Consider the following 53,205-nt stretch of genomic DNA (forward strand, 5'->3'; position numbering starts at 1 on the left):
CCGTCCTCGGCGTCGTCCTCGCGCTCACGGCCGCGATGTGGACGCTCGCGGGCTGCGCGCCGAAGGCGGAGCCCTCGGCTCCGGCGGCGTCCGAGCAGAAGGACGGGAACGGCGGCTCTTCGGCCATGGACGGCCAGCCGGTGAACTGGACGATGGACTCCGACTGCTCGATGTGCCACACCGTCGAGGCCGCGTCGGCGACCGACGCGTCCTGCCCGCAGGCCTCGGCCCACGAGGCCGAGGGCGTGACCTGCGTCCAGTGCCACACCGACGAGGCCGCGCTCTCGACCGAGCACGCCGACGTGAAGTTCGGCGACAAGGCCGCCACCAAGGCGACCGTGGTCACGGTGGACCCCGAGACCTGCATCTCGTGCCACGGCACGATGGAGGAGATGGCCGCCAAGACCGCGGACTCCACGGCGCTCACCGACGACAAGGGCACCACGGTGAACCCCCACGACGTCCCCTCGAACGAGAAGCACGAGGAGAACCCCGCCACGTGCACCGACTGCCACAACAACCACTCGAAGGACCAGGCCAAGGACGCGATGAAGTACTGCGCCCAGTGCCACCACCGCGGAACCTTCGAATGCGGCACCTGCCACGAGCTCCGCGAGCGCTAAGAAGCAACGAACAAGCATACCCGCCCGAGACGGAATCCCCTCCCTCCCTTTCCGTTTCGGGGTCATCGAAGACCCGGCCCCTCCCTCGGCCGGGTCTTTCGCGTTGGGATCTTCGCGACCTGGCCTTATGTCGGGCACCTGACAGCGTCAGCTCCTGACATTCGTTGGCGTTGTCGCCCGAAAGCCTCGTTTTCGAGCGCGATTCCGCGTTTTTACGGGCGACAACGTTCTCTGTGAGGCCTCTGCGTCTTCGCTATACTGGGTCGAACGACGGAAGGGGACGGCATGGAGCGGGAACCGCGCTACTTCGAATACGGCGAAGCGGAGGTCGCGTACCTTGCGGCGCGCGATCCGAGGCTGGGCGAGGCGATGGCGGTTATCGGACGCATCGAGCGCGAGGTGCACCCCGACTTGTTCGCTGTGCTCGCGAACTGCATCGTGGGCCAGCAGATATCGACGAAGGCGCAGACCACCATTTGGAACCGCATGCTGGATCGGTTCGGGGAGGTGACGCCCGAGGCGATGGCGGCGTGCTCCGACGACGAGCTGCAGCAGGTGGGCATCTCGTTTCGCAAGGTGGGCTACATCAAGGGGGCAGCCGCGCGCGTGCTGTCCGGCGAGGTGGACCTCGAGGGGCTGGCCGAGCTATCCGATGACGAGGTGTGCCGCACGCTGTCGGCGCTGCCGGGTATCGGCGTGTGGACGGCCGAGATGCTCATGACGTTCTCGATGCAGCGACCCAATATTCTGAGCTGGGGCGATCTGGCCATCCATCGCGGCTTGCGCATGGTGCACCACCACCGGCGCATCACGCCCGAGCTGTTCGCGAAGTACCGCCGCCGCTACACGCCTTACGGCTCGGTGGCCAGCCTCTATCTATGGGAGGTGGCCGGCGGCGCCATACCCGGCATGAAGGACTGGGCCCCGAAGGGTGGGAAGAAGTAGGTAGGGCGCCGAATGCGCGTGCGCGCGTCCCGCCTCGGATGTTTCACGTGAAACATTGGTTCGTCCGAGTTTTGCTTTCCGCAGTCGTTGTCAGCAATGAAAAAGAGACCCGTCGGATCATCCGACGGGTCTCTTCGTATCCCGTGGTGGGCGATGAGGGATTTGAACCCCCGACCTTGTCCTTGTAAGGGACCTGCGCTCCCGCTGCGCCAATCGCCCGGTTTTCGTCGCCTTGCGGCGAGCACCTATTCTCGCATAGAAGGCGCGTTCGCGCAACGAATCCCCAGGAAAGCCGCATCTAATCTGCCGCACGTTGGAGCGGCGTGGGATTTTGCGGTGCGGCGCATGGAATTCGCGTTGGAAACGGAGGTGCGAAATGTGTAATCGGCGTTGGAGCGACGTCGCAAACGGGTAAGGTCCAGGCGGCTTTTCATGGTGAACTGTGCCATGAAAACGTGAGATGAGCTGGTCATACTGAAAGGAGGGAAAACGGCGGAGAGGACGAAATGAAACGGAGCAGAACAACCATCATCGGCATTGCCTGCGGGCTGGCATGCGCGGCATGCGTGTTCGCCTACGCCCAGGGCGTGCGGGGAGAGGCCGACGCGGCGCGCGCGGAAGCTCTGGCGCGCTACGGGGGCGAGCAGCTGGAAGTGTGCGTGGCTAAGCGCGACATCGCAGCGGGGGAGTCGGTGGACGCGAGCGCGGTGGAGACGCGGTTGTGGGTGGCCGACTTGCTGCCCGCGGAAGCATTCCGATCGTCCGGCGACGTGGTGGGCAAGAAGGCGTCGTCGACGATCCTTGCGGGCGAGGTGCTGTCGGAGCGCCGCTTCCGCGATGCGGGCAGCCGCCTGGACGTGCCCGAGGGCCTGACGGCGCTCAGCGTGCCGGCGAAGGACGTGCAAGCGGTGGGCGGCGCCGTGGCGGCCGGCTCGCGGGTGGACGTTTACGCCACCGGCGGCACGTCGACCGATGTGCTGGCGAGCGGCGTGCTGGTGTTGGCGACCAGCGCAAGCGCGCAGGAGTCGACAACCGACGCGAAGGTGTCGTGGATCACTGTGGCCGTCGCGCCCGAGTCGGTGCAGGAGATCGTCGCGGCGGCGCAGAAGACGGAGCTGTACTTCACGTTGCCGGGAAGCGAGGGAGAGCGATGAGCGGATCTTTGGTGGCGCTGTGCGCCGATACGACGAGTTTGCAGCATCCGGAGTCTATAGGGTTGGCGGGAGAGAACCTGGCTGCACAGGATTGGCTGCGCATTTTCTCCTCGGCAGAGGAGGCGCGCAGGTTCCTGCGCACGGATCGCCTGGTTGACGAGGTGTGGGTGGCGTCGAGCGACGACGTCGCTCCCATCAACCTGGCGGCCACGCTCAAGCGCGACCGCAGCGACCGTTGTGTGTGCATGCTGTCGTTCGAAGACACGGGTTCGCTGAAGAGCCGCATGAGCGCCACGGGCATTGACGCCTCGCTCACGCGCCAAGCCTTGGCCGAGCGCTACGCGCGTCGCAAGCAGGCCTTCGCCTGCCCGTGGCCCATGGCGGCGCCCGCAGCCCCGCGGCAAGCGCCGATGCCGGCGGCGATGCCCGTCTCGGTTGCTCCGGCGACCGCGCCCCAGCCGGCGCGGTGCGACGAGCGCCGCCCGGGCGCGCGGGCCGGGTTCCTTTTCCCAGTGGTCAGCGGAAGCGGCGGCGCGGGCAAGAGCACGGTGTCCGTGCTGTCGGCGCTCATCGCGCAGAGGATGGGCTACAACACCTTGCTGCTGGATTTCGACCTGCAGTTCGGCGACGCCCCGGCGCTCATGGGCGTGCAGAACCCGTTGGCCGTCGATGACGTGCTGGCGGTGCCGTCGCGCCTCGATCAGCTGCGGTCGGACGGTCGGATGCCGGCGCTGCTGGCCGCGCCGCGCCATCTCGAAGACAGCGAAGCGGTGGTGGAGCGGGCGCCCCAGCTGCTCGACCAGCTGACGGCCCGGTTCGACGTCGTGGTGGCGAACACGGGAGCCGCCTGGGCCGAGCAGCATGCCCTGCTACTGGAGCGCAGCTCGAAGGCGCTGTTCCTGATCGATCAGCGGCCGTCGTCGCTGCGCGCCTGCCAGCATGCGCTCGACCTGTGTGCGCGGTGCGGCATCGCGACCGGCCCTTTCCTGTACGCCGTCAACCGATGCTCCAAGAACGCCCTGTTCACGTCCATCGACGTGTCATGCTCGCTGCGCGGGGCTCACGTGTTCGAGCTCAAGGACGGCGGCGGCGAGGTGGAGGAGCTGCTGGGCGCGGGGCTTCCGTTCGATCTGCTGGCGTCGAGGAACGATTTGTGCGCGAGCCTCGAGCGCGTGCTGTCGGGCGTGCTGCCGGGCGATAGGCGCGCGGCAGCCCCGCCCGAGGAAGGCGCCTCTCGGGGACCCGGTTTCCGCTTGCCCGTCGGCAAGAAGCCGCGCCGTCGCCGGAAGGAGGCCCCATGTCTCTGATGAGCCGCGTGCGCGACATCGACGACGTGCCGACGCTCGCCGCGAGTGCGGACGACAACGCGCTGGAACGGCTCAAGGAGCACATCCAGCGGTTCGTGTCCACGGACGATATCGCCGCCATCATGGCCGAACAGCCCAGCCGCGCCCGCAACGAGTTGAAAAGCGCGTGCCGCCAGGCGTTCGAGGACGCTTCCTGGGCGGGCGTCTCCCAGCGCGAGCAGCAGCGGCTGACCGACGGGCTCATCGACATGGTGTTCGGGTTCGGGCCGCTCGAATCGCTGCTGGCCGACGATTCGGTCACCGAGATCATGGTGAACGGCCCTTCCGACGTGTTCTTCGAGCGCGACGGCCGGCTGCATCGCAGCGAGCAGCGGTTCGCCGACGAAGGCCAGCTGCGCGCGCTCATCGATCGCGTGCTGGGGCCGTTGGGGCGCCGCATCGACGAGGCTTCGCCCATGGTGAACGCGCGGCTTCCCGAAGGGCACCGCGTGCACGTGATCATCCCGCCGCTTGCGCTGGACGGGCCGGTGATGACCGTGCGCAAGTTCGCGAAGCGGGTCATGACGTTGGACGACATGGTGGCCACGGGGTCGTTCGACGAGGCGATGCGGACGTTTCTGGTGTGGGCGGTGCGCGCTCGAAAGAGCATCGCGGTGTCGGGCGGCACGGGAAGCGGCAAGACCACGCTGCTCAACGCGCTGTCGTGCGAGCTGCCGCCCTCGGAGCGCATCATCACCATCGAGGATTCGGCCGAGCTGAGGTTCTTGGAGCATCCGCACGTCGTGCGCCTGGAGGCGCGTCCCCGCAACGCGGAGGGCACGGGCGAGGTGACCATCCGCGACCTCGTGATCAACGCGCTGCGCATGCGCCCCGACCGCATCGTGGTGGGCGAATGCCGCGGCGCCGAGGCGCTGGACATGCTGCAGGCCATGAACACCGGCCACGACGGGTCGCTGACCACGCTACACGCGAACTCGCCCGCCGACGTGGTGTCGCGCCTTGCGACGATGGTGCGCTACGCGGTGGACCTGCCGGTTGACGTCATCGAGTCGAACGTGGCAAGCGCCTTCGAGGTGGTGGTGCAGACGGCTCGCGCGCTGGACGGGTCGCGGTTCGTGTCGGACGTGGCCGAGCTCGTGTACGACGGAGGAAAGCGCTGCTGCAGGGTGCGCCCGCTGTTCATGCGGGGGCTGGCTGAGCGTGTGGGACGCTGGGTGGCCCTTCCGGCTTGGATCGACGAGGTGGCGGACATCGGCGTTGCCGAGAGAGAGGAGGTGGAGCGATGGAAGCGCACGTCGTGCTTGGCGGCGTAGGCGTGCTCGCCGCGTTCGGATGCGGAGCGGCGGCAAGCGCGTCGGTGGCGGGTCGCGCTCGGCGCCGGACGGCCTCCCTGGTTGGCGAGGGGGACGTCGGATCGTCGCGCGTCGCCTGGCTGCTGCGCAACGGGGTCGGCTGGACGCGGCCGGCGACGCGTGCCCTGCTGGGCAATCGCGCGCTCGCGGCGCTCATGCGCGAGGCTGTCGGCGTGGTCGATGCGCGCGGGTTGATGACGACCGAGGAATCGCTCTTGTCGGTATGGATTGCGGCGATGGTCGGGGCGGGGATGTGCGCGGGCGCAGCGGCAGGCTCGGTCGTGTGCGGCATCACCGTAGCCGTGTGCGCGTGCGCTTGCGCGGTCGTGTGGCTGCGCACGGTGCAGGACAAGCGCCGCGACGCCCTGCGCGAGGGCATCCCCGACGCCCTGCGCTCCATGGCCGTGTGCTTCCAGGCAGGCTTGTCGCTGCTGCAAACGTTCCAGCAGGTGGCAAGCGAGGTGCAAGGCCCGCTGGGCACGCTGTTCGCCCGCGCGGCCCACCAGCTGGAAACAGGGGAGGGCGCCGGGCGCGCCTTGGAGGTGCTGCGCAGGGGCTCGTCGGTGGCCGAGCTGGCGTTCGTCGCGGTGGCGCTGGACGTGCAGCATCAGGCGGGCGGCAGCATGAAGCAGGTGCTGGACGCGGCTCGAGACACGGTTCAGAGCGAGATCGAGCTGCGACGCGCGCTGCGCGTGCAAACGGCGCAGGCGAAGCTGTCGGCGCGCGTGGTGAGCGTCCTGCCCTTCGTGCTGATAGCGGTGTTCTCGCTGGTGAGCGAAGGCTTTCTGGATCCGTTCTTCGCCAGTCCGATGGGCATGGCGCTGCTGGCGATCGCGCTGGGCATGCAGGCCGCCGGCATCGTGGCGGTGCGCCGCATGCTGGCCGTGGAGGTGGGCTGATGGAGGCCGTGCAGGCGCCTTTCCTGATGGCTGCGGCCGTGGCCGCCGCCGGGATCGCCGGAGGGCTGGCGGGTTCAACGCTTCTTCGGAGGCGCGACGCGACGGCGCGACGCGAGCGGCTGCGCAAAGCCGCCGACGTGCGCGACGCGCGGGAGGGTTTCGACTCGGGCTCTCGGCTCGTGCGGTACGCGACGGCGCTCAGCCAGCGGATCGCCCTCGGAGCGACCGAGGCGCTTTCCCGTCGGCTGCGGCTTTCGCGGGCGCGAGCGTGGTTCTGCGCGCGGGCGAAGCGGGCGGGCTTGGAGCAGGCCGTGTCCCCGGAAGGGTTCTGCGAGGCCTCGATGAGGCTCGCATGCGCCGGAGGGCTGGCGGGTGCGCTCGTCGGCTCGGTGCTCTCCACGGAGCTTGCCGTACTCGGCGCCGTCGCAGGGGTTGCGGGCGGCGCGGCGGCGATGCCGCGAGCCGTCAAGCGGGCGCAGCGCGAGCGCGCCGACGGCTTGGAAAGCGACCTCTCGGAGATGCTCGAGGTGGTGGCGCTCGGTCTTCGCAGCGGGCTTTCGTTCGACCGCGGGTTCGCGCTGTACGGGTCTCACTTCGATTCGGACTTGGCGCGTGCGTGCGTCGGCGCCCAGCATGCCTGGTCGCTGGGCTTGACGAATCGCGAAGACGCGTTGCGCGACCTGGCGGCCTCGTACGACTCGCCGCTGTTCGCGCGCGTCGTGGAGAGCATGGTGCGCTCGCTGCGCTTCGGCTCGTCGCTGGCCGAGGGGCTCGAATCGGCTGCGGCGGAGGCGCGCGCGGTGCATCGGGCGCAGGTTGAGGAGCGGGTGGCGAAGGCTCCGGTGAAGATGATGGTGCCCACGGGCACGCTCATCCTGCCGGCCATGCTGCTGCTCGTGCTGGGGCCGGTGCTGCTCGAACTGATGGAAGGAATGTAGGAATGAGGAGGTTCGCACATGGAGACGTACTGGAGATGGATGGCGAAGGCGACGTGCCGGGTTCGGCGGGTGCTTGCTCGAGAGGATGGGCAGGGCACGACGGAGTACGCCATCCTCGTCGGGGTTCTGGTGGTGATCGCCATCATCGCGATCACCGTGTTCCGTCCGAAGCTGCAAGAGCTGTGGGATGCCATCGCCGAGGGCATCAACGGGCTGTAGGACGCCGTGCCGGCGCTGCGATCCGTGCGGACGCGTTTGACGAACGCGGTCAGGGAACGGTCGAGTTCGCGCTGGTTACGGCCGCGTTCTTGGCAGCAGTCGTCGCACTGGGCGCCCTGTGGCGCAGCTTGGAGGCCGGCATGTTCGTCGATCATGCGCTGATGTCGGCTTCGCACCATATCCAGATGACGATGCCGGGATCGGTCGCCGATGTGTTTTTGTACTGACGGGTTCGGAAAGGAGGGAGCGGGCATGCGACGGACGTGCGAATCGGGCCAGGCCACGGTGGAGGCGGCGTTTCTGCTGCCGGTGCTGTTCGTCGGGCTCCTGCTGCTGATGCAGCCGGGCATCCTTTTGTACGATCGGCTGGTGATGCAGGCGGCCGCGTCGGAGGGATGCCGCCTGCTGGCGACCAAAACCGCTGCGGCGGGCGACATGGCCGAGAGTTGCGAGGCGTTCGTCCGCCACCGCCTGGGAGCGATCCCTCCCGTCTCCTGCTTCCACGTGCACGAAGGCGCGTGCAGCTGGGATATCCGGTTCGAAGGCGACGAGCGCTCCGACGTCGTGCGCGTCACCATCGCGAACGAGGCTCGTCCGCTGCCGCTGCTGGATGCAGGCGGCGCTTTGCTCGGCATCGTGAACGGCAACGGCAACCTCGAAGTGCGGGTGACGGCGGAGCAGCCGACGCAGCCGTCGTGGGCGCGCTCGTCCGATGCGGGCGGCGACCCGGCGGGATGGATCGGGGCGTGGGCGTCATGATGTTCGATGCGTTCCACGACGAAGAGGGCATGACGACGGTGGGCGTGGTGCTGTCGCTGCTGGTGACGCTTGCGCTCGTGTTCTCGGCGGGGCAGGCGTACCGGGTGGGCTCGGCCTCGTCGGAGGTGCAGAACGTGGCCGATGCGGCGGCTCTGGCCGCGCAGAACGAGGTGGGCGAGTTCATGATCGTCGTGCGGGTGTGCGATGCGGCGGTGCTGTCGCTTTCGCTGACGAGCCTCGTGGCGACGGGGCTGGGCGTGGCCGCGCTGTGCACGCCGGCCACCGCCTCCGCATCCGAGACCCTGCTGAAAGCGGGGCGCGACGTGGCCTATGCGCGCGACCGGTTCGCCGAGAAGGCGGCCGACGGGCTCGACCGCCTGCAACGGCTGCTGCCGTTCCTCGCCGCGGCGAACGCGGCGTCGGTGGCGTCGGCGAACAACGGGGCTTCGTCGAGCTACGTGGCGCTCGCGCTTCTCGTGCCCGCCTCGGGGAAGAAGATCGCGGTGGACGGCGCGGCCGAGCTCGAAGACGTGGCAGAGGCGGTGGGCGACGAGGCCGACGAGGTGCGGCAGGCGGCCGATGAGGCCGAGCGCGCCGCCGAGCGGGCCAACGAAGCGAAGCGCCGTGCATTCGAGCACGACTGCGGCCTCGATCCGTCCTATTGCATGTACGAGCGCGCCTCTGCATTGGCAGGCATGAGCGGATCGGAGAACCCGCTGTTCAGAAGCGTGGACGCCTGGTCGTTCTCCGTGGCGCTCAAGCGCGCGCAAGCCTACTATCCGCGGCGGCTCGCCGTGGAGGCTCCGGCGGACGGCTCGGTGGAAGAGCAGGCGCGCTCGGCGCTGCGCAAGCGGTTCTACGCCTTCGCCGCCGACGAGGTGGGGCGCGGATACGTCCATGAAGGCGCCGATTCCTTCGACGCGTGGTTTCCGCGCCTTCCGAAGAACACGGAGGAGATGAGGTCGACGGCGCTGTACACCGAGGCCGCGTACCCCTGCACGGTGGACGAGGAAGGGCGCGCCACGGCTCATGCATGGGCCGGATGCCCCGCTGCGGCCGGGTCGGGAAGCCTCGTGTCGATCGCCCAGACGGAGGCGGAGCCGTTCGCCGAGTGCGCGGAATGCGGCTTCTCGGCGGCCAGCATGGGCAAGGTGGCGGCCGCCTCGTCGTCCATCGACAACGGCTTCGAGTACCACTACGAAGCCGTGGCGAAGGCGGCCGGCGAGTACGAGGAGGCCCGCGCGGAGCTGGATCCGCTGGCAGACGAGGTGAAACGGCGTGCGGGCGGCTTGTTCGACGAGGTGAAGGACGCGCTCGCCAAGGTGGCGGGCAAGCGCCTCTCGGCGCAGCCGCCGGGACGCTACGGCGTGGTCGCGCTGGTCGCTAACACGGCAAGCGTCGCCGCATCGAGCGGTTTCGGCAGCTCGTTCGTGCGGGGAGGGGGCGCGCTCGGCGCGCGGGCGGCGGTTTCGGCCGCCACGCTCGTCGCCGACTCGTCCGACGAGGGCGCCACCGTGGTGTCGTCGCTGCTGGACGGCGTGAAGGGCCAGGGAGGGGCGGCCGTGGGCGCGCTGGGAACGGTGCTCGACTGCTGGTCCGGCTTGCTGGACGCGTACGCGCAGGGCCAAGAGGCGCTCGACGATTCCGTCTCGTCCGCGTTGGACGGGCTGCCTCTCGCGGGGGCCAGCGGGTTGGGCGCGTGGGCGGCAGGTGCCCTGCGCGAGGCCGTGCGGGCCGCGGGGCTCGCTCCGGCCGAACTCGACGCGCTCAAGCCGGTGTTGGTGAATTCGGCGCATGTCGCCGAGCGCGACGAGGGGGCGTTCGGCGCGCGGCTGCTCTCGCTCAAGGAGCAGGCGATCGAGCATCCGCTCGGGTCGAACGACGTGTTCGCCTCGATCGTGGGAACGGTGGAAGCCGAGGCTGTCGAAGGCATCCAGGGGTTCGACGGCACCATCGAGATAGCCGAGATCGAGCTGTGGGACGGCGGCCCGTCGTTCCCGGTGAAGGTCGCGTTGCCGCAGGCGGCGAAGGACGCTGCTGCCGACCTGGTGCAAAGGGCGGCTGACGGATTGCGCGGCGTGTACGCGCAGGTGACGGGGGTGCGGGTATGGGAGTGATGCGGATGCGCGACGAACGGGGCCAGATGACGGTCGAGCTTGCGGCGGCGTTTCCGGTGCTGATCATCGTCGCGGTCATCGCGGTGAACGCGCTCGCGTTCTTCTCGGAATGCGCCGCGTTCGACAACGTCTTCCGCGACGCGGTGCGCGTGCATGCGACGTCGCCTGCCGCGGGCCAGGGTATCGAGCAGAGCAGCGCCCTGGTGCAGACGGCGCTGTCTGCCGCGTTCGATGCGGAGAACGAGGCGGTGCGCGTGTCGGCGGAGGGGGTTTCGGGGGGCCATACGCGCTTCACGGGCACCTTGGAGTACATGCCCACGCTGTTCGGCCTGGGGTTGCGCTCGACGGTGTTCGGGATCCCCCTGCCGCCGCTGACGCATGCGGTCAGCATCGCGGTCGACTGCTACAAGCCGGGGGTGCTGCTGTGAGCGGGTCGACGGTAGGCGCCCGTCGCCGCAGGCGCGCTTGGGCGGTCGTGGCTGCGCTCGTTGCGGGGTGCGCGCTGGCGCTCGCGTTCGCGCAAGCAGATCGGCCGAGCGTGCTACACGAAGCGATGCGGACGACGGCCGAATCGAGCGGCGCCGGTCCTCCTGCGGGCTTCGAGGACGAAGCGTTGCGGCTCGAAGGACGACAGGACGTGCGGGTCGACGAGCGCAGCGGCGTGCTGGGCTTCACCCGCTCGGACGACGTTGCGGACGCGCTCGCTGCGATCGAGGGGGAGTTGCTCGCCAAAGGATGGAGCGGGGTGCGCAGCGGAAACGAAGGAAGCGAGTCGTTCGTGAAGGATGACGGCCGGTATCGATGGATGTTCGTCGCCTGCGTGGACGCAGGCGGATCGACCAGCGTCGTCGTGCGCTACACGATGGAGGAAGGAGCGTGACGTCATGGTGGAACCGAAAGATCCGTCGCTCGGTGCGTCTGGTCCCGAAGGGGACGCGCGCGTTGGGCGGCCGTTGCTGATAGCCGCACGCTTTCGCCGCAAGGCGAAGGGGCTGCTGTTCTCGCCCGAGCATGCCGGGGCGCTGCTGCTCGCGCCGTGCAACGACGTGCACACGGCGGGCATGCGCCATCGCCTCGACATCGCGTTCGTCGACGCGCAGGGGCTGGTGCTCGAAGCCCATCGCGACGTGGGGCCGTGCCGGAGGCTGCGCAACAAAAGCGCAGAGGCGGTTGTGGAGAGGTTCTCGTCCTGCGCGACCCCGTGGTTCACGGCGGGCGATCGCGTGGGAGTGGTTTGCATGAAAGGAGATCGGAAATGAAAACGTGTCCGACTTGCGGGGCTCGCGCGTTCGACGACGCCGAGGTGTGCTTCGGCTGCCTGCATCGCTACGAGGAGGAGCCCGTTCGTCCGAACGTCGCGATGCCGACGATGCCGTCGTCGCCTGGAACGGGGCACTGTCCGACGCTTCGTCCCAAGGCGGCTCCCGCTGAGCCGAAAGCGCCGCCGCGCGACGGGGCGGGGTGGACCGTTCGGTTCGAGTTGCCGGGATATGCGCCCGTGATGGAAGCGGACGGTCGGGAAGGCGGAGTGGTCGTGCGGTTCCAGCCGAGCGACGAGGCGGGAGGGGCTGGCGACGGCGGGCGGCGGGTTCCGCGCGGCACCCATGCGCGCGATGCGCCGTCGGAGAACCACGCGTCGGCGAGCGCGGCAGGCCGCTCGTGACGGCCCCGATCGCGCTCGTCCTCGCGGCCGGATGCGCGGGCGGGCTGATCGGCGCGTTCTTCGTGCCATGGTCGGCTTCCGTGCTCCTGGGACGCGCCTATCGCCGCGCTCGCTCGTGGTGGTGGGATTCGCTCGACGCCTATCGGGCGTTCAAGCAGGCGCATCCTCTCCGGGAGCCTTCGCCGCGCGCGGCGGGAGCCGAGGGGTCGCTCGGCCTGTGGCGGGCTCAGGCGCTGCGCGACGCCCAGGCGGGGAGCCTTCCCCGCGAGCGGCTGCAGGCGCTGATCGAGGCGGGATGCGCGGCTGGCGCGTCCGAGCCTTCGCGCAGCGAGGCCGATCAGGAAGCGCGCTGCTCGTTTCGAGCGAAACGATGGCATCGCTGCCTTGGCGCCCTCGTCGGAACGGTGTTCGGCTGCGCCGTCGCGTGGTGCGCAGGTTCGCCTCTGGTCGCGGCGGCGTTGGCGGTAGCGGCGACGGCCATGGCTGCGGCCGTGATATGCGATCTGCAGGCGAGGATCGTGCCGCTCGAGGCGTGCGCGGCCCTCGCGGCGGCGGGCGTCGTCTTCCAGGCGTCGACCGCGGGGCTTGAGGGCGTGCTGGCCGGTTGCGCCTTCGCCGTGTTCGCGGTGCTGTGCTGCCTCGCGCTGAACCGGCTGTTCGGAAGGACGGGGCGCACGCCCGTGGGCTACGGCGACGTGCGGTGCATGGCGGCGCTTTCGCTTGCCAGCGGCGTCGCGACGCCGCTGGGAGCGGCGCTTTGCTATGGCGGCGCGGCGGCGTTCTCGCTGGCGGGCATCGCCGCGGGAAAGCTCTCGTGGAGAAGCGGCATCCCGATGGCGCCGTTTCTTGCGGCATGGCTGGTCGGAGGCGCGTGCGCGTGCCTGCACGGTATGGGATGAATCGATGAAAAGGAGTTGAGCATGAACATGATCAAGAAAAACACGGCATCGAGATTGGACAAGGTCAGGGCGTTGCTCGTCGTGGGCGAGGAGGACGGCGGTTCCGAGATCGTGCAGACGGTCATCGTGCTGGGGTTCGCGGTGGGTTTGGGGGCTGCGCTGCTGTTGCTGCAGGGCAACATCCAAACCGCCATCACGAAAGCGGGAACCTCGGTGACCGACATGTTCTCGAAGATCACGTCCGGTGCGGCGTAAAGGACGCTCGGAACGGGGCGGCAGCGTCGTGGCGTTCGTCATCGCGCTGCCCCTGCTGCTCCTGTTCCTGTTCGCAGTGGTCGATCTGGGGCGCTCTGTGTTCCTGTCCATGGCGCTCGACGACGCAGCGCATGCGGTATGCGAGGCGGCATCGGGTCATCCTGCGGGCGATGTCGCGGAATCACAGCTGCGCGAGGCGGCTTTCGCTGCGGCGCCGGCGCTCGACCGCGACGATCTGCATCTGGACGTCTCGGTTCGCTATGGCGAGTTCGAGGATCGCCCTTACGAGCATCGGTTCTACAACGAGAGGACGGATGCGTACGACGAACGAACGTCGTTCGCCCGATCGCGGCCGGTCGAGGTCTCGCTCGTGCTCGAGGGCGCGTACCTCACGCCGCTCGGCGCGGGGCTGTCGAGCGGAGGCGAGGGATCCGGTCGGTTCGCGTTCCGCGCCCAGGTTCGCGGCGCGGCCGACGCAACGGTGGAAGGAGGCGCGTGGTGATGAGGGGCGAGCGGGGAAGCGAAGTGGTCCAGTTCGTGATCGTGCTGCCGCTGCTGTTGGCGGTGGTGTTCTCGATCGTGCAGCTTGCGGGCATGACGCTTGCGGCCAGCCAGCTGTCGTCCGAGATCACGCGCGCGTGCCGCCAGCTCGATGCCGCGGGGTTCGAGCTGGCGGCGAACAAGGAGCGGTTCATCGAAGAGGGCATCCTGGGCGCGTCGACCCAGCTCGACCCCGCTCGCCTGCATGTGGAGCACGTCAGCTGGACGAGCGAGCGGACGAAGCGGGAGCAGCCCGTGCGCGACGGAGGAGCCATCGAAGAGCAGTCCACGGTGATCGAGGCATCGTACGACGTGAGCTATCTGCTGCCCGCCGTCGCCGATCTGCCCGGTCTGGCGGGCCGCGTGCTGAAGCGTCACGTGCGCTGCTCGTTCGTGGATGGGCGTGCGATAGAGATCAGGCAGGAGGGGCTATGAACGCAAGTGATCGTCGGGACGAGCGCGGATCCGCGCTGCCGCTCGTTCTTGTGGCGGCTCTCGCGCTGTTCGCCGTGTTGGCGTTCTCCGTCGATCAGGGCATCGCCTACGCGGCGAAGGCGCGCCAAGAGAACGCGCTCGATGCGGCGCGGGCAGCCTGCATGGACGCATCGTTCGCGCTCGTGGCGAAAAACGCGGACGATCCGGGCCGCATGGTGGCCGACCGCGTCGTCCGCACCGCGCGCGATGCGGGGTTCGAGGGGAAGGCGTCCGTGTGGTTCTACGAAACGCCGGAGGCGAGAGCCTCTTCGACGGAGCGCCACTGGGTCGTCGGGATGCAGTTCGAGGAGGAGTCGCCCACGGTGTTCGCGCGCGGGTACGGCATCGAAGGGCTGCCGGTGGCGTCGTACCGGGTGCTGACGGCGATGCCCTATGCCGGGGAAAAGGTGTGGCGGCCGGAAACGAGGCGCTGCGGACGATACGACTACCCGGCGGGAGCGACTGCGGACTCATGGACGTACGAGGCGCTGAACTCGCTCGACGCCTTTCCGGCGGAGCTTGCCGAAGCGGCGCGGGCGACGTTGGCCGAGAGCGGGAAATAGGCCGGTTCGATCCGGCGGAAACGAGAGAGAGGAACCGATTATGGTGATGGGCGGCAACGGCGGTGATGCGACGGCGTGGGGCGGAGGCTTCGCAGCGCGGGCTTCGCGGCGTGAAACGGACGAAGGCCCGGCGGCTGGAAGCGTCGGAGGAGGCCGAACGGGATACGGGACGCCTCGGGGAGGCGCGTCGGCTGCAGCGTCGATGCCGGCTGCAGCGGCGGATCGCGCGAAGCCTGCGATGCCCAAGCCGCGGAAAGGGGATACCGTCCGGGTCAAACGGCTGGCGACGATCGTCGCCGCCTCGGTAGCGTTGACGGCGGTGTCGGTTTCGTACGGCGTATGGTCCGCCGCCGCGTCGCGCGCGGCGGTGGAGCACGCCACGGCCGGCGCGCTCCCCACGCTGGTGGCTGCCGCGGACATCCGCGCGGGCGACGCTATCACGGCCGAGGCCGTTACCGTGCAGGACGTTCCCGCGACGTACCGGGCGGCTTCGGCGCTCGGCGGCGAGGCGCTCGATGCCGAGGGGCTCGCTGCGGGAGGGCGTGCGATCGTCGATATCCCGGCGGGAACGCAGCTGTCCTCGTCGTTCGTGACGGGGATGGGAGGCGATCGCCTCTCGGCCGAGCTGGGAGCGGGCTTGCAGGCGGTGACGCTCGCGGTGGACGTGGAGACCGGGCTCGCGGGCCACGTGCGGCCCTACGACACGGTGCGCATCGTGTCTGCGGAGGGCGCGTCGGCGGGCGAGGCGTTCCTCGAGACGGTGTGCGAGCGTGCCCGCGTCGTTGCGGTGGGCGACGATGCAACCGGCGTGCAGAGCGGTTCCGCCTCCGTCACGGTGGAAGTGTCGCCCGAGGAAGCTGACGCGGTGCGCGAAGCCCAGTTCGCAGGGAGGGTCAGCCTCGTTCTCGTGGCTGCCGACGATGCGTTCGAGGAGGTGGGCGCCGATGGACAGGACGACTGAGCGCGCGCTCAAGAGAGCCGTGCGCGACGAGGCGGCCGTGCGGTTGCGCGGCGATGCCGTCGGCTCTGACGCGGTCGAGGCGCTCATCCGCCGGCTCGTGGAGGAGATTGCGAGCGAGTCGGGCATTTCGCTACCCCCGTACGAGTTCGAGGGGCTTGCGAGTGCGATGATCGACGACTTTCTCCGCTACGGGCCGCTCCAGCGACTGCTGGAGGACGAATCCGTCACCGAGATCATGGTCAACGGCGGCGGCATCGATCTGGACGATCCGGCGCTGCCTTTTCGCGCCCCCATCGTGTACGTGGAGCGTGCCGGGCGCATCGAGTACCGTCCCGATGTGGAGTTCGACGATGCGGAGCACGTGCGTCGCATCATCAACAAGATCGCCGAACAGTCGGGCAAGCGATGCGACGACGCGCACGCCATGGGCTGCGCGATGCTGCCGGGAGGCCGGGCGCGCGCCACCTACGTGGTGCCGCCTATCGCGCCGGACGGGCCGGCGCTCAACGTGCGCACGTTCTCGTCGAGCATGCTGGGCATGGAGGATCTCGTGCGCATGGGTATGCTGACCGACGGGATGGCGCAGTTCCTTCGCGCGGCGGTGCAGGCGCGCTGCCCGCTTGTGATATCGGGAGGCACCGGATCGGGCAAGACCACCCTCTTGGGCGCTCTCTCTGGGTTCATCCCTCCCGACGAGCGGGTGATCACCATCGAGGACACGCCCGAGCTGCGCCTGCAAACGCCGCATGTGGAGCGGATGCAGACGCGCGAGGCGAACACGGAGGGCGAGGGATCGGTGAGCATGCGCGAGCTGGTGGCGTTGTCGCTGCGTCGTCGTCCCGATCGCATCATCGTCGGCGAGTGCCGCGGCGCGGAGGCGTACGACATGCTGCAGGCGATGCAGACCGATCATCCGGGCTCGATGACGACGGTGCATGCCAACGATCCGGGAAACGCCATCAGCCGTTTGCGTACGATGGTGGGCTACGCCGACGGCGACCTCAGCCGCGACGTCATCGTCCAGCAGATTGCCGAGTCGTTGCAGGGCGGCCTCGTCGTGCACGTCGAACGCATGCAAGACGGGGCCCGCCGAGTGACCAGCATCGTGGCGATCGATCCGCTTCCCGAAGGGAGCCTCGTCATCCCGCGTGCCGAGCTGTTCGTTTTCGACGTCGAGGGCGTCGATGCGTACGGCGCCGTCGCGGGCGAGTGGCGCGCGTGCGGCGTGCAGCCCCAGCGCATCAAGGAGCGCATGCGCGCATCGGGCGTATGGTACGACCCCGCTTGGTTTTTCGATCGATGAGGAGGGCTGAAGCATGATAGGACTCGTGTTGCCTTGGGCGCTGGTGGCGGCATGCGCTGCAGCAGGCGCTTGGGCGTACGCGCTCGTGCGGCAGGAGCGCGCGGCGTATCGCGGTCGGGTGCTGAGCGATCGCGGTCTCTACGAAGCGGGCGAAGCCGCCGCGACGGAACGGAAGAAGCCGAAGCTTCCGAGGCTCGCCCGCGCGCTGCATGAAGCGGGGGTCGAGACACCGGCTGCGAACTGGGCGGCGGGCGTCGCGGCTATCGCCTTCGTCTCGCTTTCGCTTGCCGCGGCGTTGACGGGAGATCCGGGGATCGGGGCGGTCGTCGGCGCTGCGGCCCTCGCGACGGCGGGCGTGCGGCTGCATGTGCGGCGCTTACGGCGCAGGGAGCTGCTCGACCGGCAGCTCGCCCGCGCGCTTCCCCAGATCGCGGCCAGCGTGCGCAGCTCGCTCACGCTCGAGCGCGCGCTGCGCACGGCCGCGTCGCACGTCGAGGACCCGCTTCGCGAAGAGCTCGCCCGCGTGCTGGCCGACACGGCGTACGGGACGACGCTCGCGATGGCGTTCGAGCGCATGGCGCGCCGAACCGACAGCCCCGACGTGCGCTCGCTCGCCGCAGCCGTCAGGATTCAGCAGCGGTTCGGCGGTGCGGTCGCGCCCGTGCTCGACCTGATCGCCGCGCATGCTGCAGCGCGGCTGCGCACGTCGCGCGAACTGAAGACCGAGCTTGCGGGCACGCGCTTGGCGAAATGGTTCGTCGCGCTCGCCATGCCGGCGATCTTTTTCATCATGTTCGCGACGAATGCCGACTTCTCGCAGTTCTATCGGGAACAGCCGCTTGGTTGGATCGTGCTGGGTGTCGCGGGGTGCTCGGAGGCGTTCGGGCTGTTCGCCTGCCAGCGCATCACGGCGATGGATCGGAGCCGAAGGTGATCGCGGGCGGAGCGGGCGCGGCGGTTTGCGCGATGCTCGTTCTGGGGGCGATAGGCGGGCTCGCCGCTTACGAAGCGTTCGTGCGCTACGCGGCTCCCGCGCGTCGCGACGTCGTCGCGCCATCGTCGGCGAGCGCCTCGAAGGATGGCCACCGTGCGGGCGGCGCGTCGCGGCGCCGTCGTGCAACCGAGGCTTTCGGTGCGTTCGCTGCGTTTCTCGATAAACGCGTTCCGCTCACGCGCGCCGACGTCGAATCGAGCCGCGATCGTTTGAGCAGGGCGGGCGTGGAGCTTGAACCGGAAACATGGAGGAGCATCCGTGTCGTGTCCGCGTTGGGATGCGCGGGGCTTGCAGGGGTCGCCGCCGCGGGCATGGGCTTCGAACCGCCCGCGTTCGCGGGCGCGGCAGCTTGCTGCGCGGCATGCGGCTGGATGGCTCCGTCCTGGGCGCTATCGCGAAGGGAGCGCAACCGAAGGAGGGCGATCGAACTCGCGTTGCCCGACGCGATGGAGCTGCTCGGCATCGCCATCGCGGCAGGCTCTCCGATCGAGCAATGCTTCCGCGAGGTCGCGGAAAGCATGGACGGCCCCCTGGCACGGGAATTCTCGCTCGTCGACAGGGAGGTGAACCTGCTGGGCCGTTCGCGCGAGGAGGCGCTTGAGCACCTGGGGCAGCGGTGCCGCAGCCAGGACGTCAGCGCATTCACCGCCCAGCTGATGCAGGCGGTCAGCCAGGGGTCGTCCTTGACGGAGGGTCTAGCTGTCCAAGCGGCGCTGGCGCGCGAGACGGCGCAAGCGGAGGCGATGGAGCGCATCCGCAAGATGCCGACGAAGCTCGATATCGTGCTGTCGCTGTGCTTTCTGCCGCCCACGGTCGCGCTCGTCGTGGTTCCGACGGTGGTCAATCTGCTGAACTTCTTGAACGATTCGATGGGATGAGGGGGCTTTCGTGAGACGAGCGAACAAAGGGATGGATCCTGAAAGGCGGGTCGTCTGCGGCATCGCGGCCGTCGTTGCGGTCGTGGTGGCGTCCGTCGCGTTCTTCGGCTGGAGGGCGTGCGGGCGCTCCGTCGATGCCGTAGGCGTCGACGGAGCTGCGATCGAACTGAAGGTTAACTTGCGATGCGACGGCTGGTCGTCCGAGAACACCGGGCTGGGAGTGTTCGTGTCGGGTACGCAGATCGACGGGGCGACCTGCGACGAGCAACTCGTGTTCGAGGGGTCGGGCGTGCAGACCGCCTACCTCGGCGCGGGTTCGTACGAGATCGTCCCGCAGCTCCCGTCGCTCATGTTGCGCGACGGCACCGTGCTCGCCGCAGGCGATGCGGTCGCGCGCGACTACGGCGAGGGCTCTTCCGCAGCCGACGATCTCGAGATCGCGTACGCGGCGATCGACGCGCGCGACCTGTCCGAGGACGAGTTGCGCGCCGTCGCCGATTGCAGCTTCGTCTTCGAGGACGATGCGAACGCGGCGTTCGAGCGCGCTTTGGAGCGGAAGAGCGGGGAGGCGGACCATGAAGCGTGAGGTGCATCGCGTGGTGCGCACGCTGTTGGCCGCCGCCGTGCTTTTGGGAGCCAGCTTCGGCCTCGCCGCCCTGGAGACGGGCGAGGCGTTCGCGTACTCGTATAGGACCACGGATACAAAGACCATCTACAATCGAGCTTGGATCAGAGCGGACGCATCAGCGAACTACCTCGAGCTCATCGGCTCCGATCCCATCGGACCGCGCTTCGACATGCCCAGTTGGAACGCCCCCGGCGGCATCCATTCTCGCATCGAGGCGTATCGGTTCGCCGTATGGAGCGCCGCGAACGGTCAGGACGACCTTGTCTGGTACACCGGCGACAACGGTCGCTGGACGCGAGCGGGCGCCGTGATGGGAAGCGGCAAGCTCGACGGCAGCGGCAACGGCAACGGGTTCGGGTGCATCGCCACCTACGGTTACGGATGGGGAGGCTCCGTCATATCGAAGCACGGCGGGTTCGATGCGCTCATGTACTGCCATGTATACCTTCTGAATACGGACTACGGCTTGAATTGCTACGGGTCCGTTGATTTCTGGCCGCGCGTCAAAATACAGTACGACGCGAACGGCGGAAGCGGCGCGCCGGCTGCGCACTACAAGTACATCGGCACCACGGCGAACATCTCGTCGCAGAAGCCCACAAGGACGGGTTACACGTTCGAGGGGTGGTCGACGACGAAAAACGGCGCGGTGAACATCGCACCCGGCCAGAAGATTGGATACGAAGACTGGAACCTTCTGCAGTGCAGCAACATCCCGCACGATTGGGCGGGAAGCAGCCCGACGGCGTTCTTCCGCGACGAGGCTGCTGGGCAGCCGTCGCCTTCGGGGTCGAACATCATCCCGCTGTACGCAGTGTGGAAGCCGATATCCTACACCGTGTCCTACAACGGCAACGGCGCGACGGGCGGCAGCACCGCGTCGTCGTCGCACGTGTACGACGCGGCGCGCTCTCTCACGGCGAACGGTTTCCGACGCAGCTACACGCTCACCTGCGACGCGCAGGGAGGCTCGGCAGGCGTGAAGCGGCTGGACTGCACTTGGGGCTGGAAGTCATGGAACGAGCGTGCCGACGGAACCGGCTCGTCGTACGGGAACAAGGCCTCCGTCAAGAACCTTCGCGCGACGACGGGAACGACGAACCTCTACGCGCAATGGGACGAGGGTTACGTCGAGCTTCCCGATCCGGGGACGAAATCCGATTGCACGTTCAAGGGGTGGTACGACGCTCCTTCGGGCGGGTCGTTGATCGGCAAGACGGGCGATCGGGTTTCCGTCGCGTCGAGCACGACCTACTATGCGCGATGGCAGCCGTATGCGCGCATCGCCTACTACGCCGACGGAGCCGACGGGGCGGTGTTCTCGGAGTCAGTCGAGGCGGGATGCGCGTATCGGTCGAACAGCCAGGCGACGGCCCAGGCGACGAAGGCCGATTGCGCGGGTTTCGACGGCTGGTACCTCGACGCCGCGTGCACCCGGCCCTTCGCCGAAGGCTCGATCGTGCCCGAGGCGGGTCTCTCGCTGTACGGACGCAACCGCGTGACGGTTTCGTACGCCCTGACCGATCGCACCGTCGCGTTGTTCGCCGACCGAGAGCTTTTCGCTGACGAGGCGCGGCTCGAGCCGCTCGCCCGCATAGAGCCGCCTCCGTCGCGCGAGCTGTTCTACGGCGATCGCCTTTCGTTCGATCGGGGGAGCAGCGTGTGGTTCCAGCAGCACGACCGCATGCGCGAGGCAACGTGCGAGGCGGGCGCCTACCCGACGGCCGCAGGCGAGGGCGCTCCCGCCCGATCGGCCCGCATCACCGGCAACACTGTTGCGTACCTGCAATGGTCGGTTCCCGTGTACGACGGCATCGCGCTTTCCTAAACCTTACGCTTGCGTAATACTAACGTTGGAGTTATAGTTCGAGAGGAGCAGATCGCATGCCGCCGAAACCGTTCGAGATATATCGTCGACTGCTCAGAGAGGGCTGGCAGGACGTCGGAGGAGGCAAAGGCTCTCATCGGAAGCTGAAGCGGGGAGACCGAACGATCATGCTGCCGCTTCGTCGGAAAGAGCTGCCGAAGGGATTATGGGAGAGCATCCGCAAAACCGCTCGGTGGCGCTGAGGTGTGAAAAAGCGCGAGAGAGGACGAACCATGCGTTACATGTATCCTGCGATTTTCACGGAGAACGAGTTGGACGGCTATAGCGTGCAGTTCGTCGATTTCGAGAACGGCTACACCTGCGGTGACGACATGGAAGATGCCGTCGCGATGGCTGCGGAAGTCCTCTGGCTCCTCATCGACGACTACCTGCAGCTCGACAAGCCTCTGCCGAAGCCGACGTACCCGATCGAGCACGAAGGCCTGCTGGTCGCTCTATCGGTCGACGTCGATACCGAGCGGGGCGTGCTGACCACGAAGATGGCGGCGCACCTGCTCGGCGTGAGCGATGCCCGCGTGCGCCAGATGATCTGCTCGGGCCAGCTTGCCGCCAAGAAGCAGGGCCGCGACAACTACGTGTACCTTTCCAGCGTGAAGGAGCGTCTGAACAACCCGCCGAAGCCGGGCCGCCCGCGCAAGAGCGACCGCCTCGAAAGCGTCGCGGAAACGGCTTCGTAGCGCGAGGGCTAGACTCCAGCAGTCAGGCAGGAACGTTCTCCCGGACCGATGGCGAGGGCGGGGCCCTCGCCATCGACCGACGCGGTTCCCGCCCTCGCTCGTGCGCCTACCCGTGCGTGGCGTGCGCCGCAGCGGCATTGCCCCCGGCTTCCGAGCTCTGCACGCGCAGCCGTCCCGCCACCAGCGCCACCGCGAATATCGCCGCCGTGAACAGCAGCATCACGCCCATGTTCTCCAGAATGGGTATCACCGCCTCCGGCGTGGCCGCGCCCATGTCGGCCGCTGCTTGCAGCGCGCCCGTGTACCAGTAGGCGGGCGAGAAGTGCGCCAGCATTTGCACGGACGGATCCAGCAGGTCGAACGATATCCAGGCGCCGCCCAGAAACGAGATCACCATGCCCAGGATGTTGCCCAAGGCGTTGCTGGCGAATTCTCCCACGCCCAGCTGACCCAGCAGGTAGCCCACCGAAAGCGGGATCGTGGCGAACACGAACGACGCCGCGACCATCAGCGCGAGCCCCGGACCGCTGATCATCGACGTAGCCTCATGGAACACGGTGAATCCCAAACAGATCGTCCACAGCCACACCGCCGTCATGACCAGCAGGCTGCTCGCCGCCAGCTGCAGCCCGTAGGACAGGGACGGCAGCGGCGACACGAGGTTGCGTCGGCGCAGATCGGTGCGGTTGAGCGTGGTCATCATCACGCCGACGCACACGATGATGGAGGCGAACAGGGTGTAGGTGCCCCATTGGAGGAAGAACACGAACCGCTGCGCCTCGGACGAGGTTCCGCCCACTTCCACGCTGTCCGTTTCCGCCGATTCGGCCATGGCCTCGGCTGCGTGCTGCACGATATCGCCCTGCGAAGCCGATCCTTCGAGGCCGGCGTACGCGCCCGCGATGCCCAGGTACGAATTCACCATCTGGTCCATCAGGCTGCCCTCGGTGGAGTAGAAGCTGTACACCGTCTCGAGCGTCGGCAGCTCGTCGCCGGTGCGCGCGGCTTCCACGAACGCGTCGCCGAACCCTTCCGGAACGATGAGGATGTACGAGCTCTGACCCTTGGCCACGGCGTCTTGCAACGCCATCTGGCTGTCTTCGATGGGAACTTCGATGCCCTGCTCCCGCAAGTAGGCCGCCAACCCGTCCGACAGCGCGCTTCCGTCGCGATCGATCACGGCGAACTTCGTCTCGTACGGCGAGAACTCGCTGTCGTTCGTGCCGCCGAACGTCAGGCCGCTTGCGATGAACACGCCCATCATGCTCAGGAAGCCGGCGTACACGATGAGGTACATCGGGTGCCGCAGCACCGTCTTGATCGCGGTTTTAAAGACTTGCATAGCGCTGCCTCCTTATGAACAGAGCCGACGCGGCGAACAGTACCGCAGCCATGGCCAGCAGGATCAGGATGTGCTCGATCGTGCGCTGGTAGGTGTCGTAGTACATGATGCTGTAGAACGCTTGGGATATCTGCACGGCCGGGTTGACCAGCTGCGCCGCGGGCACCGCCGCGTTCACGGTATCGGCCAGCTTCATCGTGGGCGAGCCGTACAGCCCGGCGAACAGCGAGGCGAAGCACACGATGCCGGACAGCATGCCGCCCTTCACGCTTTCGTCGATCTTCGGCAGCGAGCCCAGCAGCGTGCCGAACGCCGTCGCCGTCAAGGCCGCGGCGGCGATCACGGCGATGCATATCGCATCTCGTCCGCCGAAATCCACGCCGGCGACGAACCGGATGTACAGATACGCGATGGCGATGCAGGCGAACGTCAGCACCCAGCTGGCGGCCAGCGTCGCCGTCAGCGTCTTCGCGCGGCTGAGCGCTCCCACGGCGCGCCGCGCCCCCAGCGCGCTCAGGTTCGGCTGCGTGCGGCAGATAGCGATCATCCCGATCTGCCCACCGAACAGTGCCGCCATGCCCAGCAATGCGAAGAAGTAGCGCACGGATTCTTTGGGCGGGTTCTGCGTGACGTCGATCTTCTCGGTGAGATCGCCGGCGTCCAGCAGCTTTTCCACCGCCGCCATGTCGGCCAGCGCGGCGGGGTTCTCGGCGGCGACGTCTTCGATGAGCGCCGCGTTGCGCACGTATCCGTCGCCGATGGTCTTCAAGATGGACTGGTAGGCGCTGTCCAGCGAGTCGGGCGTGACCCCCGCCTTCACGTGCACGGTGGGCATGCCGTCGGCGTCAACCGTGAAATACCCGGCCGCTCCATCGCCCGAGATGTTGAAGTAGCCCGCTCCTGCGGCATCGTTTCCGCTCATGAGATCGCGCGCCTCCTGCTCGGTGGCTACGCGCGCCACGTCGAGCATCTGGTCGGCTCCCGGCTCCGCCAGCGTGTCGATCATCTCCGAGAACCCCGGCGCCGCGTCGTAGTTCTCGTCGGCCACCACCGCGGTGGGGATGGGCTCGAACTGCCCCGCCTCGTCCAGGTTCGCGAACATGAACACGAACATCGTGGACAGGATCAGGGGAAACGCCAGCGACCAGATGAACACGCTCTTCTCGCGCACCAGCGCGAGCAGTGCGCCTTTGAATACGTTGAACATGATGTCCGCCCCCTAATCGCGCAGCTCGGTGCCGGTGATCTCGAGGAACACGTCGTTCAGCGTCGGCGGCTCGGCGTAGATGCGCCCGAACTGCGCGCCGTCACGCTGCAGCACGGCCAGCACGTCGCTTACGTTGTGCGTGCCGTTCTGGCAAGCCAGTTCCAGCGTGCCTTCGCGGTAGAGCGTGCGGGTGACATGGGGCAACGCGTCCAGGCGCGCCAACGTGGCTTCGTCCAGCTCGGGCACGTCGATCTGGATCTTCTCGCCCGTGCCGATCATGGCCTTGAGCTCGGCGTTCGTGCCCGTGGCCAGCGCCTGGCCGTGGTCCATGATCATGATGCGCGTGCAGATCTCCTCGACTTCCTCCATGTAGTGGCTCGTGTACACCACGGTGGAGCCTTGGCGGTTCATATTCTGGATGCCTTCGAGGATGGCGTTGCGGCTTTGCGGGTCCACGGCCACGGTAGGCTCGTCGAAGAAGATGAGCTCGGGCTTGTGCGCGATGCCGCATGCGATGTTCAGGCGACGCAGCAGGCCGCCCGAGAGTTTCCGCGGGCGGAACTTCTCGTAGTCCTCCAGGCCGACGAACGCGATGGCCTCGTCAACAAGGTCGCGGCGCTTCGCGCGGTCGTTCACATACAGCGCGCAGAAGTAGTCGATGTTCTCGCGCACGGTCAGCTCCTCGAACACGGCCACGTTCTGCGGCACGATGCCGATCCTGCGCTTCAAATCGTAGCTGGACGGGCGCATGGTCTGGCCGAACAACTCGATAGTGCCCTTGTCGTAGGTCAGCAGCTGCAGGATGCAGTTGATGGCGGTGGTCTTGCCCGACCCGTTCGGTCCTAAAAGGCCGAACACTTCGCCCGATTCGATGTGCAGGCTGAAATGATCGAGCGCCAGCACCTCGTTGTAGCGCTTGACCAAGTTGTCGACGGCTACGATGTTCATGGTTCCTCCTCGTGGCGGTTCCGTTCCGCGATTTCGTTGTCGGCACCATCATGCCCCTGTAGCGGTTTCCACGTAAGTGTGCGGCGTCATCGGTCTCAACCGGAGCCATGACATTTGTCATGGACCTCGTCCGGTTCGTCATTTTGTCGCGTCCTCGTGCCGCGCTGCGCCTTGCCGCCCGCTATACTGATGGCCATGGATCGGGTTATCGACGAAATCATCCTCGTTGCGCTGTGCTTGCTGCTTTTGCCGTTCGCGGCGTTCTCCGGCGCGCATGTCGCGGCGCTCCTGTGCGCCATCGTGGTGGCGTGCTGCTTCGACGTGTACCCGCATGCGCGGCTTCGCTTCGCGGCGGCGGGCGCGTACGAGCTGGCGGCGCTGTTCGTCCCGGAGTTCTCCGCGTTGCTGCCGGTCGTCGCGTACGTGCTGTTCGGCGAGCGGTTCTGGCTCGTGCGGCTGTCCTGGATCATGCCGCTGGCGGCCGCGCTGCGCACCCAGGACGTTCTGCTCGTCCCCGCGGCCGTGCTGTGCGCGGCTGCCTGCCTCATGGCGTGGCGCACGAAACGCGCGGGCGAGGAGCGCGAGCGCTACCGCGCCCTGCGCGACGAGCAGCAGGAGGCGTCGCTGTCGCTTGCGAACAAGAACCGCGAGCTCATGGCCGCGCAGGACTACGAGGTGCGCTTGGCCACCCTGTCCGAGCGCAGCCGCATCGCCCGCGAGATACACGACAACGTGGGTCATCTGCTCACAAGATCGGTGCTGCAGGTGGAGGCGTTGCAAGTGGTGCACGCCGACGACGAGTGCGTTCGCGGCGGGCTGGCATCGGTGGGCGCGACGTTGCACGAGGCCATGGACACGGTGCGCAAAAGCGTGCACGACCTGCACGACGATGCGTTCGATCTACGCGCGCGTCTGGAAGGCGTCATCGGCGCCTGCGGCTTGGACGACGTGCGCCTCGTGTACGACGTCCAGGATGTGCCGCTTCCCGTCGCCTACGGCGTGGTGGCCGTCGTCCGCGAGGCGCTGTCGAACGTGGCGAAGCACAGCGACGCCACGCGCGTCGACGTGTCGGTCATCGAATACCCGGCTCTCTACCAGCTCATCGTGCAGGATAACGGTTCGCGCGACGGTGCACGTTCTACGGCGGTGGATGTCCCGACCGCGCAGGCCGGCATCGGTTTGCAGACGATGGAGGAGCGTGTGAGCTCGCTGGGCGGGCGCCTGCGCACCGGCTACCGCAAAGGCTTCCGCGTGTTCGCCACCGTGCCGAAAGAACCGTCGAAGGAGAAATCATGATCAGGACGCTTATCGTCGATGACGACCCGTTCGTTCGGATGTCGCTGCAGACCATCCTCGAAGCGCAGGACGACGTGGAGGTGTGCGCGCTCGGCGCCGACGGCGACGAGGCGGTCGAGCTGTTCGAGCGCGAACGGCCCGACGTGTTGCTCATGGACATCCAGATGCCGGGCTCCGATGGCCTCGGCGCGGCCGAGCGCATCCTGGGCGCGCACAAGCACGCGCGCATCGTGTTCCTCACCACGTTCTCCGACGATGAGTACATCGTGCGCGCCCTGCGCCTGGGGGCGAAGGGCTACCTCATCAAGCAGGAAGTGGCCACCATCGCGCCGGCCTTGCGCACGGTCATGGCCGGTCAGAGCGTGCTTGGCGGCGAGGTGCTTGATCGCATGGACGTCCTTATGAGTCGAGGACCCGCATGCGCGGAGAACGCGCCGGGCGGCGAGATGCGCAGCGGCCTCACCGAGCGCGAATCTGCCATCGTGGAGCTGGTGGCCGAGGGTCTCGATAACAAGGAGATCGCCGCCAGGCTGTACCTCAGCGAGGGCACGGTGCGCAACCACATCAGCGCCATCCTCCAGAAGCTCGATCTGAAGAATCGCACCCAGCTGGTCGTCCGCTACTACCGCGACCGCTGAATGAGACAGGGGAATGAGACAAAGGGACGGGGGCTACTTGAACGCCGCTTCGAACAGCTCCTCGGCTTCTTTCTGCAGCTTCTCTTCGATGGCGAGGTACGTATCCAAAAGCTTGTTGCCGGCTTCGGTCAGGTCGCTGCCGTGAGCGCCGTCGCGGTTCAGCAGCTGCAAGTCGAGCGCCGCCTCGGTGTCCTTGATGATGCGCCAGGCCTTGCTGTAGGCCATGCCCATGCCCTTGGCAGCGGCGTTGAGCGAGCCGGTTTCGCGCACGCCCAGGCACAGGCTGGCGATGCCGCGGCCGAACAGAGAGCCGCTTTCGGCATCCGGGTTCATGATGGAAAGCCTGATCGTCGGCTTCAGGTTCGCAAGGTCGCTCATGGGATTCCGTCCTTTGCTTGTTGCTTGCGCATGCATGCGCGTCAGTCGTCCAGGTGCTCGAGGAAACGCAGTGCCGCCGCCTCGATGTCGTTCGTGCCGCCGTCGATGACCTCGTCGAAGCGGATGGGAAGCGCGTCCAGCTCAGCCAGGCCGTGGGGGATGTCGTCGACGCCCGTCTCGCGCGCGATCAGCTCGTTCAGCTTGCAGCCCGACAGCGCGGCCACGTCGTCGGGCAGCGGCGCGCCAGGCTCGATGCCGTGCAGCGCGCGGTACACGTTGTCGCCGAACTTGGCCCAGTGCGCCGTGCTCGCGATGAGCACGGGGTTCTCGCCCCGAAGGTTCTCGGCGGTCTGGTAGGCCACGGCCGTGTGCGGGTCCAACAGGTAGCCGTGCTGCTCGAACACGCGCTTGATGGTGTCCAGGCACGTGGCGTTGTCGATGGAGTCCGACGCGAACAGCTCCCGCACGCGGGCGAAGGTCTCTTCGTCCACGCGGAAGCGGCGCTGCCCGCGCAGGTCGGCCATCCAGCCGGCTATGGCGGCGGCGTCGCGTCCCGTGAGCTCGAACAGCTGACGCTCCAGGTTCGACGAAACGAGGATGTCCATGGACGGCGAGGGCGTCAGCACGAAGGGGCGCTCGGATATGTCGTAGGTGCCCGTGTTGATGAAGTCGGTGAGCACGCGGTTCTCGTTGCTGGCGCAGTACAGCATGCCCAGCGGCACGCCCATGCGCTTGGCGTAGTAGGCGGCCAGGATGTTGCCGAAGTTGCCCGTGGGCACGCATACGTCCAGCTCGTCGCCCAGGTTCAGTTTGCCGTCGGCCGCCAGCTGCGCGTAGGCCGACACGTAGTACACGATCTGGGGCATGAGGCGCCCCCAGTTGATGGAGTTCGCGCTGGAAAGAGCGATGCGGTGCTCGTCCTGCAGCTTCTTCGCAAAGGCCTCGTCGCCGAACACGTTTTTCGCGCCCGTCTGGCAGTCGTCGAAGTTTCCGCGCACGCCCCATACCTGCACGTTGCGCCCGCGCTGCGTGGCCATCTGCTTGAACTGGATGTCGCTCACGCCGCCGTCGGGGTACATGACGCCGATGGACACGCCGTCCACGTCGCGGAAGCCCTCGAGCGCGGCTTTGCCCGTGTCTCCCGAGGTGGCTACCAGGATGAGGAAGTCGTGGTCGAGCTTGCCCTGCTCGCGCAGCTGGGCGGCGCTTGCGGAGAAGAAACGCGGCAGGCACTGCAGCGCCATGTCCTTGAACGCGCTCGTGGGGCCGTGCCATAGCTCCAGCACGTGGGTGTCGGCCGAAAGCGACGTGATGGGGCAGATGCGCTCGTCGTCGAAGTTGTCGCCGTAAGCCTGGGCCATAAGCGCTTCGACGGTTTCGGCGGGCAGATCCACGTCGAACGCCCGATAGATGCGCGCCGCGCGCTGGGCGTACGGCAGCTCGGCCAGCGCTCCGATCTCGTCGAGGGAAAGCTCGGGGATGCGTTCGGGCACGTACAAGCCGCCGCCCGCGGCCAGGCCGTCGATGACGGCTTCCGTAAAGGTGACGGGGCGCTCGCTTTGCCCGCGCGTGTCGGAGTAGAGGTTTTGAGCCATGTCCTGCACTTTCATCCGTGTTCCGCCGAACTGGTATCGCGTCTCAGTATACTATGCTGGGAATTGTCCCGGCGGCAGAATCGGCGGAGGATCTTCACGCAATTTGCAAGCGGCCGCGTTCCCGCCCTGCTTGCTCGACCTGGGTTTCCAGGCGCCTTCCGTTCCGTAACGAATCAACCTGCGCCCCGCTGCCGCGGCGAAGCCCGGTACGCTGAGCGTCGTATGCGTTACGGAAGCGAGGTGCAGACGATGGGCGAGCCCGCGAACAGAGGACGACGATCCTCCTCCGGCGGCATGATGATGCACGGAGTGAACCTCAAGCGGCGGTTCTTCGTGAGCCTCGTGCTGGCGGTTCCCATCCTGCTGCTGTCGTCGCCGATGGGGCTCGCGCTGCCCATCACGCTGTCGTTTCCCGGCTCGGACTGGCTCGTGGCCGCGCTGGCCACGGTGCTGTTCGTCTACGGCGGCTGGCCGTTTCTGCGCGGCGCGGCGGACGAGGTGCGCAACCGCAAGCCCGCCATGATGACGCTCGTGGCGCTCGGCATCACCACGGCCTACGTCTACAGCATGTACGCGTTCGCCATGGGCAGCGTCGCGCACGACGGCGGCATGCACATGGACTTCTTCTGGGAATTGGCCACGCTCATCGTCATCATGCTGCTGGGCCATTGGATCGAGATGCGAGCCGTCATGGGCGCAGGGGACGCGCTCAAGGAGATGGCCGAACTGCTGCCGGCGCAGGCGCACGTGAAGCAGGCGGACGGCTCCTTCGCCGACGTGCCGCTCGACGAGGTGCAGGTGGGCCAAACCGTCATGGTGGAGGCGGGGGAGAAGGTGCCCGCCGACGGCGAGGTGACGGACGGCTCGTCGTCCGTCAACGAGGCGCTCGTCACGGGCGAGGCGCGCGCCGTGGAGGCGCATGAGGGCGACACGGTGTTCGGCGGCTCGCAGAACGGCGACGGCACGCTGTACGTGCGCGTCACCGGAACCGGCCAGTCGGGCTACCTCGCCCAGGTCATGCAGCTCGTCTCGCAGGCGCAGCAGGAGAAATCGCGCGCCGAGGTGCTGTCCGACAAGGTGGCGCGCTGGCTGTTCTACGCCGCCGTGAGCGTTGGTCTCGTCGCGTTCGTCGCGTGGCTCGCCGTCACCGGCAGCGTGTCGGACGCGCTCACGCGCATGGTCACCGTGTTCGTCATCGCGTGCCCGCACGCGCTGGGCCTGGCCATTCCGCTCGTGGCGGCGCGCTCGACCTCGCTCGGCGCGCGCAACGGCCTGCTCGTGCGCCGCCGACGCGCCCTCGAGGTGGCGCCGCGGGTGAACGTGGTGATGATGGACAAGACGGGCACGCTCACCGAGGGCGACTTCCGCGTGGCCGAGGTGCGCGCGGTGGGGAAGCGGAGCGCCCCCGCCGGTGACGCCTCCGACCGCCCCCAACGTCCCCGGCGCCCCCGCCGACGATCGCGCGCTCGCGCTCATAGCGGGCCTCGAGCAGTCGTCGTCGCACCCGCTGGCCGCCAGCATCGTGGCCGCCGCGCAGCAGCGCGGCGTGCAGCCTGCGGCCGTGCGCGACGTGCAGGCCGTGGCGGGCGTCGGCGTGAAGGGCGTGCTTGAAAATGGCTCGCACGCCCTCATCGCGAACGCGCGCTATCTGGACGAGCAGCGCATCCCCTACGATCGTTCCGCCTTCGACCAGCTGGCAGGCCGTGGCCTCACCGTCAGCTACCTCGTGATCGACGGCGAGGTGCGCGGCGTGGTGGCGCAGGGCGACCAGATCAAGCCCACCGCCCGCGAGGCGGTGCGACAGCTCAAGGCGCGCGGCATCGCGCCCGTGATGCTCACCGGCGACAACGAGGCGGCGGCCCGCGCCGTGGCGCACACGCTCGGCATCGACGAGTTCCGCGCCGGCTTGCTGCCCCAGGACAAGGTGCAGCTCGTGCAGCAGCGCCGCGATGCGGGCGACGTGGTGATGATGGTGGGCGACGGCATCAACGACGCGCCGGCGCTGGCCCGCGCCGACGTGGGCGTGGCCATCGGCGCGGGCACCGACGTCGCCATCGACTCCGCCGACGTCGTGCTCGTGAAAAGCGACCCCGAGGACATCGTGCGCCTGCTCGACCTCGGCACGAACACCACGCGCAAGATCAAGCAGAACCTCTGGTGGGGCGCCGGCTACAACATCGTGGCCATCCCGCTGGCGGCCGGCGTCCTCGCGCCGGTGGGCATCCTGCTCAGCCCCGCCGTGGGCGCGGTCCTCATGAGCCTGTCCACCGTCATCGTCGCCGTCAACGCGATGACCCTCAAAAACAAATGAGGCGACCGCGCCCCGCGCCCTGCAGCGTCCTCGTCCCAGTCCAACAATATGCGGAAAATGTTAGCTAAGGCTTCCATTCCCCGAGAGTTTGCTATAAGATACTTTTGTTACATGAAGCTAACTCGATGGGAGTCACCATGGACAACGCAACGGTTGCGAGCATGCAGGGAACGGTCGGTCGTACGGACGCAGGGTCTGCGCAGGGCATCGCCTGCCAGCAGATGCCGCTTTCGTTCCTGAAGGGCGGCGAGACGGGCACCATCGCGAAGGTGCGCGGTCGCGGCGATCTGCATCATCATCTGGAGAACCTCGGCTTCGTCGAGGGCGCGCAGGTGACGGTGGTGTCCGAGGCTGCCGGCGACCTCATCGTCGAGGTCAAGGGCATCCAGGTCGCGCTCAACCGCCAGGTCGCGGCGCATATCATCACGAACGCCGCCGCGTAGCACCTCCGCAAGCCACGCACGAGCACGAACGGATGTTTCACGTGAAGCATCTGCCGTGCCGTTTGGCGTGCGCGCATCGAGTTGGCATCACCGCAAGGAACCTCAAGGAAAGGAAACGGGGCATATGGCAGAAGTTCAAGATCGAACGCTGCGCGACGTGGCCATCGGCGACACCGCCACCGTCCGTCGCCTGACGGGCGAGGGCGCGCTCAAGCGTCACATCATGGACATGGGCATCACCAAGGGGACGAGCGTGTTCGTTCGCAAAGTCGCGCCGCTGGGCGATCCGATCGAGGTCACGGTGCGCGGATACGAGCTGTCGCTGCGCAAGAGCGAGGCGGAGAGCATCCTCATCGGCTGACGTTGCCAGGCGTGAGCGCCAGGTGACGAGGATAGAGGCGCCGCGGCGCTTCTTTTTTGGGACTGAGTTAGTAGCAGCTAACTTAAAAACGAGCCAACGGGGGATTGCAGACCCCCGACCGGCTTCGAAGCAGATGGAAAGGCTGATCATGGGAATTCGCATAGCGCTTGCCGGCAACCCGAACTGCGGCAAGACGACGATGTTCAACGATCTGACCGGCGCCAGCCAATACGTTGGCAACTGGCCGGGCGTGACCGTTGAGAAAAAGGAAGGGAAGTACACCCGCGACAAAGACGTGATCATCACGGACTTGCCGGGCGTGTACTCGCTGTCGCCGTACTCTCCCGAGGAGATCGTGACGCGCGACTACCTGTTGGACGGCGGCCCCGACGTCGTCGTGAACCTCGTGGACGCGACGAACCTCGAGCGCAACCTGTACCTGACCACGCAGATCCTCGATCTGGGCGTGCCCGTCGTGGTGGCGCTCAACATGATGGACCTCGTGAAGAAGAGCGGCGACAAGATCGACGTGGCCGGCCTGTCGAAGCAGCTGGGCTGCCCCATCGTCGAGACGACGGCGCTCAAGGGGCACGGCATGGCCGAGCTCATGGAAACCGCCGTCAAGGCGGCGAAGGCCGGCAAGCCCGCCGAGCCGAAGATGCCCTTCGACGCGCAGGTGGAAGAAGCCATCACGAAGATCGAGGGCATTCTGGGCAACCGCGTGTCTCCGGCAACCGCGCGCTGGTTCGCCATCAAGCTGTTCGAGGGCGAGGAGCGCACCGTCGCCAACATGAAGCTCAGCGCCGCCGACCTCAAGGCGGTCGAGGCGATTCGCGAAGAGGTGGAGAACAAGCTCGACGACGATGCCGAGAGCATCATCACGTCCGAGCGCTACAACGCCATCACGCACGTCATCGACAAGACGATGAAGCGCTCGCACAAGGGCATGACCACCACGCAGAAGATCGACCGCGTGGTGACGAACCGTTGGCTGGGCCTGCCCATCTTCGTGGTGGTCATGGCGCTCGTGTACTACCTGGCCATCTCCGTGGGCACGGGCGTGGTCACCGACTGGGCCAACGACGGCATCTCCGGCGACGGCTTCCTGTACACCGGCGGCGCGGCCTACGAAGAGGCCGTGGGCGAATGGGAAGGCGAGCAGGCCAACATCGAAGCCTACCTCGCCGCTGCTGAGGAAGACGGCATCGACGTGGAGGGCGCGACCGCGGCCCTCGAAGCCGAAGAGCCCACCGCTGCCGACGAAAGCGCCCTCGCCGCATTCCAGGAGGATGCCGAGAAGGCCGGCGTCGTCGGCATCGTCGAGGACGAGGAGACCGGCGAATCCGCCGAGGTGGACGCCGCGGCCTTTGCAACCGCCCTCGAAGCTGAAGAGCCCGACGCTTCCGACGGCTCGTGGGGCCTGTGGATTCCCGGTTTGGGAGCGGTCATCGGCAACGCCCTCGAGGCGGTCGACGTCGCGCCGTGGCTGCAGAGCCTCGTGATGGACGGCATCGTCGCGGGCGTCGGCGCCGTGATCGGCTTCATTCCCCAGATGATCATCCTGTTCCTGCTGCTCGCGCTGCTCGAAGGGTGCGGCTACCTGGCGCGCGTCGCGTTCATCATGGACCGTGTCTTCCGCCGCTTCGGCCTGTCGGGCAAGAGCTTCATCCCGATGCTCGTCGCGTCCGGCTGCGGCGTGCCCGCCGTCACGGCCACGAAGACCATCGAGAACGAGAAAGACCGTCGCATGACCATCATGACGACGACGATGATCCCCTGCGGCGCGAAGATGCCCATCATCGCGCTCGTGTTCGGTGCCATCGCCGGCGGCAACACCGAGGCTACCTGGTGGATCGCCCCGCTGTTCTACTTCCTGGGCGTCATCGCCATCATCATCTCCGGCATCATGCTGAAGAAGACCAAGATGTTCGCCGGCCCCACCTCGCCGTTCGTCATGGAGCTTCCTTCCTACCACATGCCCACGGTGAAATCCATCCTGATGTCCACGTGGGACCGCATCAAGGGCTACATCGTCAAGGCAGGTACGATCATCTTCCTGTCCACCATCGTCATCTGGCTGCTCATGAACTTCGGTGACGCGGGCGAGGGCTTCGGCTTGCTCGATACCGAGATGGACGACTACATCCAGTACAGCCTCATGGCGGGCCTGGGCAACGGCATCGGCTGGATCTTCGCGCCGCTTGGCTTCGGAGACTGGCAGGCAACCGTCACGTCCATCACCGGCCTCGTGGCGAAGGAGAACGTCGTCGCCACCGTCGGCATCCTGACCAGCCTGGGCGATGTGGGCGAAGCCGATCCCACCATGTGGGCCGCGTTCGCCGCCCTCTTTGCGGGCTCGGTGCCGGCCATCCTCGCCTTCTGCGCCTTCAACCTGCTGTGCGCGCCGTGCTTCGCCGCCATCGGCACCATCTGGCGCGAGATGGGCACCGCGAAGTGGACCTGGTTCACCATCGGCTACATGACCATCTTCGCGTGGTGCGTGGGATTGATGTTCTACCAGTTCGGCGGCTTGCTTACCGGCGAGATCGGCTTCAACGTGTGGACGGTCGTGGCCATCGTGGTCCTGGCCGGCATGCTGTTCCAGATTTTCCGCCCCATGCCCACCTTCGACAAGAAGAAGGACAAGGTCGCGGGCGAGCTTGAAGCCGAGGGCAGCGTCGCGTAGGCGAAGCGGCTTCGGGCCCGAGGGAACCCCCTCGGGCCTGTGCCCCGATGTTCCGAGAAAGGACGCGCTATGTTTGGTTTGGAGTTCACGCCGTCTACGGTGGTCGTCGCGCTCATCGTGCTGGCGCTCGTGTTCCTCGCGGTTCGCCGCTTGGTGCGCAACGGCATGTGCGATTGCCATAAGGGAGACGACGCGCACGGCGGATGCGCCGGAGGATGCGGCGGCTGCTCGGGCTGCGGCGCTGCCAGCGCCATGGTGGCCGACATGCAGAAGCGAGCCGCTGCGGAGTCGCACCGCTAACCGCCCCATACGCAGAGCGTCGTAACGCGATCAACGAACGGATGTTTCACGTGAAACATCCGTTTCGTCGTTTACGGGGGCAGAGGGCACGGGGGCAGGGGAGCGGGGATGCCGTGGTCGCCCCCCCCCCCACTCTCTCTCCGTAGCCGCCCCTCCCTCCGATATGTGGAGGAATTGTAAACCATGGTAAACTTCTATTGCCCCGCAGCAAAAGTTATCGTAGACTAACAATTGTCAGCGGGGCCGAGGAAATCGAACCCGCAGGCACCTCCTCTTTTTGCTGACACGGTGGTGGGGACTCTCCTCTCGTCTGGTCGTCCACCACACAGCACGCCGGCGAGGGACCCCCTTCCCTCGCCGGCTCCTCCAACACCCCTTGCACCGCCATCCGGTTTCAACTGGTTCCGCCTGTCGTGTGGTACCATGGAACGACGAACAAAAGGAGGGTTCCGTGGAAAAAATGTCCATGTCGCACGAGGACTACCTTGAAGCCATCGTGATGCTGGGAGGCACGACGGAGGTGTCGGTCAGGTCGGTCGACATCGCGACGAAGCTCGACGTGTCGAAGGCCTCGGTCAACAAAGCGATCAGCTCGCTCAAGGAAAAGGGTCTTGCCGACCAGCCCTATTACGGCGACATCACGCTCACCGAAGAAGGGTACGCCTACGGCATGTCGGTCCTCGACCGCCATCACATGCTGTTCACGTTCCTCACGAAGGCGCTCGGCATCCCCGAGGAGCAGGCCGAGAAGGAAGCCTGCCTCATGGAGCACGCCATCAGCGACGAATCGTTCAAAAAATGGAGTTCTTATATTAACAAGCTCGACCTGTAAGCGGGTTTCGCCCCGCTTTCCCTGACCGTTTTCCTCGGTCACGCGAGCATTCAACAAGTTCTTAACGACGCGCCCGCCCGCCCCGCCCTCGGTGGCAGGGCGGGCGTCGGTGTGGTATGCTTTCCCCAGCTTCTGCATTAAACAAACCAAACACGAAACACGATGCACAGAGGAGCCCCTTTCCTTGGCAACGCAGCCTTATATTCTCTCGTTTGACGAGGCGAAACGCGACACCCGTGCGCGCCGCCCCTCTTCTGCTGCGCCCGAATCGCGTCCCGTGATCCATTCCGTCGATGCCATCCCCGCATTCGAGTCGCCCTTCCGCCAGGCAGGCGAGGGGCGGGGGAGCGCGCGAACGGCGGCGCACGCGCGCCCGTCGGGCGCTGCGCGGCGATCGTCCGCGGGAGCCGGCGACGGTTCGTTCGCCCGCATATCGACGTTCGATCGTCCCGCAGGCCGTCATGCGGCGCCGCGTCCGGCGTCGTCGAGCTCGCGCCGTGCATCGAGCTCGTACGGCACGGGCCGCTTCTCCTCGTTCGACGAGCGCATCGAGGAACAGCCCGAAGAGGAAGTCGAAGAGCGCCGCCTGACCCGCAAGGAGCAGCGCAAGAAGGCGCGCGCCAAGAGCAAGGCCGAGCGCGCGTTCACCAAGCAGTTCGGCGGCTCGAAGCCGTCCGATGCCTCGCAATCGGGCCCGCGCGCCGCGGTGTACAAGGGCGAGATGGGCGCGAAGCACCGTCAGGCCGCGCGCATGCAGAACGCGGAGAGCCCGCAGGCTTCGGCGAAGCGCGGCTTCTCGCTGGGATCGCTCGCATCGCTCAAGTCGTCGCCGAAGTTCATCGCGAGCGCGGCCGTCGCCGTCTGCCTCGTGCTCTCGTGCGCCTTCCTGTACCCGCCGGCGCAGCAGTACTACCATGCGCTGCGCGAGCGCGACCAGCTGGCCGCCGAGTATGCGGCGCTCGAGGAGCGCAACGGCGCCCTCGAAAGCGACGTCTCGTCGCTGCAGACCGACGCCGGCATCGAGGATCGCGCCCACGAGCAGTTCGGATGGGTGAAGAAGGGCGAGGAGACGGCGAACGTGCGCGGCCTCGACCTTGACGAGGACGAGGCATCCACGTTCCGCGCCAACATCACGCCGGGCAGCGTCGAGGCGCCGGAGACGTGGTACTCGCCGTTCCTGGACGCCCTGTTCGGCGTCGAGTAGACCGAGGGAAGGGGTCGCCATGAGCGCCATCGCGGAGCCCGAGAGTACCGAAAGCGGTTTCCAGGCGGGCCGATACGCGGCCATCGACATCGGCACCGTGACGTGCCGCATGCTCGTGGCCGACGTGGACGAGGCGGGGCGGCTCCATGAGCTCGACCGCGAGTACACCATCACGAACCTCGGCGAGGGCGTGGACGCGACGGGCGTGCTGAAGCCCGCGGCCATGCAGCGCGTGGCCGATGCCGTGGCGCGCTTCCTCGACGTGCTGCGCGGGTTCGCCACGCCGGAACATCCCGCCATCACGACGAGGGCCATGGCCACGTCGGCCGCGCGCGACGCGCGCAACGCCGACGAGTTCGAGGCGCTGATGGCGGGCTTGGGCGTCACGCTGTCCGTCATCCCCGGCGAGCGCGAGGCGGCCCTCTCCTTCGCGGGCGCGTCGTGCGACTTCCGGGGGGAGCGCCTGCTCGTGGTGGACATCGGCGGCGGCTCGACCGAGGTCATCGCCGGGCGCGCGGGCAGCCGGCCCGATCGCTCGCACTCCTTCAACATCGGATGCCGTCGCGTGACGGAGAAGTTCTTCGCGGCCGATCCTCCCGGCGCCGGCGAGCTCGAACGGGCCCGCGCGTGGGTGGAGGAGGGGATGCGCCCCTACTTCGACGAGCTGCGCGGGGCGGGCTTCGCACCCGAGCGGCTGGTGGCGGTGGCCGGCACGGCCACCACGGTGGTGTCGATCCACGAGCGCATGGAGGTGTACGACACCTCCCGCGTGCATAAGGCCGTCATCACGCGCCCCATGCTCGACGGGGTGGCCGACCAGCTGGAACGCGTCCCGCTCGCGCAGCGCGAGCGCATCGTCGGGCTCGATCCGGGCCGCGCGCCCGTCATCGTGGCCGGCATGGTGATCCTGCAGACGGTGCTCGACCTGGCCGGCGTCGATTCGTTCACGGTCAGCGAATCGGACATTCTCCACGGCATCATTTTGGACGAAGCGGCGCGCTGAGGTCCCGCCGTCCGATAAAGTTTGCTACCATAGGGCCTGCTCGTTTTCAGCGGGCCGTCGCACGCGGGGGCGTGGCGGAATTGGCATACGCAGGAGACTTAAAATCTTCCGGCTTCGGCCTTGCGGGTTCGAGTCCCGCCGCCCCTACCACCTTGCGCTTCATGGTGCGGCGAGCGCCACGGAGGCGACGCCTCCCGCTTCCTACTCCTCGTCGTACGCTTCCAGCACGGCGGGCAGCGACGCGGTCACGACGTTGCCGACGGCCGGCAGCCCGATGAGCACCGCGCTGATCACCTCGTCGCGCGTGGCACCGTGCATCTTCGCCATCTTCACGTGGAACGGCAGGCCGCTGTCGAGACGGGCCGCCGCCATGACGGCGAGGTAGGCGAGAGCGGCGGTCTTGTCGTCGAGCGCGCTGGCCGCGCCGAGCGCCTGCACCGCCTCCGACCATGCCTGCTGGTGCTGCGGAGCCTCTTGGGCGAATGCCTGGAATGCGGGGCTGACGTTCATGGACGCCTCCTTCTCGCGCGGGATTTTCGATGCTCCCAGTGTAGCAAGCGAAGCGTCGCTTGACGCAAAGCGTTGCATACTCTCAACCTGATATGCGGAGAAACCCGGAAAAATAAGCCGCTGGCGCAGCGCACGGAAAGCGCCCGCTTTTCTTTGTGATACCATGTCGAGCGGATCATTCGCCCAGGCCTACAGAGAAAGTGCTATGGAGACAATCAACGAAATCATCGCAGCCGTAGAAGAACCTCCCGAGTCGTTCGAGCAGTACCTGACGTCGTACGCCGACCGCGTGGGCGACCTGGTGAACTCCTTCATCCCGAAGGGCACGCACGCGGACATGGACCGCTACCTGTACCAGCCGCTCATGGCGTACAGCCAGAACGGCGGCAAGCGCCATCGCCCGCTCATCTGCTTCGCGGCCTGTCGCGCCGTGGGCGGTGACATGGCGCGCGCGACCAGCGCCGCGGCCGCCATCGAGCACTTTCATACCGCGGCCCTCATCCACGACGACATCGCCGACGAGGCCGAGCTTCGCCGCGGCGAGCCGTGCATGCACCTCACCGAGGGCATGGGGCTGGCCATCAACGCGGGCGACCTCGCGCTGTCCCTCGTCAACGGCACGGTGGTGTCGGATGAGAACCTCGACGATGCCACGAAGGTGCGCGTCATCACCGAGCTCATCGACATGACCCGCCGCACCATCGAAGGCCAGGCGCTCGACATCGGATGGGCGCGTGACGGCCGCTACGACATCACGCCTGAAGACTACCTGGTCATGGCCACGCACAAGACCGCGCATTACTCCGGCGCGGTGCCCCTGGCCATCGGCGCCATCATCGGCGGCGGCACCGAGGTCGAAGTCGAGGCGCTGCGCAACTACGGCCTGGACACCGGCCTCGCGTTCCAGATCCAGGACGACCTGCTGAACCTCGTGGGCTCCGAGGAGAGCACGAAGAAGGACTTCCGCAACGACATCACCGAGGGCAAGCGCACGCTCATGGTGGTGCACGCGCTGCAGCACTCCGACGATCGCGACCGCCTCATCGACATCCTGTCGTCGAAGGAGAAGGACCAGGCCGTGCTCGCCGAGGCCGTCGCCATCATGGAGGCGTCCGGCAGCATCGACTACGCGCGCAACTACGCCGAGAACCTCACGAGCATCGCGAAGAACCGCCTGACCGACATGGTGCGCCCCTCCACGGCCCGCGACCTCCTCGTCTCCATGGCCGACTGGTTCGTCAGCCGCTTGAAGTGATCTGATCTACGTTTCGAGATGCACCTCATCAGGGCCCGGATTCGTCCGGGTCTTTTTTAGCGCGCCAACTCCTCCTGCACGAGGTCGATCAGCTCTTCGCGGCTGTGAACGTCCAGCTTCTGATGGATGTGGTTGATATGCGTTGACGATGTTCCCGGCGAGATGCACAGGGCCTTCTGCACGTACGTCATGTTGCGGCCCTGCGCCACCAGCTCGAGCACTTCGGCTTCCCGTGCCGTCAGACCGTAGCGCTCGGCAAGCGCGTGCGCCGCGGCGGCAGGGGTACTCTCGCGCTCGCGCTCCGCGGGGGCTTTCAGCCCGATGCGGCCGAGCATCACCGCGACGGTCAGGCACAGGATGGCGTAAGCGGCGAACATGATCAAAAGGATGTCGAAGTCGATGGCGATCTTCATGATGTCGAACAGGAGAATGGCCGCAGCGTAGCCGACGATCATGCCGATGAGGCCGAACGAACGTGTCCAGAACACGAAGGTGAACGATCCGATGTGAAAGTACTTCTTGGCATTGCTCGGGCCGACGCTGCAGATGATGGCCTCGCAGATGACGATGAACGCCACGACGGCCGGCAGCGTTTCCTGCAAACCGTAGCGAAGGAACGGCGGGAGCAGCAGACCGAGCGAGGCGAGCGGGATGAGCACGGTGGTGACGAGGGAGGCGTGCCGTTGCGGCAACAGCATCCAAACGCATCCTGCGATGACGAGGACGAGCACGGTCCATCCCGCGAGGAAGGGGTCGATGCCGGCGGGTATCATGAAGTTCTCGACGGTTCCGGTGCGCCGGTTCAAAAGCGAGAAGAAGCTGATCATGAATCCGAATACGAACAGGATGACGATGAGGTACAGGGGAAACGGAGGCTGGATCGTCACGCTGGGCGCAGTTCGTGCCGACGCGCGCGTTCGATAAGCGCCTAGTGCCGCCGAGACGACGGGCAACACCCCGCCGAACAGAATGGCCGATCGTGCGCCCAACTGTATGGATACGAGGACGATGACGATGGTGAGCAGGCTGCAGAGCGCTAGGAACAGCGGTCGCTCCTGGGAGGTCTCGGACGAGATATGCTCGCACCATGCGAGGACGAGGATGGCCGATGCGCCGCACGCGAACAAGCGCGACCAGGCGACGGGAACCATCTCGGGTGAGAGAAGGCTGACTGTCTGCAAAATACACGCGGTTCCGGAGCCCGCGAGCCCGAGGACGAACAGGTGCGACCCGTGCGCGCGAGGCCCCAACAACCCGACCGCGACCAAGGCGACGACGTTGCCGCATATCAGAGCAACGTTCTCCGGTGCCAGCCCGATGGACTCCGCAATCTTGATTTCCGACGACCCGAACATGATGGCGACGTATCCCCAGAAAAGCGCCGAGGCGAACGCATCGAGCGCGATGCCGCCTCTTTGAATGTCGGAGCGGGCCGGTTTGGCGACAACTCGACTCTTTTCTCCCCCTGTGGCTTGCTGCATTGCATTCTCCCCGGTGAGCTGCGTGTCAAATACTTTATATGATGGACAGATCCCCTTGCTGCGGCGCGTAAATCATATACCTTGTTCGATGTTTTCGCGCTTCGTTCCCCTGTACGCTCCTCGCCGTCAAAGGCCCTTTGCGAGATGCGCGTCGAAGCGATTTCGCGGCCTATGGTAGCGGAAAACAAGAGGAGGAACAAATGGGAACAAGGGATAACGAGAGCATGGGTTTAACGCGGCGTGGCTTTCTCACCGGCGCGCTCGCCCTCGGCGCGGTCGGCGCGGGCAGCATGCTTGCGGGATGCTCGTCCGAGGGGGGCGCGGGCGCTCCGGCAAGCGACGAGCGTGCGTGGGATCAAGAAACCGACGTGGTGGTGGTCGGAACGGGCTTCGCCGGTTTGGCAGCCGCTCATGAGGCTGCGAAGGCGGGCAGCCAGGTCGTTCTTGTCGAAAAAGCTCCCGAAAAGTACGCAGGCGGCAATAGCCGCGCATGCGCCCAGGCCATCTGGTCGCCGGAAAAGACCGCCGAAGGCGTTGCCTACTTCAAGGAGATCACCGGCGATTACCACCTCGTCGGACTCGACGATGCCGTGATCGAGGCCTATATCGGCGGCGCGAAAGAGAACGCCGATTGGCTGTTGGACGAGTTCGAGATCGAGACGAAGACGCACAACGCCTGCGAGTACCCCGCTGCGAAAACCGCTTCGGCGGTGGGCGATTCCAACACGCTCATTCCGGCCGAAGGGTTGGGTAACGCTCGGGTCTGGGCGCCTATGTTCGAGGTGGTAGGAAGCGAGTCGGGCGTTACGTCTCTGTTCGAGACGGCCTTCACCGATCTCGTGTTCAACGAGGCTGGCGAAGCGATCGGCATCGAGGCGCAGCAAGGCGAATCGCCCCTCCTCATCAAGGCGAAGAAGGGCGTCGTGCTCGCTTGCGGCGGGTTCGAGTACAACGAGGAAATGAAGGCGAATAACTGCCGTTACCCGTCGCTCGCGTGGGGCACGCCGTACAACACGGGCGATGCTCTGACGGCGTGTCGCAAGTACGATATCGACTTCTGGCACATGAACTCCGCGACGCCGGCAACGCGCGTCGGCGTGCAGGCTACTTGGCTCGATGACGATTTCAGCGAATGCGGCTTCGACTGCGAAGTGGCAGGCGATGCCGGGTACGTGTGGACCGACAAGTACGGCAAGCGCTTCATGGACGAGACTCGCTCCTATCAGCACGGATACGGTCGCGATGCGCTGTTCTACAACGACTCCGCCAAGATGGAATGGCCGCGCCTGCCGTTCTGGCAGGTTGTCGACGAGAGCACGCTGCCGTTTATGGGAACGAGCGGCAGCGGTTGGGTGCACATCGTCGGCGGCACCAGCGCTCCCGACAGCACCGAAGAGTTGCTTTCCTCGGGCTTGATGGTCAAAGCCGACACTGTCGAGGAACTTGCTTCTCAGATGGACGTCGAAGCGACGATCCTGCAGGAGAGTGTGGACGCGCTTTCCGGTCCCGATGACGAGTTCGGTCGAGCTGCGGAAAAGAAGCGCGCGCTTTCCGGCACGCTGTATGCGGTGCAGCTCCAGCCCATCATGGTGAACACCAACGGCGGGCCGAAGCGCGATGCGAGTGCGCGCATCGTGCATACGGACGGCACGCCTGTCGAGCGGCTGTTCTCCGCTGGCGAGCTCGGCTCCGTATGGGCTTGGTACTACCAGGGTGCCGGCAACGTGAGCGAATGCATGGTGTTCGGCCGCATCGCCGGGCGCAATGCCGCTGCGCTGACTCCTTGGGACGCTGAAGCTTAGGGCTTCATCTGTTCCGTGACGCGGCCGTCCTTCCGACTCCCTCCCTCGTGCGGAAGGGCGGCCAAGAACCTGCGGGCGATCCGGAAGGTATCGCTCGCTCATCTGCCAAGGAGGCAATGCGATGAAGAAGTTTACGGGTGCGGCGACGATTTCGTGCGCAGTCATCGCGTTGGCGTTGACCGCCTGCGCGCCCCAGTCGAACGAAAACGGAGCCGCATCGGCCGACGATGCGAAGGAGACCCCGATCACGGTTGCGTGGTCGGCGGACTCGGAGTGTGGCACCTGCCATGCGACCGAGCAGGCGTCGTACGACGACGCGGCTTGCGTGGCCAGCACGCACGAAGGGCAAGCGTGCATTTCGTGCCATGCTGACGCTTCCGGTCTGGCGACGGCTCACGAGGGCAAGACCGCGTCCGATACCATGCCCAAGAAGCTGAAGAAGACGGAGGTGCCCGACGACGCATGCCTGTCGTGCCACTACGGTGCTCGCGAAGAACTCGTTGCAGCCACCGTCGACGTCGCGGTGGTCGATTCGAAAGGCACGGCGGTGAACCCGCACGATGTGACTCCGAGCGAGCAGCACGATACTATCCGATGCGCGGATTGCCACGGCATGCACGATGCCGAGAAGCTTGCCGACAAAGCCGATGCGGAATGCGCAAGCTGCCATCACGCCGACGTGTTCGAGTGCTACACGTGCCACGATTGACGCGACCGCTGCGCGGACGTCCGAGAAGGGGGCATGCGTGCAACAAGCTGCGCATACCCCCTCTGTTCCTCTTGTGGAACCTCGGTCGAAACCCTCGCGCGCGCACCGCGGTGCGCTACCATGACGCTCATGGAAACCATTAAGCGACATGACACCGGTCCCGCGGTCGAAGACGTGCAGCAGCGCCTCGTCACCATCGGGCTGCTCGATCCCGCCGACGTCGACGGGGCGTTCGGCGATACCACGGCCGAGGCCGTGCAGGCGTTCTGCGGCGGCGCGGGCCTGCCTCTCACCGACGAGGTGACCGAGAAGGTGTGGGCGGCGCTCGTCGACGCCTCGTTCACGCTGGGCGACCGCACCCTGTACCTGCGCATGCCGCACTTCCACGGCCACGACGTGCTGGAGCTGCAGCACGCGCTGGGCGCGCTCGGCTTCGCCTGCGGCGCCACCGACGGCATCTTCGGCGCGTTCACCGAGCTTGCGCTGCGCAAGTTCCAGCTCAACCTGGGCCTGCCGTCCGACGGCATCGCCGGCGCCTACACGTACGCCGCCATCCGCAACCTCCACCATTCGTGGGAGGGCAAGGAAGCGGTGCACGGTTCCAGCCACCTCGGGTTCGCCCGCGCCGCCGACGTGCTCGAGCGCAATGCGCTGTGCCTGTTCGGCACGCAGGATTTTACGCGCAGCGTCGCATCGCGCATGTCGAATCTCGCGCTGGCCACGAACCCCGCTTCCAAGATCATGAGCGCCGATTCTCTGCTCGTCGCCCCCGACGAGTCCATGTTGCTTGTGCATATCGTCCTGCCGGGCGAGCTGACGGTGACCACCGTGCCGCGCGTCAGCTTCGATGACGAGGAGACGCTTTCTCTGCGTCTCGAGACGGCTATCGGCGTGGCCGACGCCGCCAGTCCGTCGCGCATCGCCGTCGAGCTTCCCGGCATTATGTGGGAAGACGCGGGCGAGGGTCGTTCCGCGCAGCATTTCGCTATTACGCTGCTCGACGCCTTGTGCACTGCGCTGTCGTAAGCTCGGCACCCTGATCGTAGACGCTGCACCCCCCTCCGCCATTCCGAGCAAGCGAGGTCTTCGGGATGCCATCCTGAGAGAGTGCGGTCCGCTCCCGTCATCCTGAGCGAGCGAAGCGAGTCGAAGGCCGCGTTGCGCGTGGCGAGGAGGCTTGCGGCATCTCCTCGATCGGAAGCTCGAACGCTCGCGCTCTTTGATCGAAACCTTCCTACACCAGCTGATGTATTCTCGTGTCGGTTCGATGACGGATATGCAAAAGTTAATGATTTCCGCAGGTGAGGGCTTTATACTGCTGTCAAACACCAACCGATTCGAAAGCAGGTTATCATGGCTGACGATACGAAGAACACCGACTCTGGCACCCCGCAGCAGCCCGACGCGGCTCCGCAGCCTCCCGCGACGCCCCCGACCGAGCCGTTGCCTCAGCAGCAACCTTCTATGGGCCAGCAGGTTCCTCCCGCGCAGCCCCAGCCGCAGCAACCGATGTACGGCGCTCCGCAGCCTCAGCCGCAGGCTTTCTACCCGCCTGCTCCGCTCATGCAGCTCACCGGCGGCATGAAGTTCGCTTGGCTTGTGGTGGGCGCCTTGCTGGGCATTCCGGGTATCATCATCGCTTGGCTTGTGAACGTCGACAAGATGCCGCAGGTGAAAAGCGATGCCCTCAAGTTCGCCATCATCGGTTTCGTCATCTGGATCGTGCTGCAGTTCATCTTCGGCATGATCGTGTTCGGAACCATCTCGGCCGCGATGTACGGGCTGATGAACTCGGTGGATATGGGCTCCTACAACTACGGCTACCACGGATCTTGGTAATCGACCGGATAAATCTGTAAATCGCTTCACATTGGAAGAGCCCAGCGGGGCTCTTCCTTTTGCGTGCTAAAGCGAGTGGTACAATTGTGAGCGATTTCCAGGGTCCGTGCGGGGAAGCGCGGGCGCCAGAGACCCACCGCACAAAGGAGCACACATGCCACGTCCCATGACCATGGCGGAGAAGATCCTCGCCGCCCATGCGGGGCTCGACGAAGTGGAGCCGGGTCAGCTGATCGAATGCGATCTCGACCTCGTGCTGTCCAACGACGTCACCGCCCCCATTGCCGTCAAAGAGTTCCGCAAGATCGGCGTCGAGAAGGTGTTCAATCCTACGAAGATCGCTCTCGTCCCCGATCACTACGTCCCCAACAAGGACATCAAGAGCGCCGAGCAGGCCAAGATCGTGCGCGATTTCGCGCGCGAGCAGGGTATCACCCACTACTACGAGGTGGGCTGCATGGGCGTCGAGCATGCGCTGCTCCCCGAGCAGGGCGTCGTCGGCGCGGGCGACCTCATCATCGGCGCGGACAGCCACACCTGCACGTACGGCGCGCTGGGCGCGTTCGCCACGGGCGTGGGCTCCACCGACGCCGGTGTGGGCTACGCCACCGGCAAGGCGTGGTTCAAGGTGCCCGAGTCTCTGCTGTTCAAGATCGAGGGCGAGCTGGCTCCCGGCGTCACCGGCAAGGACGTCATCCTGCACATCATCGGCATGATCGGCGTGGACGGCGCGCTCTACCAGGCCATGGAGTTCACCGGCAGCGCCATCCGCGCCATGGACATGGACGAGCGCATGAGCATCTCGAACATGGCCATCGAGGCGGGCGGCAAGGCCGGGCTCATCGAGGTCGACGACGTGACGCGCGCCTACCTGGACGGCCGCACCGAGCGCCCCTACACCGAGTACCATTCCGACGCGGACGCGACGTATGCGAAGGTGTACGAGATCGACGCCGCCTCCATCGTGCCCACCGTGTCGTTCCCGCACCTGCCGTCGAACACGCGCCCGGCCGCCGAGGCGCGCGACGTCAAAATCGATCAGGCCGTCATCGGCAGCTGCACGAACGGCCGCATCGCCGACATGCGCCAGGCCGCCGACGTGCTGCGCGGCCGCACGGTGCATCCCGACGTGCGCTGCATCGTGATCCCCGCCACGCAGGCGGTGTATCGCCAGTGCATGGAGGAAGGCCTCATGGACGTGTTCCTCGACGCGAACTGCGCCGTGTCCACGCCTACGTGCGGCCCCTGCCTGGGCGGCTACATGGGCATTCTCGCCGCAGGCGAGCGCGCCATCGCCACGACGAACCGCAACTTCGTCGGCCGCATGGGCGACCCCACCAGCGAGGTGTACCTGTCCTCGCCGGCCATCGCCGCGGCAAGCGCCGTGCTCGGCCACATCGGCCTGCCGGAAGACCTGGACTAGGAGGAGCTGCGATCATGCAATTCAAAGGAACCGCGCACCGCTACGGGCGCGACATCGATACCGACGTCATCATCCCGGCCCGCTACCTGACCACGTCCGATCCGGCGGAGCTGGCGAAGCACTGCCTGGAGGATCTCGACACGTCGTTCGTCGAACGCGTGCAGCCGGGCGACATCATCGTGGCCGACGAGAACTTCGGCTGCGGCTCGTCGCGCGAGCATGCCCCCATCGCCATCAAGGCGGCGGGCGTCGACGTCGTCATCGCCAAGAGCTTCGCGCGCATCTTCTACCGCAACTCCATCAACACGGGCCTCGCCATCATGGAGTGCCCCGAAGCGGTGGACGCCATCAGCCAGGGCGACGTGGTGTCGGTGGATGCCGATACGGGCGTCATCGTGGACGAGACGACGGGCCAGACGTACCAGGCTCAGCCGTTCCCCCCGTTCATCCGCGAGATCATCGAAGCCGGCGGCCTCATCAACCGCACGAAGGCGAAACTTGGCGAGGAGTAGATCAATGACCAGGACCTATAACATCTGCCTGCTTCCCGGCGACGGCATCGGCCCCGAGATCATCGCCGAGGGCGTCAAGGTGCTGGACGCGGTGGGCGCGAAGTACGATACGGCGTTCTCCTACACCGAGGCGCTGCTGGGCGGGTGCGCCATCGATGCGTGCGGCACCGCGCTGCCGGACGAGACGCTGCGCGTGGCCGAATCGTCCGACGCCGTGCTGCTGGCGGCGGTCGGCGGTCCGAAGTGGGATACCACCGACCCCGCGAAGCCGCGTCCCGAGCAGGGCCTGTTGGGCATCCGCAAGGCGTTGGGCCTGTACACGAACCTGCGTCCCGTGCAGATCTTCGCCGCGTTGGCCGACGCGTCCACCCTCAAGCCCGAGATCGTGGACGGCGTGGACATGATGATTGTCCGCGAGCTGACGGGCGGCTTGTACTTCGGCCGCCGCGAGCGTTTCTACGACGAAGAAGGCTGCGGCTCGGACGGCGCCGCCGGCCAGCGCGCCTACGACACGTTGGAATACCGCGAGTACGAGGTGGAGCGCATCGCGCGCCAGGCGTTCGAAGCCGCGCGCAAGCGCCGTAACAAGGTGACCAGCGTCGACAAGGCGAACGTGCTGGAAACCAGCCGCATGTGGCGTGAGATCGTGCACCGCGTCGGCTCAGAGGAATACCCCGACGTGGAGCTCGAGGACCTGCTCGTGGACAACACGGCCATGCAGCTGATCAGCCGCCCTGTCGACTTCGACGTGGTGGTGACCGAGAACATGTTCGGCGACATCCTGTCCGACGAGGCCGCCCAGATCACCGGCTCGCTGGGCATGCTGGCCAGCGCCAGCCTCGGCGACGGCACCGCCCTCTACGAGCCCAGCCACGGCAGCGCGCCCGACATCGCGGGACGCGGGATCGCGAACCCGCTCGCGCAGATCCTGTCCGTCGAGATGATGCTGCGCTATAGCTTCGACATGGGCGAGGCCGCCGACGACATTCGCCGCGCGGTGACCGCCGTGCTCGACGAGGGCTGGCGCACCGGCGACATCAAACAGTCCGACACGCCCGCCGACAAGCTGGTCGGCACGGCGCAGATGGGCGATCTCGTGGTGTCGCGTTTGTAGCGCGTTCCTTGCAAAGTAAAAAAGAAGCGCCCTGAACGGGCGCTTCTTTTTTGTCAGCGGTCTCGTTTACGGCTTCGGTCCCTTCGATACGACGATGACCACCTTGCCTTCTTGCACGCTTTGGCTGATCACCGTGCCTTCCGGAACCGTGTCGGAGTACTCCTCGATGTAGCCCGCCTTGTAGCCGTTCAGTATCTGGATGGCTTCCTCGAAGGTCTTGCCCACGGCGCTTGGAGCCGAGTTCACGTCCTTCTCGCGGCTTTCGCCGTCCTCGTCCTTCTCTTCTTCCACCTTCTTGCCCAGCTTGTTCTTCTGAGCGATGTTGTACGGGTTGTTGTACGGCGGATCCGCGACGGTGGGGAAGTTCTCGATGGCCTTGCCGCTGGTCGCCCGATCCATGAAGTCCTTCCATAGCGCGTTCGCCGTGAGCCCGTGGTCGGTCTCAATAGCGCCGGACGGGTCGCCGATCCAAGCCGCGCACGACAGGCTGGGCGTATAGCCCACCAGCCAGTGGTCGGTGAACGAGCTGGCGGTGCCCGTCTTGCCTGCAACCGGCTGCCCGCTGTTCAACCGCGCCGACGTGGCCGTGCCGTTGCTCTGCGTGAACACCGTTTCCAACACCTTCGTCGTGGCGGCGGCGACCTTCTCGTCCAACACGCGTTCGCCGGTGTCGCTCTCCTCCTGAGGCCAGATGACGTTGCCGTCGCGGTCGAGGATCTTTGTGATCACCGTGGGCTCGCGTTTCACGCCGCCGCTGGCCAGCGTGGCGTAGGCGCTCGCCATCTCCAACGGATTGACGTCGGCCACGCCCTCGGTTGCGGTGTACACGGGCTGCATGGGGGAGGTCACGCCCAGGCGGCTGGCCATCTCGGTAGTGGATGCCTGGCCGATGGAGTTCGACAGGCGCAGGTAGCCGGTGTTCGACGAGATGGCCGTCGCGCTTTGGATCGTCTGGATGCCGTAGTCGTTGCCGTTGAAGTTCTCGAAGTCCTCGGGTGCGCCATCCTGTCCCTTCTTGAGGGGAGAGGTGCAATCGACCAGCGTCTGAGGCGAGATGCCCTGTTCGATGGCTGCGGCCAACGTGAACGCCTTGAACGTCGATCCGGCCTGGCGTCCCGTTCCGCCGTCGCCCGTGGCGATGTTCACCTGGCTTTCCCCTTCGCCTTGGCCGTACGGCACTCCGCGCGTCATCGCCTTCACTTGGCCGGTTGCCACGTCGATGGCTACGATGGAGGCGTCCAAGTTGTCGGCCATGTTCGCGCGCTGGTTGTCCACCGCCGCCTGCGCCGCGTCCTGCAGCTCGGGGTCGAGCGAGGTGTAGATGGTCAGTCCGCCTTTGAACAGGTCGGCATACGAGCATCCGTAGGGGTTGTTCTCGTCGAACAGCAACGAACGCACGTAGCTGGTGAAAAAGGGATAGGCGTAGATGCCGTCGGCTGGTGCGTCGGGCGCCGGGTTCAGCCCCAGCTCCTCGGCTTGGGCATCGTCGTGCTCCTGCTGCGTGATGTCGCCGGCCGACAGCATGCGGTCGAGCACCACGTTGCGGCGCGCCAGGCAGGCGTCCGGGTACACCTTGGGATTAAGATAGGTGGGCGACTGCGGGATGCCTACGAGCGTGGCGGCCTGCGCGAGCGTCAGGTCGAGCGCCGACACCTGGAAGTAGTTCTGCGCGGCCGCTTCGATGCCGTAGCAGCCGTCCCCGTAGTTGATGATGTTCAAGTACTTGACCAGGATGTCGTCTTTGCTGAAGCGTTTCTCCAAATCGATGGCCAGCTCGGCCTCGCGGATCTTGCGCTCGAAGGAGATGTCGGTCGCCTCTTCGGACAACACGGTGTTGCGCACGAGCTGTTGGGTGATGGTGGAAGCGCCTTCCAGGTCGCCGCCGCGCAGGTTGTTGACGAAGGCGCGCGCGATACCGGGGATGTCCACGCCTTCGTGCTCGTAGAAACGCACGTCCTCGGTGTCGACGGTGCCTTCCAGCACGTATGGGCTGATCTCCTCGTACGTTACCGGATCGCGCTTTTCCAGCTGGAACTCCGCCAGCAACGTGGCTTCGTCGCCTGCGTACATCACAGATTCGCGGGATGTGTTGGTGAAGTCGGTGTCCTCGATGCTGGGGAGGTTCTTCGTCCAGCCTTCCATGACGCCGAGGGCGCCCTGAACTCCTGCGTAGCCGACGAAGCAAAGGGCTGCCACCGTGACGAGGAGGCCCCATTTCACCGCATGGGTGCGCATTTCGCGCTGTTTTCTCCGTATTTTCATCGTTCGACTATACTACCATAGCGCTGATACCGAACCGTAACGTTCGGTCGGATAACCCCGGAACTCTCTACACCAGCTCGCATCCTGTTCGAAAGGGTGCAAAACGTACGGCTATATATAGGTAAGGATCTACCATGTCTCATGCCATCGAACTGCTCGCGCCCGCCGGCAACGCCGCGGCGCTTCGTGCCGCCGTGCGCGGCGGGGCCGACGCCGTGTATTTGGGCCTCGACTCGTTCAACGCCCGCCGCGGAGCCGACAACTTCACGCTTGAGACACTGGCCGATGCCTGCGCCTACGCGCATCTGCGTGGGGTTCGCGTGTACGTGACGTTCAACACCGCCGTGCTGCCTTCCGAGGTGGCTCGTGCGCTCGAAACGGTGCGCCAGGCGTATCGCGCCGGGGCGGATGCCTTCATCGTGCAAGACGTCGGCATCGCATCCGAGATCTCCCGCACGCTCCCCGAGGCGCGACTGCATATATCGACGCAGATGAACACGCATAACGCGGCCGGCATCGAGGCGGCGGCGAGGCTGGGCGCCCAGCGCGTCACGCTGGCACGCGAGCTGTCCGTCCTCGAGATCGCCCATCTCGCCGAGGTGGCCGACGGCTACGGCATGGAGGTGGAGTCGTTCGCTCACGGCGCGCTGTGCGTGTGCTACTCCGGCCAGTGCTTCATGTCGTCGCTCATCGGCGGCCGTTCGGCGAACCGCGGGCTGTGCGCCCAGGCGTGCCGTCTGCCCTACACGCTGCACAACGTGGCGCTGCGCAAGAACCTGCCCGCGCCGGGCGAGCATCTGCTGTCCCCGCAGGACCTGTGCGCCATCGACTTGCTGCCCGAACTGGTGGAAGCGGGCGTCACGTCGTTCAAGATCGAGGGTCGCATGAAGTCGCCCGAGTACGTGTTCGCCGTCACGCAGACGTACCGCGCCGTACTCGATCGCACGCTGGCCGAGCGCGCTGCGGGAAGCGGCAAGGACGTGCGGGCCGCCGAAGACGAACATCGCACCCTGGCTGAGGCGTTCTCCCGCGGGTTCACCACGGCCTACCTGGAGAACCAGCGCGGCAACGACATCATGAGCTACGGGCGCCCGAACAACCGCGGCGTGTTCGTGGGTCGCGTGACGTCGGCGAAGAACGGCGTCGCCACCGTCGCGGCCGAGCGGCCGCTCGCACCGGGCGACGTGTTGGAGTTCTGGACGAACAAGGGTCACTTCGCCTACACGCTCGACCAGGTGTCTCTCGACAAGCAAGGCAATGTTCGCATGGCGCCCGACCGTCCGGTGGGGAAGGGCGACCGCGTGTTCCGCGTCCGCAGCGCCGAAGCGGCGTTTGAAGACGACGTATTCGAGCCGCGCGTCGCGGTGACGGGTCGCGTGGTGCTGCGCATCGGCCAGCCGCTGCGCGTAGAGTTCTCGCTGGCGCCGAGCGCTGCAGCGCGTCATCCTGAGCGCAGCGAGGCGCAGCCGAGCGAAGTCGAGGGATCCCGTGCGGCGACAGCCCATACCCCCCCGATCGGCGCAGCCGAAGGCGTTGCGATCGAGCCCGCGCGTACGAAGCCGGTGACGGTCGACGACGTGCGTGCGCATGTCGATCGCCTGGGTCAAACTCCGTTTCTGCTAGAATCGCTCGAGGTCGAACTCGATGAGGGTGTGGGTATCGGCTTCTCGCAGCTGCACCGCGTGCGCGCCGCCGCGCTCGACGACCTTGCGCAGCAG

General features: G+C 66.6%; 55 protein-coding genes, 2 tRNA genes and 1 pseudogene. 49 read left to right on the plus strand and 9 right to left on the minus strand.

Annotated elements, in window-relative coordinates:
* Together HMPREF1023_RS09900 and HMPREF1023_RS09905 are read left to right on the plus strand one after the other, a co-directional pair.
* A partial coding sequence (locus HMPREF1023_RS09900) for a cytochrome c3 family protein (RefSeq protein ID WP_232228709.1) occupies window positions 1-623 on the plus strand: 623 nt, incomplete at its 5' end.
* 285 nt (window positions 624-908) lie between these two features.
* Window positions 909-1,568, plus strand: a complete 660-nt coding sequence (locus HMPREF1023_RS09905; RefSeq protein WP_009306146.1) for a DNA-3-methyladenine glycosylase — start codon at window positions 909-911, stop codon at window positions 1,566-1,568.
* A 144-nt stretch (window positions 1,569-1,712) separates the two neighbouring features.
* Here HMPREF1023_RS09905 and HMPREF1023_RS09910 read toward each other — a convergent pair.
* A tRNA-Val gene (locus HMPREF1023_RS09910) sits at window positions 1,713-1,787 on the minus strand.
* A gap of 287 nt (window positions 1,788-2,074) precedes the next feature.
* Here HMPREF1023_RS09910 and cpaB (HMPREF1023_RS09915) point away from each other — a divergent pair.
* The 26 genes from cpaB (HMPREF1023_RS09915) to HMPREF1023_RS10035 all read left to right on the plus strand — a co-directional run bounded on the left by cpaB (HMPREF1023_RS09915) (window position 2,075) and on the right by HMPREF1023_RS10035 (window position 22,036).
* A complete protein-coding gene (gene cpaB, locus HMPREF1023_RS09915; protein ID WP_009306147.1) occupies window positions 2,075-2,722 on the plus strand; it encodes a Flp pilus assembly protein CpaB in 648 nt (215 codons plus the stop codon).
* On the plus strand, window positions 2,719-4,029 hold the full coding sequence (locus HMPREF1023_RS09920) for a P-loop NTPase (RefSeq protein WP_009306148.1): 1,311 nt from the start codon (window positions 2,719-2,721) through the stop codon (window positions 4,027-4,029). Before cpaB (HMPREF1023_RS09915) ends, HMPREF1023_RS09920 begins: the two co-directional genes overlap by 4 nt.
* Entirely contained in the window at window positions 4,020-5,342 is a 1,323-nt protein-coding gene (locus tag HMPREF1023_RS09925; RefSeq protein ID WP_009306149.1) for a CpaF family protein, read from the plus strand. Before HMPREF1023_RS09920 ends, HMPREF1023_RS09925 begins: the two co-directional genes overlap by 10 nt.
* Window positions 5,312-6,280 (plus strand): type II secretion system F family protein, encoded by a 969-nt coding sequence (locus HMPREF1023_RS09930; RefSeq protein WP_009306150.1) that lies wholly within the window; start codon window positions 5,312-5,314, stop codon window positions 6,278-6,280. Before HMPREF1023_RS09925 ends, HMPREF1023_RS09930 begins: the two co-directional genes overlap by 31 nt.
* The gene (locus HMPREF1023_RS09935; protein ID WP_009306151.1) at window positions 6,280-7,218 is read left to right on the plus strand and encodes a type II secretion system F family protein; all 939 of its coding nucleotides are present in this window, start codon (window positions 6,280-6,282) and stop codon (window positions 7,216-7,218) included. Before HMPREF1023_RS09930 ends, HMPREF1023_RS09935 begins: the two co-directional genes overlap by 1 nt.
* Before the next feature lie 18 nt (window positions 7,219-7,236).
* Window positions 7,237-7,437 (plus strand): Flp family type IVb pilin, encoded by a 201-nt coding sequence (locus HMPREF1023_RS09940; RefSeq protein WP_009306152.1) that lies wholly within the window; start codon window positions 7,237-7,239, stop codon window positions 7,435-7,437.
* 89 nt (window positions 7,438-7,526) lie between these two features.
* Window positions 7,527-7,664, plus strand: coding sequence for a hypothetical protein (locus HMPREF1023_RS09945; protein ID WP_021410851.1), 138 nt, complete (start codon window positions 7,527-7,529; stop codon window positions 7,662-7,664).
* 25 nt (window positions 7,665-7,689) lie between these two features.
* Window positions 7,690-8,196, plus strand: coding sequence for a TadE/TadG family type IV pilus assembly protein (locus HMPREF1023_RS09950; RefSeq protein ID WP_009306154.1), 507 nt, complete (start codon window positions 7,690-7,692; stop codon window positions 8,194-8,196).
* Window positions 8,193-10,313, plus strand: coding sequence for a pilus assembly protein TadG-related protein (locus HMPREF1023_RS09955; protein ID WP_226844580.1), 2,121 nt, complete (start codon window positions 8,193-8,195; stop codon window positions 10,311-10,313). The genes HMPREF1023_RS09950 and HMPREF1023_RS09955 overlap by 4 nt, the downstream gene beginning before the upstream one ends.
* Entirely contained in the window at window positions 10,304-10,741 is a 438-nt protein-coding gene (locus tag HMPREF1023_RS09960; protein WP_226844555.1) for a hypothetical protein, read from the plus strand. Before HMPREF1023_RS09955 ends, HMPREF1023_RS09960 begins: the two co-directional genes overlap by 10 nt.
* A gap of 110 nt (window positions 10,742-10,851) precedes the next feature.
* Window positions 10,852-11,193, plus strand: a complete 342-nt coding sequence (locus HMPREF1023_RS09965; protein ID WP_227111498.1) for a hypothetical protein — start codon at window positions 10,852-10,854, stop codon at window positions 11,191-11,193.
* A 4-nt stretch (window positions 11,194-11,197) separates the two neighbouring features.
* The gene (locus HMPREF1023_RS09970; RefSeq protein WP_009306158.1) at window positions 11,198-11,572 is read left to right on the plus strand and encodes a DUF192 domain-containing protein; all 375 of its coding nucleotides are present in this window, start codon (window positions 11,198-11,200) and stop codon (window positions 11,570-11,572) included.
* The gene (locus HMPREF1023_RS09975) at window positions 11,569-11,976 is read left to right on the plus strand and encodes a hypothetical protein (RefSeq protein ID WP_009306159.1); all 408 of its coding nucleotides are present in this window, start codon (window positions 11,569-11,571) and stop codon (window positions 11,974-11,976) included. Before HMPREF1023_RS09970 ends, HMPREF1023_RS09975 begins: the two co-directional genes overlap by 4 nt.
* The gene (locus HMPREF1023_RS09980) at window positions 11,973-12,875 is read left to right on the plus strand and encodes a prepilin peptidase (RefSeq protein WP_009306160.1); all 903 of its coding nucleotides are present in this window, start codon (window positions 11,973-11,975) and stop codon (window positions 12,873-12,875) included. Before HMPREF1023_RS09975 ends, HMPREF1023_RS09980 begins: the two co-directional genes overlap by 4 nt.
* 21 nt (window positions 12,876-12,896) lie before the next feature.
* A complete protein-coding gene (locus tag HMPREF1023_RS09985; RefSeq protein ID WP_009306161.1) occupies window positions 12,897-13,130 on the plus strand; it encodes a hypothetical protein in 234 nt (77 codons plus the stop codon).
* Between the two features lie 28 nt (window positions 13,131-13,158).
* Window positions 13,159-13,632, plus strand: coding sequence for a TadE/TadG family type IV pilus assembly protein (locus HMPREF1023_RS09990; RefSeq protein WP_021410848.1), 474 nt, complete (start codon window positions 13,159-13,161; stop codon window positions 13,630-13,632).
* The gene (locus HMPREF1023_RS09995; protein ID WP_009306163.1) at window positions 13,632-14,105 is read left to right on the plus strand and encodes a TadE/TadG family type IV pilus assembly protein; all 474 of its coding nucleotides are present in this window, start codon (window positions 13,632-13,634) and stop codon (window positions 14,103-14,105) included. Before HMPREF1023_RS09990 ends, HMPREF1023_RS09995 begins: the two co-directional genes overlap by 1 nt.
* The gene (locus tag HMPREF1023_RS10000) at window positions 14,102-14,707 is read left to right on the plus strand and encodes a hypothetical protein (RefSeq protein ID WP_009306164.1); all 606 of its coding nucleotides are present in this window, start codon (window positions 14,102-14,104) and stop codon (window positions 14,705-14,707) included. The genes HMPREF1023_RS09995 and HMPREF1023_RS10000 overlap by 4 nt, the downstream gene beginning before the upstream one ends.
* A gap of 238 nt (window positions 14,708-14,945) precedes the next feature.
* The gene (gene cpaB, locus HMPREF1023_RS10005; RefSeq protein ID WP_226844560.1) at window positions 14,946-15,668 is read left to right on the plus strand and encodes a Flp pilus assembly protein CpaB; all 723 of its coding nucleotides are present in this window, start codon (window positions 14,946-14,948) and stop codon (window positions 15,666-15,668) included.
* Window positions 15,652-16,971, plus strand: coding sequence for a CpaF family protein (locus HMPREF1023_RS10010; protein WP_009306166.1), 1,320 nt, complete (start codon window positions 15,652-15,654; stop codon window positions 16,969-16,971). The genes cpaB (HMPREF1023_RS10005) and HMPREF1023_RS10010 overlap by 17 nt, the downstream gene beginning before the upstream one ends.
* An 85-nt stretch (window positions 16,972-17,056) precedes the next feature.
* Entirely contained in the window at window positions 17,057-17,905 is an 849-nt protein-coding gene (locus tag HMPREF1023_RS10015) for a type II secretion system F family protein (RefSeq protein WP_231566051.1), read from the plus strand.
* Window positions 17,902-18,843, plus strand: coding sequence for a type II secretion system F family protein (locus HMPREF1023_RS10020; protein WP_009608092.1), 942 nt, complete (start codon window positions 17,902-17,904; stop codon window positions 18,841-18,843). Before HMPREF1023_RS10015 ends, HMPREF1023_RS10020 begins: the two co-directional genes overlap by 4 nt.
* Before the next feature lie 10 nt (window positions 18,844-18,853).
* Window positions 18,854-19,429, plus strand: a complete 576-nt coding sequence (locus tag HMPREF1023_RS10025; protein ID WP_226844565.1) for a hypothetical protein — start codon at window positions 18,854-18,856, stop codon at window positions 19,427-19,429.
* Window positions 19,419-21,299 (plus strand): InlB B-repeat-containing protein, encoded by a 1,881-nt coding sequence (locus tag HMPREF1023_RS10030; protein WP_009608183.1) that lies wholly within the window; start codon window positions 19,419-19,421, stop codon window positions 21,297-21,299. The genes HMPREF1023_RS10025 and HMPREF1023_RS10030 overlap by 11 nt, the downstream gene beginning before the upstream one ends.
* A 56-nt stretch (window positions 21,300-21,355) precedes the next feature.
* Window positions 21,356-21,541 (plus strand): type II toxin-antitoxin system HicA family toxin, encoded by a 186-nt coding sequence (locus HMPREF1023_RS15270; protein WP_009306170.1) that lies wholly within the window; start codon window positions 21,356-21,358, stop codon window positions 21,539-21,541.
* A gap of 30 nt (window positions 21,542-21,571) precedes the next feature.
* Window positions 21,572-22,036 (plus strand): helix-turn-helix domain-containing protein, encoded by a 465-nt coding sequence (locus HMPREF1023_RS10035; RefSeq protein ID WP_009306171.1) that lies wholly within the window; start codon window positions 21,572-21,574, stop codon window positions 22,034-22,036.
* A gap of 106 nt (window positions 22,037-22,142) precedes the next feature.
* On the opposite strand, the gene HMPREF1023_RS10040 is transcribed toward HMPREF1023_RS10035, so the two are convergent.
* From HMPREF1023_RS10040 to HMPREF1023_RS10050, 3 genes are read right to left on the minus strand one after another with little or no spacing between them, the layout of a single operon-like run.
* The gene (locus HMPREF1023_RS10040) at window positions 22,143-23,378 is read right to left on the minus strand and encodes an ABC transporter permease (protein ID WP_009306172.1); all 1,236 of its coding nucleotides are present in this window, start codon (window positions 23,376-23,378) and stop codon (window positions 22,143-22,145) included.
* Complete coding sequence (locus HMPREF1023_RS10045; RefSeq protein WP_009306173.1) at window positions 23,365-24,585, minus strand: ABC transporter permease; 1,221 nt, start codon at window positions 24,583-24,585, stop codon at window positions 23,365-23,367. The genes HMPREF1023_RS10040 and HMPREF1023_RS10045 overlap by 14 nt, the downstream gene beginning before the upstream one ends.
* Before the next feature lie 12 nt (window positions 24,586-24,597).
* Window positions 24,598-25,533, minus strand: a complete 936-nt coding sequence (locus HMPREF1023_RS10050) for an ABC transporter ATP-binding protein (RefSeq protein WP_009306174.1) — start codon at window positions 25,531-25,533, stop codon at window positions 24,598-24,600.
* A gap of 195 nt (window positions 25,534-25,728) precedes the next feature.
* Between HMPREF1023_RS10050 and HMPREF1023_RS10055 the strand changes: the two genes are divergently transcribed.
* A complete protein-coding gene (locus HMPREF1023_RS10055) occupies window positions 25,729-26,829 on the plus strand; it encodes a sensor histidine kinase (protein ID WP_009608067.1) in 1,101 nt (366 codons plus the stop codon).
* Window positions 26,826-27,467 (plus strand): response regulator transcription factor, encoded by a 642-nt coding sequence (locus tag HMPREF1023_RS10060; protein ID WP_009306176.1) that lies wholly within the window; start codon window positions 26,826-26,828, stop codon window positions 27,465-27,467. Before HMPREF1023_RS10055 ends, HMPREF1023_RS10060 begins: the two co-directional genes overlap by 4 nt.
* A gap of 33 nt (window positions 27,468-27,500) precedes the next feature.
* Here the strand turns inward: HMPREF1023_RS10060 and HMPREF1023_RS10065 are convergent, their stop codons facing one another.
* Together HMPREF1023_RS10065 and thrC are read right to left on the minus strand one after the other, a co-directional pair.
* The gene (locus tag HMPREF1023_RS10065) at window positions 27,501-27,845 is read right to left on the minus strand and encodes a winged helix-turn-helix domain-containing protein (protein WP_009306177.1); all 345 of its coding nucleotides are present in this window, start codon (window positions 27,843-27,845) and stop codon (window positions 27,501-27,503) included.
* A 41-nt stretch (window positions 27,846-27,886) separates the two neighbouring features.
* A complete protein-coding gene (gene thrC / locus HMPREF1023_RS10070; protein ID WP_226844571.1) occupies window positions 27,887-29,440 on the minus strand; it encodes a threonine synthase in 1,554 nt (517 codons plus the stop codon).
* A gap of 690 nt (window positions 29,441-30,130) precedes the next feature.
* Here thrC and HMPREF1023_RS16190 point away from each other — a divergent pair.
* The 10 genes and pseudogenes from HMPREF1023_RS16190 to HMPREF1023_RS10115 form a co-directional block, all read left to right on the plus strand.
* Window positions 30,131-30,772 (plus strand): annotated as a pseudogene (locus tag HMPREF1023_RS16190) (HAD-IC family P-type ATPase); the annotation flags it as partial.
* A 79-nt stretch (window positions 30,773-30,851) separates the two neighbouring features.
* Complete coding sequence (locus HMPREF1023_RS16105; protein WP_369707141.1) at window positions 30,852-31,751, plus strand: HAD-IC family P-type ATPase; 900 nt, start codon at window positions 30,852-30,854, stop codon at window positions 31,749-31,751.
* A 137-nt stretch (window positions 31,752-31,888) separates the two neighbouring features.
* Complete coding sequence (locus tag HMPREF1023_RS10080; RefSeq protein WP_226844574.1) at window positions 31,889-32,194, plus strand: FeoA family protein; 306 nt, start codon at window positions 31,889-31,891, stop codon at window positions 32,192-32,194.
* A gap of 124 nt (window positions 32,195-32,318) precedes the next feature.
* Entirely contained in the window at window positions 32,319-32,555 is a 237-nt protein-coding gene (locus HMPREF1023_RS10085) for a FeoA family protein (protein WP_009306180.1), read from the plus strand.
* 148 nt (window positions 32,556-32,703) lie between these two features.
* Window positions 32,704-35,241, plus strand: coding sequence for a FeoB small GTPase domain-containing protein (locus HMPREF1023_RS10090; protein ID WP_009306181.1), 2,538 nt, complete (start codon window positions 32,704-32,706; stop codon window positions 35,239-35,241).
* Window positions 35,242-35,310: 69 nt separating this feature from the next.
* Window positions 35,311-35,541 carry a FeoB-associated Cys-rich membrane protein gene (locus HMPREF1023_RS10095; protein ID WP_009306182.1) on the plus strand — a complete coding sequence of 77 codons (231 nt, stop codon included), beginning with the start codon at window positions 35,311-35,313 and terminating at the stop codon, window positions 35,539-35,541.
* Between the two features lie 451 nt (window positions 35,542-35,992).
* Window positions 35,993-36,373, plus strand: a complete 381-nt coding sequence (locus HMPREF1023_RS10100; RefSeq protein WP_009306183.1) for a metal-dependent transcriptional regulator — start codon at window positions 35,993-35,995, stop codon at window positions 36,371-36,373.
* Between the two features lie 184 nt (window positions 36,374-36,557).
* Window positions 36,558-37,577 carry a septum formation initiator family protein gene (locus HMPREF1023_RS10105; protein ID WP_015760043.1) on the plus strand — a complete coding sequence of 340 codons (1,020 nt, stop codon included), beginning with the start codon at window positions 36,558-36,560 and terminating at the stop codon, window positions 37,575-37,577.
* A gap of 19 nt (window positions 37,578-37,596) precedes the next feature.
* Complete coding sequence (locus tag HMPREF1023_RS10110) at window positions 37,597-38,580, plus strand: Ppx/GppA phosphatase family protein (protein WP_009306185.1); 984 nt, start codon at window positions 37,597-37,599, stop codon at window positions 38,578-38,580.
* Window positions 38,581-38,645: 65 nt separating this feature from the next.
* Window positions 38,646-38,730, plus strand: a tRNA-Leu gene (locus tag HMPREF1023_RS10115).
* A 51-nt stretch (window positions 38,731-38,781) separates the two neighbouring features.
* On the opposite strand, the gene HMPREF1023_RS10120 is transcribed toward HMPREF1023_RS10115, so the two are convergent.
* On the minus strand, window positions 38,782-39,090 hold the full coding sequence (locus tag HMPREF1023_RS10120) for a carboxymuconolactone decarboxylase family protein (protein ID WP_015760044.1): 309 nt from the start codon (window positions 39,088-39,090) through the stop codon (window positions 38,782-38,784).
* A 205-nt stretch (window positions 39,091-39,295) separates the two neighbouring features.
* On the opposite strand from HMPREF1023_RS10120, the gene HMPREF1023_RS10125 reads away from it, so the two are divergent.
* Complete coding sequence (locus HMPREF1023_RS10125; protein WP_009306187.1) at window positions 39,296-40,345, plus strand: polyprenyl synthetase family protein; 1,050 nt, start codon at window positions 39,296-39,298, stop codon at window positions 40,343-40,345.
* A 56-nt stretch (window positions 40,346-40,401) separates the two neighbouring features.
* Here the strand turns inward: HMPREF1023_RS10125 and HMPREF1023_RS10130 are convergent, their stop codons facing one another.
* Window positions 40,402-41,826: a helix-turn-helix transcriptional regulator gene (locus tag HMPREF1023_RS10130; protein WP_009306188.1), complete on the minus strand. Its 1,425-nt coding sequence runs from the start codon at window positions 41,824-41,826 to the stop codon at window positions 40,402-40,404.
* 224 nt (window positions 41,827-42,050) lie between these two features.
* Here HMPREF1023_RS10130 and HMPREF1023_RS10135 point away from each other — a divergent pair, with 224 nt between their 5' ends.
* The 7 genes from HMPREF1023_RS10135 to leuB all read left to right on the plus strand — a co-directional run bounded on the left by HMPREF1023_RS10135 (window position 42,051) and on the right by leuB (window position 49,225).
* Window positions 42,051-43,628, plus strand: coding sequence for an FAD-dependent oxidoreductase (locus HMPREF1023_RS10135; protein WP_009306189.1), 1,578 nt, complete (start codon window positions 42,051-42,053; stop codon window positions 43,626-43,628).
* A gap of 121 nt (window positions 43,629-43,749) precedes the next feature.
* On the plus strand, window positions 43,750-44,337 hold the full coding sequence (locus tag HMPREF1023_RS10140; RefSeq protein WP_009306190.1) for a hypothetical protein: 588 nt from the start codon (window positions 43,750-43,752) through the stop codon (window positions 44,335-44,337).
* Window positions 44,338-44,457: 120 nt separating this feature from the next.
* Window positions 44,458-45,363, plus strand: coding sequence for a peptidoglycan-binding protein (locus HMPREF1023_RS10145; RefSeq protein ID WP_009306191.1), 906 nt, complete (start codon window positions 44,458-44,460; stop codon window positions 45,361-45,363).
* Window positions 45,364-45,690: 327 nt separating this feature from the next.
* Window positions 45,691-46,176, plus strand: coding sequence for a hypothetical protein (locus tag HMPREF1023_RS10150; protein ID WP_009306192.1), 486 nt, complete (start codon window positions 45,691-45,693; stop codon window positions 46,174-46,176).
* A gap of 154 nt (window positions 46,177-46,330) precedes the next feature.
* The gene (gene leuC / locus HMPREF1023_RS10155) at window positions 46,331-47,599 is read left to right on the plus strand and encodes a 3-isopropylmalate dehydratase large subunit (RefSeq protein ID WP_009607939.1); all 1,269 of its coding nucleotides are present in this window, start codon (window positions 46,331-46,333) and stop codon (window positions 47,597-47,599) included.
* A gap of 14 nt (window positions 47,600-47,613) precedes the next feature.
* Window positions 47,614-48,111, plus strand: a complete 498-nt coding sequence (locus tag HMPREF1023_RS10160; protein ID WP_009306194.1) for a 3-isopropylmalate dehydratase small subunit — start codon at window positions 47,614-47,616, stop codon at window positions 48,109-48,111.
* A 4-nt stretch (window positions 48,112-48,115) separates the two neighbouring features.
* On the plus strand, window positions 48,116-49,225 hold the full coding sequence (leuB, locus tag HMPREF1023_RS10165; protein ID WP_009306195.1) for a 3-isopropylmalate dehydrogenase: 1,110 nt from the start codon (window positions 48,116-48,118) through the stop codon (window positions 49,223-49,225).
* Window positions 49,226-49,291: 66 nt separating this feature from the next.
* Here the strand turns inward: leuB and HMPREF1023_RS10170 are convergent, their stop codons facing one another.
* Window positions 49,292-51,460, minus strand: coding sequence for a transglycosylase domain-containing protein (locus HMPREF1023_RS10170; protein ID WP_009608032.1), 2,169 nt, complete (start codon window positions 51,458-51,460; stop codon window positions 49,292-49,294).
* A gap of 161 nt (window positions 51,461-51,621) precedes the next feature.
* On the opposite strand from HMPREF1023_RS10170, the gene HMPREF1023_RS10175 reads away from it, so the two are divergent.
* A partial coding sequence (locus HMPREF1023_RS10175; protein ID WP_009306197.1) for a U32 family peptidase occupies window positions 51,622-53,205 on the plus strand: 1,584 nt, incomplete at its 3' end.

It is taken from the genome of Eggerthella sp. 1_3_56FAA, assembly GCF_000185625.1.
GTDB classification, from domain to species: Bacteria; Actinomycetota; Coriobacteriia; order Coriobacteriales; family Eggerthellaceae; genus Eggerthella; species Eggerthella lenta.

Excerpts from the sequence above, each read along its gene's own strand:
- HMPREF1023_RS09905 (WP_009306146.1), top strand. The coding sequence starts at position 909 with ATGGAGCGGGAACCGCGCTACTTCGAATACGGCGAAGCGGAGGTCGCG.
- cpaB (WP_009306147.1), top strand. The coding sequence starts at position 2,075 with ATGAAACGGAGCAGAACAACCATCATCGGCATTGCCTGCGGGCTGGCA.
- HMPREF1023_RS09920 (WP_009306148.1), top strand. The coding sequence starts at position 2,719 with ATGAGCGGATCTTTGGTGGCGCTGTGCGCCGATACGACGAGTTTGCAG.
- HMPREF1023_RS09925 (WP_009306149.1), top strand. The coding sequence starts at position 4,020 with ATGTCTCTGATGAGCCGCGTGCGCGACATCGACGACGTGCCGACGCTC.
- HMPREF1023_RS09930 (WP_009306150.1), top strand. The coding sequence starts at position 5,312 with ATGGAAGCGCACGTCGTGCTTGGCGGCGTAGGCGTGCTCGCCGCGTTC.
- HMPREF1023_RS09935 (WP_009306151.1), top strand. The coding sequence starts at position 6,280 with ATGGAGGCCGTGCAGGCGCCTTTCCTGATGGCTGCGGCCGTGGCCGCC.
- HMPREF1023_RS09940 (WP_009306152.1), top strand. The coding sequence starts at position 7,237 with ATGGAGACGTACTGGAGATGGATGGCGAAGGCGACGTGCCGGGTTCGG.
- HMPREF1023_RS09950 (WP_009306154.1), top strand. The coding sequence starts at position 7,690 with ATGCGACGGACGTGCGAATCGGGCCAGGCCACGGTGGAGGCGGCGTTT.
- HMPREF1023_RS09955 (WP_226844580.1), top strand. The coding sequence starts at position 8,193 with ATGATGTTCGATGCGTTCCACGACGAAGAGGGCATGACGACGGTGGGC.
- HMPREF1023_RS09960 (WP_226844555.1), top strand. The coding sequence starts at position 10,304 with ATGGGAGTGATGCGGATGCGCGACGAACGGGGCCAGATGACGGTCGAG.
- HMPREF1023_RS09970 (WP_009306158.1), top strand. The coding sequence starts at position 11,198 with ATGGTGGAACCGAAAGATCCGTCGCTCGGTGCGTCTGGTCCCGAAGGG.
- HMPREF1023_RS09975 (WP_009306159.1), top strand. The coding sequence starts at position 11,569 with ATGAAAACGTGTCCGACTTGCGGGGCTCGCGCGTTCGACGACGCCGAG.
- HMPREF1023_RS09985 (WP_009306161.1), top strand. The coding sequence starts at position 12,897 with ATGAACATGATCAAGAAAAACACGGCATCGAGATTGGACAAGGTCAGG.
- HMPREF1023_RS09995 (WP_009306163.1), top strand. The coding sequence starts at position 13,632 with ATGAGGGGCGAGCGGGGAAGCGAAGTGGTCCAGTTCGTGATCGTGCTG.
- HMPREF1023_RS10000 (WP_009306164.1), top strand. The coding sequence starts at position 14,102 with ATGAACGCAAGTGATCGTCGGGACGAGCGCGGATCCGCGCTGCCGCTC.
- cpaB (WP_226844560.1), top strand. The coding sequence starts at position 14,946 with ATGCCCAAGCCGCGGAAAGGGGATACCGTCCGGGTCAAACGGCTGGCG.
- HMPREF1023_RS10010 (WP_009306166.1), top strand. The coding sequence starts at position 15,652 with ATGGACAGGACGACTGAGCGCGCGCTCAAGAGAGCCGTGCGCGACGAG.
- HMPREF1023_RS10030 (WP_009608183.1), top strand. The coding sequence starts at position 19,419 with ATGAAGCGTGAGGTGCATCGCGTGGTGCGCACGCTGTTGGCCGCCGCC.
- HMPREF1023_RS15270 (WP_009306170.1), top strand. The coding sequence starts at position 21,356 with ATGCCGCCGAAACCGTTCGAGATATATCGTCGACTGCTCAGAGAGGGC.
- HMPREF1023_RS10035 (WP_009306171.1), top strand. The coding sequence starts at position 21,572 with ATGCGTTACATGTATCCTGCGATTTTCACGGAGAACGAGTTGGACGGC.
- HMPREF1023_RS10040 (WP_009306172.1), bottom strand. The coding sequence starts at position 23,378 with ATGCAAGTCTTTAAAACCGCGATCAAGACGGTGCTGCGGCACCCGATG.
- HMPREF1023_RS10045 (WP_009306173.1), bottom strand. The coding sequence starts at position 24,585 with ATGTTCAACGTATTCAAAGGCGCACTGCTCGCGCTGGTGCGCGAGAAG.
- HMPREF1023_RS10050 (WP_009306174.1), bottom strand. The coding sequence starts at position 25,533 with ATGAACATCGTAGCCGTCGACAACTTGGTCAAGCGCTACAACGAGGTG.
- HMPREF1023_RS10055 (WP_009608067.1), top strand. The coding sequence starts at position 25,729 with ATGGATCGGGTTATCGACGAAATCATCCTCGTTGCGCTGTGCTTGCTG.
- HMPREF1023_RS10060 (WP_009306176.1), top strand. The coding sequence starts at position 26,826 with ATGATCAGGACGCTTATCGTCGATGACGACCCGTTCGTTCGGATGTCG.
- HMPREF1023_RS10065 (WP_009306177.1), bottom strand. The coding sequence starts at position 27,845 with ATGAGCGACCTTGCGAACCTGAAGCCGACGATCAGGCTTTCCATCATG.
- thrC (WP_226844571.1), bottom strand. The coding sequence starts at position 29,440 with ATGGCTCAAAACCTCTACTCCGACACGCGCGGGCAAAGCGAGCGCCCC.
- HMPREF1023_RS10080 (WP_226844574.1), top strand. The coding sequence starts at position 31,889 with ATGGACAACGCAACGGTTGCGAGCATGCAGGGAACGGTCGGTCGTACG.
- HMPREF1023_RS10085 (WP_009306180.1), top strand. The coding sequence starts at position 32,319 with ATGGCAGAAGTTCAAGATCGAACGCTGCGCGACGTGGCCATCGGCGAC.
- HMPREF1023_RS10090 (WP_009306181.1), top strand. The coding sequence starts at position 32,704 with ATGGGAATTCGCATAGCGCTTGCCGGCAACCCGAACTGCGGCAAGACG.
- HMPREF1023_RS10095 (WP_009306182.1), top strand. The coding sequence starts at position 35,311 with ATGTTTGGTTTGGAGTTCACGCCGTCTACGGTGGTCGTCGCGCTCATC.
- HMPREF1023_RS10110 (WP_009306185.1), top strand. The coding sequence starts at position 37,597 with ATGAGCGCCATCGCGGAGCCCGAGAGTACCGAAAGCGGTTTCCAGGCG.
- HMPREF1023_RS10120 (WP_015760044.1), bottom strand. The coding sequence starts at position 39,090 with ATGAACGTCAGCCCCGCATTCCAGGCATTCGCCCAAGAGGCTCCGCAG.
- HMPREF1023_RS10125 (WP_009306187.1), top strand. The coding sequence starts at position 39,296 with ATGGAGACAATCAACGAAATCATCGCAGCCGTAGAAGAACCTCCCGAG.
- HMPREF1023_RS10130 (WP_009306188.1), bottom strand. The coding sequence starts at position 41,826 with ATGCAGCAAGCCACAGGGGGAGAAAAGAGTCGAGTTGTCGCCAAACCG.
- HMPREF1023_RS10135 (WP_009306189.1), top strand. The coding sequence starts at position 42,051 with ATGGGTTTAACGCGGCGTGGCTTTCTCACCGGCGCGCTCGCCCTCGGC.
- HMPREF1023_RS10140 (WP_009306190.1), top strand. The coding sequence starts at position 43,750 with ATGAAGAAGTTTACGGGTGCGGCGACGATTTCGTGCGCAGTCATCGCG.
- HMPREF1023_RS10145 (WP_009306191.1), top strand. The coding sequence starts at position 44,458 with ATGACGCTCATGGAAACCATTAAGCGACATGACACCGGTCCCGCGGTC.
- HMPREF1023_RS10150 (WP_009306192.1), top strand. The coding sequence starts at position 45,691 with ATGGCTGACGATACGAAGAACACCGACTCTGGCACCCCGCAGCAGCCC.
- leuC (WP_009607939.1), top strand. The coding sequence starts at position 46,331 with ATGCCACGTCCCATGACCATGGCGGAGAAGATCCTCGCCGCCCATGCG.
- HMPREF1023_RS10160 (WP_009306194.1), top strand. The coding sequence starts at position 47,614 with ATGCAATTCAAAGGAACCGCGCACCGCTACGGGCGCGACATCGATACC.
- leuB (WP_009306195.1), top strand. The coding sequence starts at position 48,116 with ATGACCAGGACCTATAACATCTGCCTGCTTCCCGGCGACGGCATCGGC.
- HMPREF1023_RS10170 (WP_009608032.1), bottom strand. The coding sequence starts at position 51,460 with ATGCGCACCCATGCGGTGAAATGGGGCCTCCTCGTCACGGTGGCAGCC.